The organism is Acinetobacter sp. B-6, from assembly GCF_056930735.1.
Genome location: NZ_JBXPBY010000006.1, coordinates 1 through 57,671, shown reverse-complemented (window position 1 = coordinate 57,671; position 57,671 = coordinate 1). Strand labels below are relative to the sequence as shown.

Annotated in this window: 54 protein-coding genes and 1 pseudogene; 28 read left to right on the top strand and 27 right to left on the bottom strand. The window is 37.5% G+C overall.

What is annotated here, in order from left to right:
- Positions 1 to 124: 124 nt before the first annotated feature.
- On the bottom strand, positions 125 to 535 hold the full coding sequence (locus AC1Z3T_RS08930; protein WP_035301197.1) for a hypothetical protein: 411 nt from the start codon (positions 533 to 535) through the stop codon (positions 125 to 127).
- A 247-nt stretch (positions 536 to 782) separates the two neighbouring features.
- Between AC1Z3T_RS08930 and rplM the strand changes: the two genes are divergently transcribed.
- The gene (rplM, locus tag AC1Z3T_RS08925) at positions 783 to 1,211 is read left to right on the top strand and encodes a 50S ribosomal protein L13 (RefSeq protein ID WP_004829852.1); all 429 of its coding nucleotides are present in this window, start codon (positions 783 to 785) and stop codon (positions 1,209 to 1,211) included.
- A gap of 12 nt (positions 1,212 to 1,223) precedes the next feature.
- Positions 1,224 to 1,610: a 30S ribosomal protein S9 gene (gene rpsI / locus AC1Z3T_RS08920; protein ID WP_004829853.1), complete on the top strand. Its 387-nt coding sequence runs from the start codon at positions 1,224 to 1,226 to the stop codon at positions 1,608 to 1,610.
- Between the two features lie 338 nt (positions 1,611 to 1,948).
- Here rpsI and AC1Z3T_RS08915 read toward each other — a convergent pair.
- Positions 1,949 to 2,266, bottom strand: a pseudogene (locus tag AC1Z3T_RS08915) (hypothetical protein); the annotation flags it as partial.
- Positions 2,267 to 2,435: 169 nt separating this feature from the next.
- Between AC1Z3T_RS08915 and AC1Z3T_RS08910 the strand changes: the two are divergent.
- The 6 genes from AC1Z3T_RS08910 (at position 2,436) to AC1Z3T_RS08885 (ending at position 6,636) form a co-directional block, all read left to right on the top strand.
- A complete protein-coding gene (locus AC1Z3T_RS08910; RefSeq protein ID WP_151713446.1) occupies positions 2,436 to 3,089 on the top strand; it encodes a glutathione S-transferase N-terminal domain-containing protein in 654 nt (217 codons plus the stop codon).
- Positions 3,090 to 3,115: 26 nt separating this feature from the next.
- Positions 3,116 to 3,556 carry a ClpXP protease specificity-enhancing factor gene (locus AC1Z3T_RS08905; RefSeq protein ID WP_004829860.1) on the top strand — a complete coding sequence of 147 codons (441 nt, stop codon included), beginning with the start codon at positions 3,116 to 3,118 and terminating at the stop codon, positions 3,554 to 3,556.
- A gap of 15 nt (positions 3,557 to 3,571) precedes the next feature.
- On the top strand, positions 3,572 to 4,231 hold the full coding sequence (locus AC1Z3T_RS08900; protein ID WP_151713445.1) for a hypothetical protein: 660 nt from the start codon (positions 3,572 to 3,574) through the stop codon (positions 4,229 to 4,231).
- 457 nt (positions 4,232 to 4,688) lie between these two features.
- Positions 4,689 to 5,657, top strand: coding sequence for a hypothetical protein (locus tag AC1Z3T_RS08895; protein ID WP_252048435.1), 969 nt, complete (start codon positions 4,689 to 4,691; stop codon positions 5,655 to 5,657).
- Positions 5,658 to 5,671: 14 nt separating this feature from the next.
- A complete protein-coding gene (locus tag AC1Z3T_RS08890; protein ID WP_004829865.1) occupies positions 5,672 to 6,205 on the top strand; it encodes a GTP-binding protein in 534 nt (177 codons plus the stop codon).
- 17 nt (positions 6,206 to 6,222) lie between these two features.
- Positions 6,223 to 6,636: a roadblock/LC7 domain-containing protein gene (locus tag AC1Z3T_RS08885; protein ID WP_004829867.1), complete on the top strand. Its 414-nt coding sequence runs from the start codon at positions 6,223 to 6,225 to the stop codon at positions 6,634 to 6,636.
- A gap of 44 nt (positions 6,637 to 6,680) precedes the next feature.
- Here AC1Z3T_RS08885 and AC1Z3T_RS08880 read toward each other — a convergent pair whose 3' ends face one another.
- The 9 genes from AC1Z3T_RS08880 to acnD all read right to left on the bottom strand — a co-directional run bounded on the left by AC1Z3T_RS08880 (position 6,681) and on the right by acnD (position 15,317).
- Positions 6,681 to 7,529 (bottom strand): GGDEF domain-containing protein, encoded by an 849-nt coding sequence (locus AC1Z3T_RS08880; protein WP_346781815.1) that lies wholly within the window; start codon positions 7,527 to 7,529, stop codon positions 6,681 to 6,683.
- A 614-nt stretch (positions 7,530 to 8,143) separates the two neighbouring features.
- Positions 8,144 to 8,845 (bottom strand): DUF1003 domain-containing protein, encoded by a 702-nt coding sequence (locus tag AC1Z3T_RS08875; RefSeq protein WP_009585966.1) that lies wholly within the window; start codon positions 8,843 to 8,845, stop codon positions 8,144 to 8,146.
- A gap of 613 nt (positions 8,846 to 9,458) precedes the next feature.
- Positions 9,459 to 9,911, bottom strand: coding sequence for a hypothetical protein (locus AC1Z3T_RS08870; protein ID WP_346781814.1), 453 nt, complete (start codon positions 9,909 to 9,911; stop codon positions 9,459 to 9,461).
- Positions 9,912 to 10,156: 245 nt separating this feature from the next.
- Entirely contained in the window at positions 10,157 to 10,606 is a 450-nt protein-coding gene (locus AC1Z3T_RS08865; RefSeq protein WP_288455662.1) for a hypothetical protein, read from the bottom strand.
- 370 nt (positions 10,607 to 10,976) lie between these two features.
- Positions 10,977 to 11,189 carry a hypothetical protein gene (locus AC1Z3T_RS08860; RefSeq protein ID WP_005033469.1) on the bottom strand — a complete coding sequence of 71 codons (213 nt, stop codon included), beginning with the start codon at positions 11,187 to 11,189 and terminating at the stop codon, positions 10,977 to 10,979.
- A gap of 190 nt (positions 11,190 to 11,379) precedes the next feature.
- Positions 11,380 to 11,958 (bottom strand): DUF4126 domain-containing protein, encoded by a 579-nt coding sequence (locus AC1Z3T_RS08855; RefSeq protein WP_419320547.1) that lies wholly within the window; start codon positions 11,956 to 11,958, stop codon positions 11,380 to 11,382.
- A 121-nt stretch (positions 11,959 to 12,079) separates the two neighbouring features.
- Entirely contained in the window at positions 12,080 to 12,223 is a 144-nt protein-coding gene (locus AC1Z3T_RS08850) for a zinc ribbon-containing protein (RefSeq protein ID WP_004829882.1), read from the bottom strand.
- A 170-nt stretch (positions 12,224 to 12,393) separates the two neighbouring features.
- Positions 12,394 to 12,540 (bottom strand): hypothetical protein, encoded by a 147-nt coding sequence (locus tag AC1Z3T_RS08845; RefSeq protein ID WP_162987727.1) that lies wholly within the window; start codon positions 12,538 to 12,540, stop codon positions 12,394 to 12,396.
- Between the two features lie 170 nt (positions 12,541 to 12,710).
- The gene (gene acnD, locus AC1Z3T_RS08840; protein ID WP_046759585.1) at positions 12,711 to 15,317 is read right to left on the bottom strand and encodes a Fe/S-dependent 2-methylisocitrate dehydratase AcnD; all 2,607 of its coding nucleotides are present in this window, start codon (positions 15,315 to 15,317) and stop codon (positions 12,711 to 12,713) included.
- 238 nt (positions 15,318 to 15,555) lie between these two features.
- On the opposite strand from acnD, the gene ygfZ reads away from it, so the two are divergent.
- The 4 genes from ygfZ (at position 15,556) to AC1Z3T_RS08820 (ending at position 18,774) form a co-directional block, all read left to right on the top strand.
- Positions 15,556 to 16,278: a CAF17-like 4Fe-4S cluster assembly/insertion protein YgfZ gene (gene ygfZ / locus AC1Z3T_RS08835; protein ID WP_009585863.1), complete on the top strand. Its 723-nt coding sequence runs from the start codon at positions 15,556 to 15,558 to the stop codon at positions 16,276 to 16,278.
- A 275-nt stretch (positions 16,279 to 16,553) separates the two neighbouring features.
- On the top strand, positions 16,554 to 16,898 hold the full coding sequence (locus AC1Z3T_RS08830; protein WP_009585918.1) for a hypothetical protein: 345 nt from the start codon (positions 16,554 to 16,556) through the stop codon (positions 16,896 to 16,898).
- A 2-nt stretch (positions 16,899 to 16,900) separates the two neighbouring features.
- Positions 16,901 to 17,395: a hypothetical protein gene (locus AC1Z3T_RS08825; RefSeq protein ID WP_419320463.1), complete on the top strand. Its 495-nt coding sequence runs from the start codon at positions 16,901 to 16,903 to the stop codon at positions 17,393 to 17,395.
- Positions 17,396 to 17,532: 137 nt separating this feature from the next.
- Positions 17,533 to 18,774, top strand: a complete 1,242-nt coding sequence (locus tag AC1Z3T_RS08820; RefSeq protein ID WP_198260773.1) for a TPM domain-containing protein — start codon at positions 17,533 to 17,535, stop codon at positions 18,772 to 18,774.
- Between the two features lie 33 nt (positions 18,775 to 18,807).
- Here the strand turns inward: AC1Z3T_RS08820 and AC1Z3T_RS08815 are convergent, their stop codons facing one another.
- A complete protein-coding gene (locus AC1Z3T_RS08815; RefSeq protein ID WP_419320461.1) occupies positions 18,808 to 19,983 on the bottom strand; it encodes a PQQ-dependent sugar dehydrogenase in 1,176 nt (391 codons plus the stop codon).
- Positions 19,984 to 20,207: 224 nt separating this feature from the next.
- On the opposite strand from AC1Z3T_RS08815, the gene AC1Z3T_RS08810 reads away from it, so the two are divergent.
- The gene (locus AC1Z3T_RS08810) at positions 20,208 to 20,393 is read left to right on the top strand and encodes a hypothetical protein (RefSeq protein WP_227562331.1); all 186 of its coding nucleotides are present in this window, start codon (positions 20,208 to 20,210) and stop codon (positions 20,391 to 20,393) included.
- Between the two features lie 339 nt (positions 20,394 to 20,732).
- Complete coding sequence (locus AC1Z3T_RS08805; RefSeq protein ID WP_419320545.1) at positions 20,733 to 21,794, top strand: TPM domain-containing protein; 1,062 nt, start codon at positions 20,733 to 20,735, stop codon at positions 21,792 to 21,794.
- Positions 21,795 to 21,822: 28 nt separating this feature from the next.
- On the opposite strand, the gene AC1Z3T_RS08800 is transcribed toward AC1Z3T_RS08805, so the two are convergent.
- Positions 21,823 to 22,068: a hypothetical protein gene (locus tag AC1Z3T_RS08800; protein WP_004829903.1), complete on the bottom strand. Its 246-nt coding sequence runs from the start codon at positions 22,066 to 22,068 to the stop codon at positions 21,823 to 21,825.
- Positions 22,069 to 22,243: 175 nt separating this feature from the next.
- Here AC1Z3T_RS08800 and AC1Z3T_RS08795 point away from each other — a divergent pair, with 175 nt between their 5' ends.
- The 5 genes from AC1Z3T_RS08795 to AC1Z3T_RS08775 all read left to right on the top strand — a co-directional run bounded on the left by AC1Z3T_RS08795 (position 22,244) and on the right by AC1Z3T_RS08775 (position 26,530).
- Positions 22,244 to 22,501: a hypothetical protein gene (locus AC1Z3T_RS08795; protein ID WP_005033493.1), complete on the top strand. Its 258-nt coding sequence runs from the start codon at positions 22,244 to 22,246 to the stop codon at positions 22,499 to 22,501.
- On the top strand, positions 22,498 to 22,818 hold the full coding sequence (locus AC1Z3T_RS08790) for a low molecular weight protein tyrosine phosphatase family protein (RefSeq protein ID WP_005033495.1): 321 nt from the start codon (positions 22,498 to 22,500) through the stop codon (positions 22,816 to 22,818). The genes AC1Z3T_RS08795 and AC1Z3T_RS08790 overlap by 4 nt, the downstream gene beginning before the upstream one ends.
- Positions 22,819 to 23,014: 196 nt before the next feature.
- Positions 23,015 to 24,679 carry a DKNYY domain-containing protein gene (locus AC1Z3T_RS08785; RefSeq protein WP_419320458.1) on the top strand — a complete coding sequence of 555 codons (1,665 nt, stop codon included), beginning with the start codon at positions 23,015 to 23,017 and terminating at the stop codon, positions 24,677 to 24,679.
- Between the two features lie 104 nt (positions 24,680 to 24,783).
- On the top strand, positions 24,784 to 25,491 hold the full coding sequence (locus AC1Z3T_RS08780; protein WP_005033500.1) for a DsbC family protein: 708 nt from the start codon (positions 24,784 to 24,786) through the stop codon (positions 25,489 to 25,491).
- A gap of 226 nt (positions 25,492 to 25,717) precedes the next feature.
- On the top strand, positions 25,718 to 26,530 hold the full coding sequence (locus tag AC1Z3T_RS08775) for a tetratricopeptide repeat protein (protein WP_263510954.1): 813 nt from the start codon (positions 25,718 to 25,720) through the stop codon (positions 26,528 to 26,530).
- A 35-nt stretch (positions 26,531 to 26,565) separates the two neighbouring features.
- Here AC1Z3T_RS08775 and AC1Z3T_RS08770 read toward each other — a convergent pair whose 3' ends face one another.
- The 4 genes from AC1Z3T_RS08770 to AC1Z3T_RS08755 form a co-directional block, all read right to left on the bottom strand.
- Positions 26,566 to 27,489: an AEC family transporter gene (locus tag AC1Z3T_RS08770; RefSeq protein ID WP_419320456.1), complete on the bottom strand. Its 924-nt coding sequence runs from the start codon at positions 27,487 to 27,489 to the stop codon at positions 26,566 to 26,568.
- A gap of 110 nt (positions 27,490 to 27,599) precedes the next feature.
- A complete protein-coding gene (locus AC1Z3T_RS08765) occupies positions 27,600 to 28,718 on the bottom strand; it encodes an NADH:flavin oxidoreductase/NADH oxidase (protein ID WP_419320454.1) in 1,119 nt (372 codons plus the stop codon).
- A 19-nt stretch (positions 28,719 to 28,737) separates the two neighbouring features.
- Entirely contained in the window at positions 28,738 to 30,951 is a 2,214-nt protein-coding gene (locus AC1Z3T_RS08760; protein ID WP_419320452.1) for a TonB-dependent receptor domain-containing protein, read from the bottom strand.
- Positions 30,952 to 30,984: 33 nt separating this feature from the next.
- Complete coding sequence (locus AC1Z3T_RS08755; RefSeq protein ID WP_199980677.1) at positions 30,985 to 32,283, bottom strand: carbohydrate porin; 1,299 nt, start codon at positions 32,281 to 32,283, stop codon at positions 30,985 to 30,987.
- Between the two features lie 390 nt (positions 32,284 to 32,673).
- Here AC1Z3T_RS08755 and mutM point away from each other — a divergent pair, with 390 nt between their 5' ends.
- Both mutM and AC1Z3T_RS08745 read left to right on the top strand, forming a co-directional pair.
- Entirely contained in the window at positions 32,674 to 33,525 is an 852-nt protein-coding gene (gene mutM, locus AC1Z3T_RS08750) for a bifunctional DNA-formamidopyrimidine glycosylase/DNA-(apurinic or apyrimidinic site) lyase (protein ID WP_419320543.1), read from the top strand.
- Complete coding sequence (locus AC1Z3T_RS08745; RefSeq protein ID WP_483396582.1) at positions 33,522 to 33,806, top strand: peptidylprolyl isomerase; 285 nt, start codon at positions 33,522 to 33,524, stop codon at positions 33,804 to 33,806. Before mutM ends, AC1Z3T_RS08745 begins: the two co-directional genes overlap by 4 nt.
- Here the strand turns inward: AC1Z3T_RS08745 and AC1Z3T_RS08740 are convergent.
- From AC1Z3T_RS08740 to typA, 4 genes are all read right to left on the bottom strand, one after another.
- Positions 33,803 to 34,717, bottom strand: a complete 915-nt coding sequence (locus AC1Z3T_RS08740) for a hypothetical protein (RefSeq protein ID WP_419320449.1) — start codon at positions 34,715 to 34,717, stop codon at positions 33,803 to 33,805. The two genes, AC1Z3T_RS08745 and AC1Z3T_RS08740, sit on opposite strands and share 4 nt — an antisense overlap.
- 14 nt (positions 34,718 to 34,731) lie before the next feature.
- Positions 34,732 to 35,373 carry a hypothetical protein gene (locus tag AC1Z3T_RS08735; RefSeq protein WP_151714541.1) on the bottom strand — a complete coding sequence of 214 codons (642 nt, stop codon included), beginning with the start codon at positions 35,371 to 35,373 and terminating at the stop codon, positions 34,732 to 34,734.
- 133 nt (positions 35,374 to 35,506) lie between these two features.
- The gene (gene mscL / locus AC1Z3T_RS08730; protein WP_004829921.1) at positions 35,507 to 35,938 is read right to left on the bottom strand and encodes a large conductance mechanosensitive channel protein MscL; all 432 of its coding nucleotides are present in this window, start codon (positions 35,936 to 35,938) and stop codon (positions 35,507 to 35,509) included.
- Positions 35,939 to 36,131: 193 nt separating this feature from the next.
- Positions 36,132 to 37,967 (bottom strand): translational GTPase TypA, encoded by a 1,836-nt coding sequence (gene typA, locus AC1Z3T_RS08725; RefSeq protein ID WP_004829923.1) that lies wholly within the window; start codon positions 37,965 to 37,967, stop codon positions 36,132 to 36,134.
- Positions 37,968 to 38,141: 174 nt separating this feature from the next.
- Between typA and AC1Z3T_RS08720 the strand changes: the two genes are divergently transcribed.
- From AC1Z3T_RS08720 to AC1Z3T_RS08705, 4 genes are all read left to right on the top strand, one after another.
- On the top strand, positions 38,142 to 39,515 hold the full coding sequence (locus AC1Z3T_RS08720) for a uracil-xanthine permease family protein (RefSeq protein ID WP_004829925.1): 1,374 nt from the start codon (positions 38,142 to 38,144) through the stop codon (positions 39,513 to 39,515).
- Between the two features lie 70 nt (positions 39,516 to 39,585).
- Positions 39,586 to 40,617: a class I SAM-dependent methyltransferase gene (locus tag AC1Z3T_RS08715; RefSeq protein WP_042085817.1), complete on the top strand. Its 1,032-nt coding sequence runs from the start codon at positions 39,586 to 39,588 to the stop codon at positions 40,615 to 40,617.
- A gap of 2 nt (positions 40,618 to 40,619) precedes the next feature.
- Positions 40,620 to 42,083: an amino acid permease gene (locus tag AC1Z3T_RS08710; protein ID WP_004829930.1), complete on the top strand. Its 1,464-nt coding sequence runs from the start codon at positions 40,620 to 40,622 to the stop codon at positions 42,081 to 42,083.
- A gap of 394 nt (positions 42,084 to 42,477) precedes the next feature.
- On the top strand, positions 42,478 to 43,683 hold the full coding sequence (locus AC1Z3T_RS08705; RefSeq protein ID WP_151798210.1) for an RtcB family protein: 1,206 nt from the start codon (positions 42,478 to 42,480) through the stop codon (positions 43,681 to 43,683).
- Between the two features lie 68 nt (positions 43,684 to 43,751).
- On the opposite strand, the gene AC1Z3T_RS08700 is transcribed toward AC1Z3T_RS08705, so the two are convergent.
- The 3 genes from AC1Z3T_RS08700 to omp38 all read right to left on the bottom strand — a co-directional run bounded on the left by AC1Z3T_RS08700 (position 43,752) and on the right by omp38 (position 45,962).
- Positions 43,752 to 44,282, bottom strand: coding sequence for a hypothetical protein (locus tag AC1Z3T_RS08700; RefSeq protein ID WP_009585932.1), 531 nt, complete (start codon positions 44,280 to 44,282; stop codon positions 43,752 to 43,754).
- A gap of 76 nt (positions 44,283 to 44,358) precedes the next feature.
- Positions 44,359 to 44,814 carry an OmpA family protein gene (locus AC1Z3T_RS08695; protein ID WP_009585935.1) on the bottom strand — a complete coding sequence of 152 codons (456 nt, stop codon included), beginning with the start codon at positions 44,812 to 44,814 and terminating at the stop codon, positions 44,359 to 44,361.
- 116 nt (positions 44,815 to 44,930) lie between these two features.
- Entirely contained in the window at positions 44,931 to 45,962 is a 1,032-nt protein-coding gene (omp38, locus tag AC1Z3T_RS08690) for an outer membrane protein Omp38 (protein WP_042085823.1), read from the bottom strand.
- A gap of 484 nt (positions 45,963 to 46,446) precedes the next feature.
- On the opposite strand from omp38, the gene AC1Z3T_RS08685 reads away from it, so the two are divergent.
- Positions 46,447 to 46,869 (top strand): GspH/FimT family protein, encoded by a 423-nt coding sequence (locus AC1Z3T_RS08685; RefSeq protein WP_227549134.1) that lies wholly within the window; start codon positions 46,447 to 46,449, stop codon positions 46,867 to 46,869.
- A gap of 116 nt (positions 46,870 to 46,985) precedes the next feature.
- The gene (locus AC1Z3T_RS08680; RefSeq protein ID WP_046759536.1) at positions 46,986 to 48,161 is read left to right on the top strand and encodes a thiolase family protein; all 1,176 of its coding nucleotides are present in this window, start codon (positions 46,986 to 46,988) and stop codon (positions 48,159 to 48,161) included.
- 434 nt (positions 48,162 to 48,595) lie between these two features.
- On the opposite strand, the gene AC1Z3T_RS08675 is transcribed toward AC1Z3T_RS08680, so the two are convergent.
- Positions 48,596 to 48,916, bottom strand: a complete 321-nt coding sequence (locus tag AC1Z3T_RS08675; RefSeq protein WP_005033541.1) for a DUF2834 domain-containing protein — start codon at positions 48,914 to 48,916, stop codon at positions 48,596 to 48,598.
- A gap of 839 nt (positions 48,917 to 49,755) precedes the next feature.
- On the bottom strand, positions 49,756 to 52,470 hold the full coding sequence (locus tag AC1Z3T_RS08670) for a DUF2339 domain-containing protein (RefSeq protein WP_419320541.1): 2,715 nt from the start codon (positions 52,468 to 52,470) through the stop codon (positions 49,756 to 49,758).
- Between the two features lie 162 nt (positions 52,471 to 52,632).
- On the opposite strand from AC1Z3T_RS08670, the gene polA reads away from it, so the two are divergent.
- On the top strand, positions 52,633 to 55,395 hold the full coding sequence (gene polA, locus AC1Z3T_RS08665; RefSeq protein ID WP_199958520.1) for a DNA polymerase I: 2,763 nt from the start codon (positions 52,633 to 52,635) through the stop codon (positions 55,393 to 55,395).
- Positions 55,396 to 55,795: 400 nt separating this feature from the next.
- Here polA and AC1Z3T_RS08660 read toward each other — a convergent pair.
- Positions 55,796 to 57,671 (bottom strand): type I secretion protein (locus AC1Z3T_RS08660; protein ID WP_483396581.1); only part of this gene is annotated, 1,876 nt, incomplete at its 5' end.

Genomic DNA, 57,671 nt, shown 5'->3' with positions numbered 1-57,671 from the left:
ACCCACTTAAACATCACTTAACTTTTCCACTTATTTTGATACTTAATTAAATTTTAATTAAAAAATATTGACCAATCCTGCCATTGATACACACGGGTATTTCAAAATCCAAAAGTCGGTTTGATTATTGCTCAAATTCTGCATTCTCACAGCTATTCAGGTCAATGTGTTGATCAAAAATAATTCTAACGTGATGATCGGGTTCAACTTTTCCGTACACAGTATATTCCACAGCTTGATGATCTCGACGATTTTTCAACTCAATTACCACATCTATTTCTTGACCGATCTCAATATTTTGTGTTTGAACCAATATTCCAACAGGCTCACAAGGAAAAGCATCATCGATTTCCTGAGTAAAATCAGCAGTCATCCACTTCACATCGAGAATCGTATCTAATTCCTCATGCTGTTTTTCTGGAGGTTTAGCCAACACATGCGCTTTATCTTGCCAAACGGTCTGAGCAGAACTTCGGGTAAAATTCCCGGCTCCCCACAGGAGTAATAGGAATATTATTGAACTTATTATTTTCATTTTGCCTTGTGTTTTTCTTGATTTAAGTGCTAATTATTGATCAATTTCTTTACAATTCCAATCACAAAATATACCTCAGTATTTAAGGTAAAAAGAAGCTTTGCTTTTTTTAACAACACTCAATATAATAATGCGCTTGAAATTCAATATTTCGATTGTGAATCTATCTCATTTCAGCTAGAATTTGCTCTCCTTTTTGTTTGGACAGATTCCATAGTCCAAACCAACTATAATAGGTAGTGGTTTAATGAAAACTCTCAGCGCTAAGCCTGCTGAAGTTCAACACGACTGGTACGTTGTTGATGCTTCTGGCAAAACTTTAGGTCGCCTTGCGACTGAAATCGCTCGTCGTTTACGCGGTAAACACAAAACTTCTTATACGCCTCACGTTGACACTGGTGACTACATCGTTGTGATCAATGCAGAGCAAGTTCAAGTGACTGGTAACAAATCACTTGATAAGAAATACTATCGCCACACTGGTTTCCCTGGTGGTATTCGTGAAACTAATTTCGAAAAATTAGTTGCTCACAAACCAGAAGAAATCTTCGAACGTGCTGTAAAAGGCATGTTGCCAAAAGGTCCTCTTGGTTATGCAATGATCAAGAAAATGAAAGTGTACGCTGGTACTGAGCATCCTCATACTGCTCAACAGCCACAAGTTTTGGACATCTAAGGGATACAGCACATGGCTACTAACTATGGTACAGGTCGCCGTAAGACCGCAACTGCACGTGTTTTCCTATCAGCTGGTACTGGTAAACTCGTAATCAATAATCGTACTCTTGAACAGTACTTCGGTCGTGAAACTGCTCGTATGGTTGTTCGTCAACCGCTTGAGCTTTTAGACGTAACTGAAAAGTATGACCTTTACATCACTGTTGCTGGTGGTGGTATCGGTGGTCAAGCTGGCGCTATCCGTCACGGTATTACTCGTGCGTTGATCGCTTCAGACGAAACTTTAAAACCTGCTCTTCGTCAAGCTGGTTTCGTTACTCGTGATGCTCGTGAAGTTGAACGTAAGAAACTTGGTTTACGTAAAGCACGTAAACGTCCTCAATTCTCTAAACGTTAATTCGTTTACCGAATCGGACAAAAAACCTCGGCATTTGCCGAGGTTTTTTATGGATTAAAACTATTCAAAGTTTCAAAGTTTCAAAGTTTCAAAGTTTCAAAGTTTCAAAGTTTCAAAGTTTCAAAGTTTCAAAGTTTCAAAGTTTCACAGTTTCACAGTTTCACAGTTTCACAGTTTCACAGTTTCACAGTTTCACAGTTTCACAGTTTCACAGTTTCACAGTTTCACAGTTATTTTGTTTTATCTCGTTTAGAACAGTCCATGACAGCATCGGCAATCCCGTCGGCATATTTTGATTCTGTGATCGTACAGCCATTTTCCTGATAAGTTCGAGTTTCCTTAGAAAACTTATGGTCTTTCGGAATTGGTGCATCACATGGCTTATTAGTCTTTACATTGACCATTTTTACAGGTCCATCATTGTAAATCGTGACCTTACAACCCTTAACAACATACTCCTGTTCGATTCCACCGTACCTTTCATCCTCTGAAACAGCAGATGCAACATCACAAGCATCATCAGCACGACATGCGGCTTCTTCGTCACTAGCCACAGTAGCTTCAGCTCTGGCAGCTTCCATAGCTTCAGCAGCCGCTTCCTGCACTTGAGCATCTACAATTTGCTTCTTTGCATATGTATTTGAAAGATTCATCATAAGAAAAACAGCAAGAAGCAACTTACTGCTATTATTTATTAAATTCATGAATGACCCAGACCTTATATTGATTTAAATTCAGCGCATACCGTAAGCTTATTAAAGTTAAGGTGATTTTATTGCCTATTTTTAGTATCCTAGTCTATTCATTTTTTCTAGTTTTTGGAATATGTCAGTCGAAAATGCGCCTCAACAAGGGATTACGTTGTATAGCCACGAGGATGACTTTCGTTCACATTGGATCAGATTTCTGCTTGCAGAAAAGCAAATTAAACACACTTTAATAATCGTTGAAGAAGATGATGAAGACTTAGCAAGCCTTAATCCATACAATCAACTGCCAATGTTGATTGAAAACGATTTGAAATTGTTTAAAACCCATATCATTTCTGAATACCTAGATGACCGTTATCGGCAAAATAAACTGTATGCCGATGCACCTGCCCCACGCGCAGAACAAAGACAGTATATTTGGCGTTTTGAGCAAGATTGGTTTAAGCTTGCAGACACCATGCTCCGCCACCCAGATACGCTCAACGTAGCAGAAAAGAAAAAAGCTCAGCAACAACTGAAAGATACTTTAGTATCTTTAACACCACTTTTTCAGCACTATCCGTATTTTATGTCTGATAACTTTACAATTTTAGATTGTATGTTAGCCCCAATTTTCGTACGGTTAAAACATATGGGAATTGAGTTGCCTAAACAGCAATGCCGTCCAATTTTACTATATTGCCAACGGATTTTTAGCCGACCCGCTTTTTTGAAGTCGATGACCTTTCAAGAAAAAAGTCGATATAGTGAACTTTTGGCAAAACCCTAGATCGCAAAACAATAGAGTATTTTCTAATGTCTGAACCAGAATTGAACTTAACCCCGACTCGACCATACCTTGCACGTGCAATATATGAATGGATTTGCGATAACAATTTAACCCCTTATCTACTTGTTGATGCGACGCAACCTTATACCGATGTTCCGCAACAATTTGTACAAGATGGGCAAATTGTTCTTAATCTGGCACCACATTCAGTTCATATGTTAAATATGAGTAACGATGCAATTACTTTCTCTGCGCGTTTTAGTGGCGCATCGAAAGATCTTTATATCCCAATGAATGCGGTATTAGGACTGTATGCGCGTGAAAATGGACAAGGTTTATTCTTTGATCCTGACGAATATGCCAATGTGCAAATCGAAGAAGATGCTTTAAAATCAAACAAAAGCGATGAAACAGAAATCACGACTGATGCGCCAAAGAAAAAATCGAGCTTACGCATTTTAGAATAGAACAAGGAGAACTGAATGGCTTTTGATCTCGTACAATACTTTGCTGAGCAGATAAAGATTCAAAAGCCTCAGCTATTATCACAACTACAAGCTGTTGAACGAACTGCACATATTGAAGAAATCAATGCGCTCACTTTAGGTAAAATTATTAGCCTGTGGCGTAAAGATGATGATGCACTTTATCAGGAGATTCTTTCGCAAGATCATCTATATAGTCAAGAAATTGCACGGCATCTCACAACATCACCACAGAACAAATCTGATTTAGAGCAAACAATGCTTGAATCAGCAACAACTGAAATCCTTGAACTACAATTTGCTGAATTAAAACAGTTAGACACTGCAGGAAGTTTGGGAAAAAGAGGTTTAAGAGAACTGGTGATTGGGCAAATTGAACATTTATCGGGTCAAGCAAAAGATTGGGTTTGGTCAACAAATGAACTAACTGAACTGATTGGCTCTCAACCTACAGTGCAAGAAGAGATATCATTAGATGAAACCATGAAGGAGTTTAATCAAATGGTCAATGTTCAAACTACAGATACGCATGCAGACCACCCAGAAGTTACTGTCGCTGAAACAGTTCAACCAACTTGGGCAAAAGTTGCTGAACCTGTAGTCGCACTTGTTGTGCTCTATATTCTTTTTGAAGCTGTCAGCAAAGTTTTTGCTTAAATGTTACTGATAATCTAAATTTATTAAAAGCGATCTAAATGATCGCTTTTTTTCATGCAAAAAATATTTAAGTTTATTTAATTATTACAAGTGATAAATATCACAATAATAAAATTATAAATGATTAAATATGCACAATAATAATCAAAATCCTAAAAACTCTTAAGTTAATCTTCTATTGGTGAAAATCATTTAAAAAAATCTTCGGGTTTAAGATAGATTTTCAATAATAACTAGTGTTAAGTTAAAGCGATGAAATTCTCTAAACTTTAAATAAAATTAACAATTTATAAAGGAGGATAAAACCGAAATAAATAAAACGACTAAATGCTATACATTTAAACATTAAAAAAATGTTTTAACTGGAAAAAGAATAAATCTAGCGTTAATTTAAACACATGATGACCGTTAAAATGTATTACACACTTTAATCTTTTAATCTCAGATAAGTGATATTATGAACAATCAATGTATCAATATCGCAATTTCAGGCTTAGGTTTAACCACCTCAGATGATCTTAAAATCAGGCTGCGAAAAATTTTACCAACCCATATTGGTATAAATTGGACAAGTGTTTCCGATCAAAATATCAACTGTATTTTGATCAATGAGCAGTTTTTTGAAAATGATAATATTCAAAATATTATTCAAAATAAAAATATTCCTTATTTAAAAATATCAAAACACAGTGAACACACAGAAAGTGCTCAAGATAACTTACTTTGCATCCCAATTTATGATGAATGTACGCTTAAAGATTGGGTCAATGTCAAATTACTTCAGCAAGCAGATTCACCTGTAACCAGTTTAGATCTGTCTATAGACGACACTGAAACTCAACTTGAAATTAAAGAAATTGATTTCTTTGCTGATCTCTATACACAGGACAGCCGCAAAGTCATTCTCAGTGATCATTTAGGAACTATTGCCATTATAGACCACCATGCACATTTGGCTTGGCTTGAGGCGACACGTGATGAGTATCAGACAGACCTTTCAATACATTATACAGCAGCACTCACCTCCGACTTTATTAAGGTTTCACGTAAGCGTCAGTTCAACTTAGAAGACTGGTTATTTAATTTGATTTGGAAAAATCCACAACTCATTACTGTACCTGCGGCTGACAAATATTATCGTTTGAAGTTTTGGGTTCAACCCAATCAACTCGATAAGAAACTGCTATTACAACTCACCGCTTGCTTTATCTATGGTGCACAAATTCAACATGTTGCAGATAAACTCAATATTCCTGTTGCAACTGTTCAGCATTTTGTAGCAGCCAATCTAGCCATTCATAATGCGGAGGTCATTTCCGCAAAAGACAGCCAGTTCGACAAAACACAGAGCGAAGAACAACACACTGAAAATAAAGGAATCTTAAAAAGCTTTTTTAACAAATTAAAGAGTAAATTTAAGTTTTAAGGGATAGATACGCGATGATTATTCAAAAATACAAAATTGTTTTTGCAGGTTCGATGGGGGCAGGAAAAACCGAAGCGATTAAATCGCTCTCAGAGGTTCCTGTATTGGCAACAGAAGCCTTTAATACGGATGAACATAGCCACAAAAAACTCAATACCACAGTAGGAATCGACTATGGAGAAGTCACACTTGATGATGGCAATAAAGTTGGGCTTTATGGAACACCTGGTCAAGGGCGTTTCGACTTTATGTGGGGAGTGATTTGTAAAGGGGCTATTGGCACAATCCTATTGATTGACCATAGTTTACAGACACCTTTGGAAGAGTTGGACTATTACATCAACACCTTTAAACAATACGGCGACAACATTGTAATTGGTATCACCCATATCGATGATGATTTGGCTAAACCGACTCACCAATATCGACAATGGTTGTTAGAACGGCAACTCAACTTTCCTGTTTTCTTTATCGATGCACGAAAGAAAGCAGATGTACTGTTGCTCTTAGAAACATTGATTACAGCATTGGAAATTAAATACTTATAACCAATCAAGAGGTGCGTATGAATTTACCAGAGCAACGGGCAGCACCAGAAGCATTGGTTGCATTTGCTAAACAACAAATCCAAGAAGTACTCAACCATGTCAATCATATTGAATTCATTATGATTTGTTCAAGTGATGGTTTTGAGTTAGCTTCTGTGAGTAAACGCTATCAATTTCACTCCAGTAAACTAGCAGCGGTGAGTAGTTCCATTTTAGCGATGGTCAGTGCATTTTTATCTGAAATTAATTTGATTGGCTGTCAAAGTATTACTTTAGATGCTGAGAATGGCAAAGCCGTATTAACAGCTGTACCATGCACCAAGCATCCTATGCTCATCGTCACATTAAGCAGTAAAGAGGTACTACTCGGACAATTGCTTTATCACTTAAAAGAAGCCAGCCAAGCCATTATCCAACAAGATCAATCATAGAAAGAGGGCTCACCCATCTTGGTTAAACTGTTCGGTAATCCCTGTTAAGGTTTCGCATTAATTGTGGTTTGCGATTTACCATTTACTTTAGACTGATACATCAGTAGATCTGCCTGATGAGTAGCCTCATCAATATTTTCAGGTAATTCATCATAAGTACGAATCCCCATACTAAAATCAATACCGAACTGCTGTTTTAATCCACTTAACAAAAAGCTTTTTCTTAAACGTTTTTCGTAATCTTCAATGGCGTTTAGATCAATGTCTTGTAAGATCACAATAAATTCATCACCGCCCATACGCGCAACGACATCAGAATGGCGTGTGGTCGATTTTAACACCTGCGCAAACTCTACTAGGACATCATCCCCTTTACTGTGTCCGTAGGTATCATTTACAGTTTTAAAGCCATCTAAATCAATTAGACCAACAGCAAATGTTTGTTCTGTTTTACTATGTCTCTTTTTTAATGCCTGATAGGCTAAATTAAACGCCCGTGTATTATTTAATAAGGTTAAGGGATCTTTCATCGCCATAAGCGTCATTTCATTTAAATTCATTTTTATTCTACGTAATAAAATCGCCACAACGCTAAAAAACCCTAGTCGCACACAAGCATTCCAGAAAGGAATAATCGAATTGGTGTACTCATGCCCCGCACTATAATCGGCATATAACCATGTGAGTCCAGATAAAATTACGGTAATGATGACAACATACTTATGGTCATACCATGCGGCAATCGAAACTGGAATTAAATAAAAAACAGCAAAAGAATATTCATAGCCCGTTGAGAGATCAATGATTCCTAAAACTATAATAATAAAAAGTAAAGTAGTACGCCGAACAACAATCGAACTCATAAATAAATACGTTTCCAACTGTTTAATCATATGATCACAATCCTTTGTGTTATTATTTCATTATCGTATAGATTAATTAAAAAATCTAGCAAAGCAAAAAATCAACAAATCTTCGATAAGCCAATGTTTTAAATAGATTTAACATAATTTTTTTAAACAAAAAACAGAGACTGTTTACTTAGCTGTAGTTAAAATAGTAATAAAGGTAAAGTGATATATAGGAGGATAAATACTGTTATAAAATAGAAATCTTTGGGTGTTAGGGAAAACAACTGATGGTTTACTTCAACGCATTAAAACTAGATAAGTTTTAACTCTATTGCCTATAAACTTTTGGTTTATAGCGTCCTAAGCCGAATCAAGACCTTGTGGGTAAGTACTACACGCACGTTGTACGTTACTGGTAGCAATCTACTCTTTTCGATCCCTGATCACCCTTGCAAACCATAATACCCAAAGCTGTTCAGGATTATTTTCCTAAGATGAGGTCTTTTCAGCTGAATTTAAAAAAATTTCCCGTCAAAGTACGAGATTAAAGAATATTTAAATGGTTTTATATTTAATTCTACTTTTTTCTCAGTCTAAGTATAAAAAAAAATAGAAATCCTTTCTGTTCAGCTCTCACATACATCAATAACGCTAAACTATTTTTTCTTATTCATTTCTGACAACAAGTCCAATTGGATTTCCTGAATTTTTGCCAATTTATCCCATTGGTGCATCAACAAATGGTCTATTTTTTCATGTAAATGTCGAATTTCGAGTTCAGCTTTTAAATTGACTTGATAATCATTTTGCGAACGTAGACGATCTTTAGCTTCTTGACGATTTTGACTCATCATAATAATGGGGGCTTGCACAGCCGCCAAGCAAGATAAAATAAGATTAAGTAAAATAAAAGGATAAGGGTCTGCAGGCTGTTTGACCATTACCACAGTATTTACAATAATCCAGATTGCCAAGAACAAGCTAAAACAAATTAGAAAAGCCCAACTTCCTCCAAAAGTTGCAATCTTATCTGCTAAGCGTTCTCCCAAAGTCCAGTTTTCGTCGAGTTGATTTTCAGTATTCTTGGTGATTAGTTCGTGCTGTTGCATGCTGTTGAGCACTTCATAAGCTAAACTCGATACTTCGCCTTGTTCAGATTGCAATAGAGATTGCACATATTGCATACGGTACTTGGTTAAATCAGCTCTACAAATATAATCTTGTGCAGACCAGTCTGGGAAATCTCGTGCAATTTCTTCTGTAATCACTTTGCGAATGGTACCCATTGGAACCACATCACGATGGGAAAAACTCTTTTTACACACAAAGCAAATATGATTCTCAAGTTTTTCGTTCATAACGCTACTCTTATCGTGGTTCTTTTTAATCCCTGATTAAGACCAAGCATAGAATATATTTGAGTGGCTTTGTGTATGAAGAGTATCTTGGTTAGATGTTTTTTCTGATATAAGAAACAAAGTTCAATAGATTTATTTGATGAAATATTTTAGGTAAATATTTTTATTGAATTTTTTGGATGAGCGGGAAAACAACTGTGGTTTACTTCAACTATTAAAACTTTGTAAGTTTTAACCCTATTGCCTATAAACTTTTGATCTATAGCGTCCTAAGCCGAATCGAGACCTTGTGGGTAAGTACTACGCGCACGTTATACGCAACTGGTAGCAATCTGCTCTTTTCGATCCCTTACATCCTTGAAAACAATATTAATCAAATTGCTTCGGGATTATTTTCCTAAGATAGATTGATTTTTGTCTTTTTCAGGAAATTTTTTCTTTAAAACAATCAATATAAAAAAAAAATTCCAACTCAGTTAATTAAATGATTTTTTATTGCATAAAATAGAGAAAAAATGCAAATTTAATTTCTAAATTTGCATTCCTCCCCCAACACAGCAACATTACTTTTTTAGTTATATATAAACATGCTTTCAGTTGAATACTGATTTTCTTAATGAGCTTGTTTAACTTGAATGAAAATGTCTTCTAAAGCGACTCTATCCTGATTTAAGAACGCTATTAAACTCGTCTTAATCTGCTCAAGCGTACTCTGCTTGATGGCAAATAGCGCTTTATTCTTACGTGTCATTAATCCGAATAACTCACGCTGCGGAATAATCAACGTAATATTACTTTCTACCTTGAACTCGAAATCTTCTGTTTTAGCATAAGCATTCAGCGTTATGGTCAAAAATTCATTGGATGTAGGATGGATCACCTTAAACATCGTACTGAGACCCTCTAATTGCAATTGTAAAACGCGTTGGCGTCGCCAACTGATGCTTTCAAATTTCGTCAGTACTTCTGCAATCTCAAGATTGCTGAACCGTTCCATATCATGCTCACTGGTGTGATTTGGATACTGAATGTGAATTTCAAAATTGCTCATTACTCTAAGACGCATACACTTAAAATCTTTTTGTAGTGTAACAATACTCTTCAAAAAACATAGAGAACCAGATCATACTTTTAAAACTAAGTTATTTATTTTTAAATGTAAATTGTGAAAAAATTCACTTTTTTTATTTTTTACATGCACCAAGTTTATTTTACTCATTGGTTAATTATTTAAGTATTTGCATTTAGAGCAATTGAAAAAAATCAGGAAGCTTTGACTTCCTGATTTTTGTAGATTTCGTAAATCTAAAATTAGGCTAAACGATGCTCTTGCAACATTTTTTTGTGTATCAGTTGTCTATACTGTTCTGTCATTGCATCAATTTGCCCATTTAAAAACAGACTAAGTTGTTCTGAAACCTGTGTTTGATTCAAATTCTTATAGACCACATCGTATTTCTTTTTGCGTGTTAAAAATCCTAAAAACTCCTTACTTTCTACAGTCAATTGAATATTACTGTCAATTTGGAAGACAGGCTCGGCTTTACTCGATTGCGTATTTAACTGTATATGCAAATATAATTCTGTTTCTGTATCTTGTACTGCAAATGAGATATCTGAATCAGCAGCTTGAAGTTGAGTCAAAAATAAACGACGCCAGTTAATCGCATAAAATTTTGCCCGAATCTGTTCTATATCTTCAGCTTCAAAAGATTCCAATGCTTGTGCAGGCAAACTGATTTCGACATCGAACTTTCTCATTGTTCTCACCTATCCATGTGATGTTGATCTTATGATTTATTAATAGCATTTATATCGTTGTTTTAAAACAGCTATTATCATTATTTTTTTTAAATTGATTATTTTCAATACAACATGGATCACAACAATTCATCTAAAATTTGAAGCAGTCCATAAAATGTTGTTTGAACTAAAAATGAATATCTAACATTTAAATATCCCTTCTAATTTGAGGATAATAAATCTCAAGCAAACACCTATTTTAAAGGTCTTCTCCTTTCCTATCATCGTATTAAATGATGAGTCTACATCATATTTTTATAGCGAAATCAAAGCATCCATGCGGTAGTTGTGTAATGCTCCAACATGGATGCAGAATTTATTTCAAATTCTAAGCCTCTGAACAACAGTGTATACAAACTTTAATTTTTTCTCTTGGCCAATTCATCTTTGCACGCTTTAGCGCCAAATCACTGGTCGCAAAAAAACCCAAGAGATTTTGCTGAGTGATATGGGGTAAATAATTACAACCTTGAGTAGCATTATGTACTTCATACACCCCATTGGCTTGCGGATTTTGATTGATAATAAATTTGTCCATCATAAAGTTTCCCCCTATTTATTCGTAAAATAAACGAATAAACCCATAATTAAATTATGTCTTTATTAATTCCATAATAAAAATATGCCTTTATTGTATAAAAATCAATCTTTTTATTTTTTGTTCTTATTGATTTTCCACAATCAATCTAAGTATTTAATTTTTATAAGTATTTTAATTATCATGTTTATCTTTAAACGGTTGAATGATTTGTACTTTCTTGTCTTTTTCTTTTAATCCAACGAATGACAATAACCACCAAGATAATTCCAACAATCACCACCAAAACGGGAACAATGAGCGATAATACTGAAACAACAATTGCTCCGATCCATTCGCCTGTAGACACGACAGGATTTGCGATACCACCTGTGGTTGCTGTGGATAATCCCCGAACTGCAACTGTTCCCATTTGTACTGCTGTTGCTGTTCCTCCCCCTACAATAATTGCAGCCGCCCAACTGGCAAACTGTGACATTTCACCACTACTCACCGCCATGGTGGTCAGTGTTCCTGCCACCATTGCCGCAGGTGTAGCAATGGTATCTAAGGCATTGTCTACCCAAGGAATATAATACGCACCAATCTCACAGACAGTTGCAACAGCCAAGCCTATACACACAGAGGGTATTGCTAACCACTCAAAACCTTTCATTGGTTCAAACCATCCCATCAATGATGCAATGCTCATCACCAAAAGTGGAACAAATACACGAAAACCGCAGGCTGCGCTTAAACCTACGCCTATACATAAGCTAAGAAGTGTTTCGATCATGATATTTCTGCCTGTATTTTCATTATATTTTTAAACTTTTTATTAAATTAGCAAAAAAGCCCTATTGGATGATAGGGCTTTTTCTTAAAACTGCGAGTAGCTGTTTTGTTGGTGCTGCTTAGGCATTCTTGTTGTTGAATTGATTGCCAAGGCATTTGGTACACGGAGGTAAACGATCTGTACCAATTTCTAAGTAAACGCGATGTCCACATTGGACACAAAAATAGAAGCCTGTTCCAGGTTTTTGACCAGCAGTAACCATTTTTGTTCTCCATAGGTTTTAGAAATGGTGAATAAAGTATAGTCAAATTTTAATGTATGTCTACTGTCTATTTTAAAAAATGATGGTGTCATTTTTGCAAGAAATGATTTCAAAAAGTAATACGATTTTTCTTGTTAACGACTTTCCATAAATTAGAATCCACAAATTAATTAAATTGTTTCTCTTTCTTGAGGTGGTTCATCAGTTCTATCTTCCTCATAAAAATCATCTGGCATTTGTGACAATACATTTAAAAAATGTTCAACCATCATTGATTTATATGGATTTTCAGGATCATTTTCTGTGAATAAAATCATTTTCCTTCCTAAAAATAAATATCCTACTTAACAGTAGGATATTTTTTAAACCTTATCAATGACTTCATTCTTTAATCTCGCCCACATACAAAGTAATACTCACTTTTGAAATGCTGAAAACTCCCTCCTTTTTCGAAGGAGGGTTTTGAGGATTAAGAAATGTAATTAAATCAAGCCACTTGACCTTCCAAGAAATCCTGTGCAAAGCGTTGTAAAACACCACCCGCCTCATACACATGTACTTCTTCTTCAGTATCCAGACGACAAGTTACAGGAACTTCAATGATTTCACTCTTACCGTCAGCCGTTGCACGCTCAATCACCAAAGTTAAATCTGTGCGTGGTGCAATATTACCAATCACACTATAAAGCTCAGTACCATCAAGCTTTAAAGTTTTACGATCTGTACCTGCTTTAAACTCAAGTGGTAAAACACCCATACCCACAAGATTGGTACGGTGAATACGCTCAAAACCTTCAGCAACAATCGCTTCAACCCCAGCAAGACGAACACCTTTTGCAGCCCAGTCACGGCTTGAGCCTTGACCATAATCTTTACCTGCAATGATGATCAGTGGTTGCTTACGATTCATATAAGTCTCAATCGCTTCCCACATACGCATCACTTCGCCTTCAGGTTCAACACGTGCTTTAGAACCCTGTTTAATCGTACCGTCAGAACGAACCACCATTTCATTAAACAATTTTGGATTGGCAAATGTTGCACGTTGCGCAGTCAAATGATCACCACGATGCGTTGCATAAGAGTTAAAATCTTCTTCAGGTACACCCATTTTATGCAGGTACTCACCCGCAGCAGAATCCATCATGATCGCATTCGATGGCGATAAATGATCCGTGGTAATGTTGTCAGGTAAAATTGCCAGTGGGCGCATATTCGATAGTGTTCGTGGCGCAGCAAGCGCACCTTCCCAATATGGTGGACGGCGAATATAAGTACTTTGCGGACGCCAATCATATAGTGGACTTTCAGACTTTTCAGCCACACCTAAGTCGAACATTGGAATGTAGACTTTGCGGAACTGCTCAGGTTTTACTGACTCTTTCACTAAAGCATCGATTTCAGCATCCGATGGCCAAATGTCTTTTAAATAAATTGGATTGCCATCTTGATCATTCCCCAATGCATCGGTTTCGATATCAAAACGAATTGTACCTGCAATTGCATAAGCCACAACCAATGGTGGTGAAGCCAAGAATGCTTGTTTAGCATAAGGGTGAATACGACCATCAAAGTTACGGTTACCAGAAAGTACCGCAGTCGCATATAAATCACGATCGATAATTTCTTGCTGAATCTTTGGATCTAAAGCACCTGACATACCATTACAGGTCGTACATGCATATGCCACGATCCCAAAGCCCAGTTTCTCTAAATCATCCATTACACCTGCTTCTTCAAGGTATAAAGCTGCTGCTTTAGAACCTGGTGCAAATGATGATTTCACCCATGGTTTACGTGTTAAACCCAATTCATTTGCTTTACGTGCCAATAAACCTGCGGCAACCGTATTACGTGGATTAGAAGTATTGGTACAGGACGTAATCGCAGCAATAATGATTGCACCATCTGGCATTAAGCCATCAGTACGGTTTTCAACAACACCTGCAATCCCTTTTTCTTTGAGGTCTGCTGTAGATACACGGGCATGTGGGTTCGATGGACCTGCAATATTACGTGTTACAGTAGAAAGATCAAAACGCAGTACACGTGGATATTCCGCTTGTTTCATATCCGATGCCCAAAGACCGATTTCTTTGGCATAGGTTTCAACCAATTTGATTTGATCCGCTTCACGACCTGTCAGCGTTAAATAATCAATGGTGTTCTGGTCAATGTAGAACATTGCTGCAGTTGCACCATACTCAGGTGTCATGTTTGAAATCGTTGCACGATCTCCAACAGACATACTGTCCGCACCTTCACCAAAAAATTCTAAATAAGCGCCAACTACACGCTCTTTACGCAAAAACTCAGTTAACGCTAAAACGATATCTGTTGCCGTAATGCCTGCTTTGCGTTGCCCAACCAGCTCAACACCAATAATGTCAGGTAAACGCATCCAAGATGCACGACCAAGCATGACATTTTCGGCTTCCAAACCACCAACACCTACAGAAATTACGCCGAGTGCATCGGTATGCGGTGTATGTGAATCGGTACCGACACAGGTATCAGGAAAAGCAAGACCTTCACGATTTTGAATCACTGGAGACATTTTCTCCAAGTTGATTTGATGCATGATGCCGTTACCTGCTGGGATAACATCGACATTTTCAAACGCAGTTTTGGTCCACTCGATAAAGTGAAAACGGTCTTCGTTACGACGATCCTCTACAGCACGGTTTTTCTCAAAAGCATCTGGGTCAAAACCACCGTATTCCACTGCCAAAGAGTGGTCAACAATCAACTGGGTTGGAACGACAGGATTCACTTTTGCTGGATCACCACCTTGGTCTGCAATCGCATCACGTAAACCGGCAAGGTCTACCAATGCTGTTTGTCCAAGAATGTCATGACACACGACACGTGCGGGATACCATGGGAAATCGTGATCTTGCTTACGATGGATTAATTCTTTGAGTGACTGTTCAAGAATGGCTGGATCACAACGACGTACTAATTGCTCCGCCAATACTTTTGATGTGTATGGAAGTTTTGCATATGCGCCTTGCTGGATGTCTTCTACGGCTTGACGCACATCGAAGTATTCGAGCTGGGTACCTTGCAGGGGTTTACGATAATTTTTATTCATTGCGTTTGTGCCTCTTGCATCGTTTTGTACTGCGTGTCTAATGCTTGGCATAGTACACTGTCGAAAACCCATTTCCCAAATCGTTTATATTTCATAAGCTTAGATATAAAAACAGGGGTTTTAGAAATATTTAGTAACAACTTCATTAAAATATTTGCACTAAAACTGCTTTTTTTTGAAAAATAGCGGAAAATAAGATTAATTCTTTAGTATTAGATTTAAGACAAGCGAGCAATTCATGAGCGATCTAGCTTTCTCCTCTTTTACCTTAATCGGTGTTGATGCGGTCAAGTTCTTACAAGGTCAAGTTACTGTAAATGTTGAAAATTTAGCTGAAAATATTAGTCAATATACGGCTATCTGCGATTTGAAAGGTCGAATTCATTTTGGCTTGTGGTTAAAAAAGATTAATCCTGAACATTTAGAAATTGTGACCACGCAAGATCAAGCTGAAGAATTTGCTCAGCACATCAAAAAATATGGTGCTTTTTCTAAAATGAAACTTGAGTTGGTTGGGCATGTTTTTCCAATACTCAATGGTTCTACAACTGACTTTTCTGCCATTGAAACTGATATTGCAGCGTGGGAAATTTCAGCAATTCAAAATGGTCAAGCCTATATTAATAAAGTGACTGACGGTTTGTTTCAACCTCAAGAATTACGCCTACATCAACGTGAAGGTATCAATTATGACAAAGGCTGTTATCTTGGTCAGGAAGTAATTGCGCGTCTTTGGTTTAAAGCAAAACCTAAGGCTTGGTTACATCTTATTCAGGGTACTGGTGAAGTCCCTGCTCCTGCTGAACAACTAAATAAGGGCGTTCAAGTCGTGAACAGTGCAGCTTTTGAAAATGGCTATATTGCACTTGTGGTTGCCCGTCCTGATGCTCTAGAAGAGTTGGGCGTGACTGTTTTAGCTCTACCTGAGCATTTGAGTGGTGATGTTGCTAGACCACAGTAAGTATTTAATTTTTATATAAAGATAGCGTTGATAACGTTATCTTTATGCTATTTCATTAAAATCACACTTAAAAAATCTTTTAATTTATTATAAAATGATAAAAATGATTATATTAATTTATCTTTTTTATAACTATGAATCAGAGTTTCCAGGACTCCAAACATAAATTTATTGCCTTATATTATGGTGGATTTTCAATTTTTGCGATATGTATATTAATTTATCTCATTGATTTTAATAACATCAACTTATTCTCCAGAATGATTTATGGATTGATGTTGACTCAACTGATCATTACACTCTACGCTGCTTATCAATATTGGCAATTGAATATTATAGGACTTAAAATATTAAAATGGATCAGTTTTAGTTTAATTTTCTTATTAAGCACACCGTTATTTTTATATATCCCCAATATTGCCATCATATTTGGATTTTTCGTTGAATGGACAGATACATCATTTTTTTCTACCTTAAAACTACACGCAGGGTACAACACGACCATTACCTTAAATGGTGATAGTCCTTGGGGGTTTGGTCTTAATTTTATTGAAATTTTTATGTTTTATCGATTTAGAAAAATATTAAATAACACACAAATTCCATTAGAGGAAAAATGAAAATGAATAATTTAGAATTTAACGATCCTAAATACAAACTTATCGCTTTATATTATGGTATTTCTGCCATCATTGGATTGGGCTTGATTACCTATCAACTCTTTACCAATACCTTTCATATTTTAGTATTCATCTTATATGTCTTAATTTACATTCAACTGGTTTTTATGTTGTTTGGTGCACTTCAATATTGGGACAAAAGACAAACAGGTTTAAAAATCTTGTTTTGGATTTCTTTAAGTTTAATTCCAGCATTTTATACACCTTTGATTGCCTATATTCCCAAAATTACCTCAGGTTTGTTTATTTATTTCGAAACTGGCTTTGGTGCAAATGGAGCTGGATTTGATGTATTCGTCTTCTACAATACAACGCTAAGAATTTTTAACGAACAATTTTGGCGTATTGGTATTAATTTAATAGAATTTTTTATTTTCTTACGTTTTTTAAATTTAGCTAAGGCACAAAATATTTCATTATCACCTTTCAGAGGTTAGATATGTATCCATAGAAAAAAATTTAGCTTAAACAATTTCCCCCCTACTTCAATTATCGAAATATATTGATCATTGAATAAACTGAATGAGATTAATCTCAATTTTAATACAACAAAATGAATAGATACCTTCAAACCATGACATCTCAAAGAATCATCGTATTACTTCTAGTCAGTATCTTAAGTATCTGTAGTCATGCGCTATCGCCTGAACTGTTACAGCAACTCAAACAACAGCATATTGTTGATACGACTTCTACCCTAGACAACAATCAAATCGAAGCATTAAAAAATCAAAATAGACAGCTTTATCAGCAGAAAAATATTGATTTGAAAATATTAATGATCCCTACGATTGGAGATACATCAATAGAACAATATGCTGAACAAGTCTTTAATCAAATTAAAATAGGCAATTCAGAACTTAATAATGGCATGTTGCTTGTCGTGTCTAAAGATGACCGAAAAATGCGCTTTGAAGTTGGCTATGGTCTAGAAGGTGATTTGACAGATGTGCAAATGGGGCGAATGATTCGAAATACCCTTGCACCAAATTTTAAAAATAATGATTATTATCAAGGTCTTTCTCAAACCCAGAAAACGCTTTTCAATCAAAATATTTCATTGAGAGAGGTCACCACAAAACACCCAGAAATTGTTTTCAATCTCAGCTTTTATGGTTACCTGTTTCTTTCTATTTTGCTTTGTATTCCAATGTATTGGGTTTATACCAAATTGGTTGTCAAACTGGGGACTGGAGGCGGATTAGCAGCCTTTGTCGCTTTTTTTGTGGTAGAGATATTTATTCATCTATTGATTTTTTCTTATTTAAATCTTGCTAATTTAGGCTTCTTTTTGAGTGCGCTTATTCCAGTATACGCACCATTTTTAATTGCAGTCTTCATACCTAAAGATCAAAGCCATAAAATGTTGAAATGCATTTTGTATAGCCTGCCGCTTCAAATTTTTTCAATCTTTGGATTAGGTATTTTCTATCTAGTTGATTTCATCCCTGCAACTGCAGTTTTTCTGTTGAAATGTTTAACTATCTGCTTAATTTTAATCTTTTTACGTTATCTACAGTTTTTGTATCGCTTCAAACATCGCAATGAAAATCAATATTTAACAACTTACTACAATCAATATCTCAGAGAAAAAGAGCGACAACAGGCACGCGAGGAGGCTTTTGAAAGAGTTCAGGCACTACGGAAAAACTCCAATTCAGACAATAATTACTCCTCAAATCATCATTCATCCTTTGATAGTCATCAAGATTCATCTTCAAGTAGCAGTTCATCCTCCAGCAACAGTTCATCATCCAATGATGAACGAGATTCAGGCGGCAGTTCAGGTGGTGGTGGTGCATCAGGTTCATGGTAAGTGTCAAGGTCCTTAACATGTGATGGAGGAAGATTATTTCCTCCTCACATAATAAATTACACCGCCTTTGTCATCGGAGAAATAAAATGAATTTTCATCAACTCGATAAATATCAGCAGGTCGACCATAGACATTTTTTCCCACTAAAAAACCATCCATGAAAGTCTCAAGTTTTTGCCCTTTACGCATAATCGCAATTTTGTAGCCATGACCAATTGAGGCATCTGTAGAACCATGTAAAGCGACCAAAAAAGAATTTTTGATACTGTCATCCGTATTAGGATGATCAAAATAATCAAAGCCAAGTGCAGATGAATGCGTAGGGAAATAGGCGTAAGGTGTTAATACATTTTTACAGCCACTTGAACGTTTGAATTTTGCATCAGCAAAAATTTTACCATTCGACGAATAGCATGAAGGCCAACCATAATCAGCATCACGTTTAAGGGCATAAAAAGTTTCATCAGGCTTATTTTTACCTAAATGGTCTGCCCCCTGATTGGTGGCAAATAAAACTTTACCTATCCATTTTAAACCCACTGCATTACGTAAACCTTGGGCAAAAATCTTTTGTTCAGAACCATCTGGGTTCATTTCTAAAACTGTTGCTCGAACTTTTTCTTTTTCAACACATGTATTGCAACTAGAGCCAACTGAAACATAAATTTTTCCATTGCCCCCTACAGCAATTGTCCGTGTTAGATGCCAACCACCATATTTGTAGCTTAAGCCATAGTCTGGAAAAGTAGCTAAAACTTCAGCTTTAGCCGTGGGTTTGGTTTCACCTTGGGTAAACTTACGTCGAGTGAGTTGGTCAGTTTCAGCTAAATATAACCAATCTTGCCCTGTATCATCTGTATAAAACTGAATCGAATTTGGATTTTTCAAACCAGTCATATAAGGAATTATTTTGCCAAATCGACCTGTTTCAGCATTCCATTGATCCAAAATATAGATGATGCCTTTTTTATTATCAGACAAATCATGCATATCGGTGACAAACATTCTCCCATCAGGGGCTTTTGTAAAAAAGCGGACTCGTTTTAAGCCCTCAGCAGCAGGAATAATTTCAAAATTTGCCGGTAAATTTAAAGAAAAGCGCTTTCCATTTTTCAAATTGATTTGATGTGGTACTAGCTTTGGCTGTTGAGCTAAAACTGTCATTGGACAAATTAAACATAATAATAAGATTGACAGTATTTTGTTCATTTTTGATACTTCTCAGTTCATCTTATGAAGAAACAACTTCTTTTTTGATATTATACAATTTAAATGATGAATACATAATCAAATGCTTTTGAGAAGATTCAAATGGACTCTTCATTCATTTGTAAAAATTGTTTCACTCTCACTCCTCAACATTTAGAATGAGTTCAACAACTTAAAAACTATAAAAGATGTATCTATTCAACAAAGTAATTTATCAACAGTTCATGCTCTTAACACTGAGTCTATTACTCAGTATTACCTGTCATGCCCTATCACCACAAATTCTAGAAGAATTAAAGAAAGACCATATTTTAGATACCACACAGACATTGACTACCGCTGAGATTGAAAAGCTCAAACAGAACAACGAAGTTATTTTTAAACAAAAAAATATCGACCTTAAGATATAAGGGTCTGTGGACATTTCATAAATGGCTTGCGTTGTAGGTTAAAATTGAGCAGGCATGAGGAGTATACTCCGCAAGGAAATGAAGAGAATAGCGAGACTATTTTCAAGTTTCATAACGTAGCCTGAGATAATTTTAGCCACAACCCTGAGCAAGAACAAAGCACTGCTTTGTTTGCAGCGCAAGGCGTAGCGGGGACTAGCATGTTTTTTGGCGCTTCGTCGTTCCCTTGCGAAACAGTGTTTCTCATTATTTAGAATGACTAAATTTCGTATTTCGCGGCTAGAATCGCCTAAAAAACACACCTAGTCGCAAACATAGACGAATTGTCCACAGACCCTAATCATTTCCATTTTAGACGACGATTCAATCGAGCATGTGGCAAATGATATTTTGAACACCATCAAAATTGGTAATGCTCAACAAGATAATGGTGTGTTGTTACTGATCGCCAAAGATGATCGAAAAATGCGAATTGAGGTTGGCTATGGTTTAGAGGGGGATCTAACAGATATACAATCTGGCCGTATTATTCGAAATACTCTCGCACCGCATTTTAAAAATGATGAATACTATACAGGTATCGCACTCGCACAGAATGAACTTGGTCAATTACCTAACTTAACCATAGACATACCCAAACTTCACGACGTTGAACAAAAATCTACTCCTGATACGACACCGCAAAGCACATATCATTATGCTACGCCACAGCAAGAAAGTCCGTATGTCATACACTTAGACCAACCCTCAAAGCACTTCATCAACTATTTCATTGTTTTTATTTGGAATATTATGGTGAGTTGTATTTTAGTCATCTATTTTTCGCCAATTTATCAAACGCTTAAAGAACAGCAAATTCGAATCAAAGGAATTCCTTTATTTTTAATCGTATTTTTGCCTATTCACCATCTATTTTGTTGGATTGTTACAGGACTAAATTTCTTTTTGCTTTTTGGCTTGTACGTTTTCGTCCTTTGGCTAGTCGCTAAATTTAATCATTATCAAAATATCTATAAACTGATGAAATTATCGACTTTACCTGAAAAGATTCCAAAGAAATATGCTGTTTTATTGATCGGCATTCCAATTATATTGGCATTTCTTCTGCCAAACAGTTGGATTCCCGTATTGATGTTTTTTATTTTCTGTCCATTCATCTTGCTTTTGATCTGGACACTCATTTATTCGATAGCCAAGCCTTATCAACATTATTATCCTGCTGAATATCAGGAATGGTTTAAAGAAACACCTTCAACCTTTTCACGTTCATCATCCTATTCAAGCTCTTCCTCAAGTTCATCGAGCAATAGCTCATCTTCCTCTAGCTCCAGTTCATCATCGGGTAGCAGTAGAAGTTCTGGAGGTAGTTCAGGGGGTGGAGGCGCATCAGGCTCTTGGTAACCGTTAAGCCTGAGCGGCTAAATTCTATTTAAAAACCATGAAACAGTTTATTCATGTCCTTGCAGACATATTCCTTAAAATGAAAAGCACGGGCATGTTTTGCATCAAATTTTGCAGTTAAACCGTCTTTTTCAAAGCAATAGACACGATCATCTTGACTCACAAGAAACTCACCACCTAACTTGATCAGTAGCGCATCAATCTTGTCTTCGTCAGCAATACTTTCGTCCTGACTAATTTTGTCATAATTACGCTTAATCGCTTTAATAAACATGGTTTTCTCATCAATCTAATTGAATGACAATTATAACGTTTCAATTCATTTAAGTCTGTTCAAAGTGCTGATCAGCACATACTTACAACTTGTCTGGATCAATAAATACTTATAAAATGATTCCATCATGTGTTATCGCGGCTGCTGAACCCGATCAACTCATGAGTTTTATCCTATGGACATTACATCACAATTATTTGCAAACGATATAAACAGAAACCGCGCATGGAGACGTAAAGTCAATTTTTTACATCGTGGTCGAGATTGTAGACATACCTCAACCCTGTGGAAACCTGAAAAAGACTGGAAAATGCTTTGGAATAGATCACTCAAAAGATCTCGCTCCAAACAACTTGGGATTGAATACCCGCGTGTTTCCTCGGCAAAAAGACGAAAACAAGCACAATATGAGTTTTGGATGATCGCTGATTGAACAGCCTTTTTATATGTAGTCGTAATCAATGGCGTAGTCCCACTGCTGAGCGTATCTTTGCAGTGGGCTATGGCATTGCCACTCGTTCTGCTGGAACAAGCAAACATGCCAAACATACGATCTCTCTCAAAGATATCGCTTGGGCAGATATGATTTTTGTGATGGAACAAAAGCACAAACAAAACATCAAAGAAAAATTCCCTCAACCACTACAACACAAAAAAGTGATTGTTTTGGACATTCCGGATGAATATCCCTACATGGATGAAGCATTAATCGAGCTTTTGAAAGAGAGCATGTTGCCTTATTTGCCTTAAATGAAAATATAGTGCTACAAGCAATCTGCACAATTCTCTACTAAATTCGCTACTGAATAGGTAAAAAATAAATTAGAATGATCTTGTCATGAGGACTGATCACAATTAAAAAATAAAGCGAATAATGCAGAATTCATTCAATGTTTGTTCTATCCTTCGAACCATTACTCTCCTCTTAACAGCTTTGGGGCTTCTGTTGAGCTTGAGCTTTTTATTTAGATGTTCAGGTCCAGATTCAAATACCATACCTTTTGATGCAACCAGCGAGAAAATGGGAGTATTTGAAAAATATAACAACCAAATTTATGCTTCAGTACCGAGTAATGGCGATTACCTCATTCCCGAAGCAGATGCGAAAACATTTTATTTGCCAAATGACCATTACCAATATCGACAACTTGGCGCAGATCAAAAAAATGTCTACTGTGGCAACATCCTTTTAAAAGGTGTACAACCGCAAAAACTGAAGACTATCGGCAACAGTTATTTCACAGATGGAAAAGAGACTTGGTATTGTTCACCGATGACTGAGCGAAATGAAAATTTATCTGTGATTCAAGAAGTTTTTCAAATCATACTACAAAATTTTGGCATTGGTTCAAAACCACAAAGTTATCTTTATCCTTATTTTAAACTAGAACAAGGTGATCAACCGTATCTAGTCAATGCAGACATTGATACAGCCAGTAACGGAATATTGACCTATTATCGTGGAAAATTACTTCCAGATGCTCACTCTCATCAATTACGCTTAGTCTCTGGCGAAGAAAATCATATTTTTAGGGCAGATGGTACGAACGTATACTTCAATAACACACGACTTAGATTAAAGGACAATCAAAAGCTTTATACCCTTGATATAGAGAACTCAAACAATCAAAGCTATTTATTCAATCCGATTGATGGCATGGTTTATGTCAATCAATTTGCCTTTGATCCACAATTTGCACCTTATCATCTGCTCAGCAAATATGGTGACCACAGCAATCATGCGTTATTTTATAACGACACTGGCATCTATTATTTTGATGTAAATAAAGAAAAAATGGTACGTGCTGGGGATAATCCATTTTTAGGGCAATCCTTTAAAGAAATTGCGCCTGCAATTTTTTCGAATGGTCAGCAACTTCTCTACTTACAAGCCCGTGAATATCGAAGTAGCAAAGGTTCATCTTCCTCCAGAGTAACGCGTATTTTAAAATTAGATGAGCCACAGGTTTCGACTTGGCAACAACTGGGAAATGTGAATTACAACAGCGGTAGCGTATGGAAAAATGGCAATGCTTTTTATTATTTTGACCAGCTTGGTGACAGCCAACTGATTCGAGCCACGGTTTATCATATTCGTGACCCGCAAACCATTCAAAGTTTACTAAAAACTCAACCACGTACAGACGATATTCGTCAGTGGATTGATGAACAGAAGATGGTTGAAGCCAAACACACAACTTTGGTTGAGGCGAAGACAGAGAACCGCTCGGACAAATATTGGGGTTTTATAGCTCCCTTCATCTTTGTTGTTATTTTCAGTGCTTTGATTTGGTTATTTAAAAGGTTTAATTTAAATTTTGCCCCATTTTACATTCGAAATCATAAATTGATTGTCAGCAATTTAATGCTGACTGCTTATCCTATAACGCAGATTCAACAGGTGGAATTTAGTATAAGCAGAACAACAGGTGCAAAAGGCTATATTGGTCATTTTCGAATTGTACAACGCAATGGCAAACGCTCAATGAACTTCAACTTTAGTTCAAAGTTGAGTTTAAATGTAGATTCTCAAGCAGAATTAAATCAGTATATTGAACAATTACAACAGCAATTGGCACAACATGGTATTCACAGCATTTTGAAAAAATGAACAACAGGTTTGAGTGAGATTTTTTAATCTCAATTACATGATCTCAATATATTTTTGAGTACCATTGAGTGCACAATATCGATATTATTATTTCGAGTTTTATCATGAAAATTTGGTTATCTCTTCTCAGTTTAAGTATTTTTAGCTTTACTTCGGCACATGCGGACATCAAAACATTAGAACAAAACTTAAAAACTAAATATCCTGAAATTGAAGTGAAATCGGTACAGAACTCGCCGATCAAAGATGTTTATGAAGTTTATATGGGGGGGCGTATTGTCTATACCAATGAAGAAGCGAAATATTTCTTTGTCGGTAATTTAATTGATTTAAAAGAACAGAAGAATCTAACTGCTGAACGTGAACAGGTTTTAAAAAGTATTGATGTCAAAGCATTACCCTTAAAACAAGCCATTAAGCATGTCAAAGGCAAAGGTGAACGTACCATTTATGTGTTTAGTGATCCCGATTGTCCTTATTGCCAACATCTTGAAAAAGAATTAAAAAATGTCGACAACGTGACGATTTATTTATTCTTATACCCAATCACACGTTTACATCCTAACGCTGAAAATGTCTCGCAACAAATTTGGTGCGCTAAAAACCCATACCAAGCATGGCAAGATTATACCCTTGATAAAAAACAACCAAGTTCAACCAAATCTTGCACCACCCCTGTAGAAAAGAATATCGCTTTGGCTAAAACGCTTAATGTAGATGGTACGCCAACTTTCTTCTTACAAGATGGAACACGTATTTCAGGTGCACGTGATGCAGGTGAAATTGAGTTATTGTTAAAAGCAGTTAAATAATTTTTTCGAAAAGCAGAAGCAATGATTTTCATTTCTTCTGCAAGAATAACTTTAAAACATGCTTAATTTATGCTTATCTACAAAAAATCTAAAACATAAATGCACCAACAAATACAATTGGTATGTTTACATTATTAATTTTCAAATTATGATTAAAAATGTCATCAATCCATTCTGACACCATAAATGGAATTATGTTGAAATTAAAATCAGGTACAGTTTCAAAATGAAAAAAACACTTATTGCAGCACTTTTGAGTTTATCTAGTATTTCAGCATTTGCTGCTGATGCGCCTAAAAGTAATGTTGATCCTGCTTTTGCGAAGGCACAAGAACTCATTCAAGCAAAAAATTACCCAGCAGCCTATCAAGAATTAGATCGCCTCGCTAAAACAGGCAATGCGCAAGCCTTATATAACTTAGGCTATTTAACCCAAACTGGGCAAGGTACTGCCAAAGATGATAAAAAAGCATTGAAATATTATCAGGATGCTTCAGCAAAAGGCTATCCAGTGGCAAGTTATGTGTTGGCTCAAAGCTATGCTGTAGGACAGTTAGGTTTAAGCAAAGATGAAAAGAAAGTTCGTGAATACTTAGAGAAATCATCATCTCAAGGTTTTGATGACGCGACTGTAGAATTGGCTGTTTTATTATTTGCAGAGGGTACGCCTGCATCAGACAAGTTGGGTTTACAAAAACTTGATCCTTTAGTGAAAAAAGATTTTGCACCTGCGATTCATGCCAAAGCCCTCTATGACATTACAGATGGTTTAAAAAAGAAAAATGCAGCCACGGTGAATCAAGGTCTCAATGAAATTCAAAACTTAGCCAAGAAAGGCTATATTCCTGCATTAATGGCTGTAGGAAATATGCTGACCAACGGCAATATCATTGATCAAAACTTACCTGAAGCGCAAAAGATTTTCGCTGAGTTAGCAAAAAATAATGTGCCTAAAGCGAAAGAATCCCTAGAAGTGGTCAATAAGTTAATTGCTGAGAAAGCTAAAGCGCCAGCAAAAGCTGCTGCTCCGAAAAAATAATCTGCCAAAGTGTAAAGCACACGCTTATGTGTGCTTTACCACCATACACCGATCAAAACACTCACAACCATAAAACTCAAAAATGTACTGATCATCAACGGCGTCAGTGCTTTTTCATTCAAACCATAAATCTGTCCAAAAATTCCAAAGATCGAAGGCATCGGCAAAGCTGCAATTAATGTACCTGCATAAATCATTTTTTGATCTAAGTCTGTAAAATGGGTAAAACCCAAATAGACCAAGATCGGCATACAAATATTTTTTGAGACCACAAGATAAATGGTTTGCAGATTAAAGGATTGAATAGTGAGCCCCACCATTCCCCCGCCAATAATAAAGAGTGCCAGTGGCGAAGCTGTTTGCCCAAGCATAGCAAAAACTGAATCTAACAGATGTGGAATCTGTATATTGAAAACTGCGCAACTCATGCCAATCATTACCGATAGAAATAGCGGATTTTTTAGTAAGGTTATAAAAGTTATTTTTAAGATAGCGACTAAATTGGCTTGTCGTTGGCGTCCAATTTCAGCCAAAGTCAGCATTAATGGCACGAGAAAAACACTTTCGATGATGACCACCAAAGAGATGTAAATCATGGCCTCACTGCCCATGAGCAAAGTTAAAATTGCAGCACCCAATAGTCCTGTATTGGACATGGAAGCCCCCAATGAAAATACTGAGGCATGGGTAAAATGATTTTTAAAAATTTTCTGCCCTATGAAGAAAGCCAGAATAAATAAGGCAAAAGTGACACTGGCATAGACAAAGAAGTATTCAGGATACCAAATTTCATGCAGATCTTTTGAAGCTAAGGCATGAAGGAGCAAAGCAGGTAAAGCGATTTTGATCACAAAAGCACTCAAGGCTAAGATTTGTGCTTTGCTAATTAATTGGATTTTAACAGAGATAAAACCCAAAAATAACAAGAAAAATACTGGAAAAATTACCGAAAAAATCATTTAAACCGTTCCTTTTCCAGAACTTGTAAATAAAGATATATCCTAGAATATATCTATGATGAATATAAATACTTTAAAAGAATAATAGATTACACAAAACTGTAATGTCATCAGTATGCTGAAAACAAATCCTTTATTCCATGAGGCTGACAACGTAAATACTGAGGTGCAATCGAAATGTGAGCGCCCAGTTTCGCTGCAGCATGCCATGGCCAACGTGGGTCATACAAGATTGCTCTTGCCAATGCAATTGCATCTGCCTCACCCTGCTGAAGAATCTGTTCAGCCTGTTCAGCCTCGGTAATCAACCCGACCGCAATTACTGGAATATTCACTTGTTGTTTAATTGCATTGGCAAATGGCACTTGATAGTTTGCACCAATCTTGATGTTTTGTTGAGCATGTAAGCCGCCTGAGGATACATGGATATAGACCGCTCCCAACTGCGCCAAGGCTTTTGATAAACCAATACTCGACTCAATGTTCCAACCATTTTCAGCATCCATCCAGTCCGTTGCTGAAAGGCGTACACCTATAGGATAATTGGCAGGCACTGCATTTCGAATGGCTTGAAAAACCTCTAAAGTTAAGCGAATACGATTTTCAAAACTGCCACCATATTGATCCGTACGATAATTCGACAATGGCGACATAAATTGATGTAGCAAATAGCCATGGGCTGCGTGGATTTCAATCAATGAAAAACCTGCCTCAACAGCACGGATTGCAGCCTGAGCAAAATCACCAATGATGATTTGTATTTCATCAAGCGTTAATGCGTGTGGTGCAACATCTTCAATGTTGAATGCAATATCACTGGCAGAAACTGTCTGCCAACCATGCGCATGATCTGCTGCAATTTGCCCTTTCCCCAACCATGGTTTATCCGTTGAGGCTTTACGACCTGCATGTGCAAGTTGTACGCCAAAAGGCGTTGGCGCTATCGTTTTTACTTTATTCAATAAAGCCTTTATTTGATCTCGTTGAATATCATTCCACAAACCAAGGTCTGCATAGCTGATACGTCCTTCTGCTTGAACCGCAGTCGCTTCAACAATACACAAGCTTGCACCTGACAAAGCATAATTTGCCCATTGCTGTTCATGCCAATACGTGATTTCACCTTGATCAGTTGCAGAATATTGACACATTGGTGCAATAATTATTTTATTGCTCAGTGCGAGCGAGCCAAATTGAATGGATTCAAATAACTTCGGTTGAGCAGACATAAATTACTTTCCCAGCGAATTAAAATTGTTTGGTGACACTCAAACCGGCACTCCAGTTAATACCATCTGCAGGTTCAAAGAATCGCCCATTACCATCATTTACAATGACTGAACCCACATAGTTTTTGTCGAATAGATTATCGACTCGAGCAAAACTACGGACTTTCCAATCTTTGTTTTTCCAGATATAACCGACATTTAGGCTGGTGACTGTATAACTTGGTGCAGTATCTGTATTGAGATCGTCAACATAGATTTTATCCATATAACGAACATCGACCCCAGCATTTAAACCACTTTCTGGAAGCCAACCAAGTCCAATAAAGGCTTGATTTTTAGCAATACCGGGAATGTAATTATCTTTAGAAATTGCTGGTGCAATAGTTTCATTTTTTTCATTTAAAATTTCGGGAATATCTGAATCAAATTTGGCATCCAAATAACTAAAAGATGCTTGAGCTGTTAGCGCTTTCCAAAGCTTATTATTCCATGATAACTCTACCCCTTGGCGTATAGTTTTATCTGCGTTTCGAAATGTATTACGTCCATTATTAGCAACTCCTGCGACAATATCATCTCGTGTATTGCTTTGAAAAACTGCAGCCGTGAAATTACCCAATTGATTTTGTGCCTTTAAACCCAATTCATAGTTATCATTGGTCGAAGGTTTCAGTGCAAAGTTAATCCCTGAAGTTCCACTGGTTGGATAAGCCATTTCAGTGAAAGTTGGTGTTTCAAATCCTTTGGCATAGCTGAGATAACTGCTAATCTCAGGCGTAATTTCCCATGTCAAAGCAGCTGATGGAAGTAGTTTGTTATAATCTGTTTGCCCACTATCGTCGCCATTATTTTTCTTAGGATCGGCATCATATTTAACGTAATGATCTTTAGATTCATAATGAACATTGCTATAACGCAATCCTGTATCTAGCCGTACAGTTGGTAAAAATTGCCAAGACACCTGAAGATACGGATCTAAATTCCATAAAGTATTTCGTTCATCACGACGTAAATTACCTTTTATCCCATAATGGGGTTTTTTATTATTATCTAAAATATAGTTTTCATATCCTTGGCGATCTTCATTCATAGCATCATAAGCAAGCCCTAAACTGATACGCGTGTTCGGCAAAAGCTCTTTACCTGTCCAACGTAAATCTGTACCATAAAAATCTCTAGAGAAATCAATAACACCACCTGCATGGCGAGGATTTAACTGAACTGTATTTGGTTTGCAAATAGTATTTGTTGAATCTGTGAAAACACACTTTGGAATAGATTGATATTGTGTAACCTCTCGATGACCTAAATAAACCATCGAATAAATTTCATTTTGGTCGTTGATGGGCTTGGTCCAATTAACACCTGTTTGTGTCTGATTAATATCTTTGCGGACATTAAATTCATTTTTATTGTCAGTGACCTGTTTAGGATTTTGCTTCCATTTGTCTCGGGTCAGACCTTGTGGATCATCCGCATGAATATTTACATAATTGGTGATCCAATTAATTTTTGAGCCGTCATCTAAATCCCAAGTGAGTTTAGCATTACTCAAGGTTTTTCTTGCTGCACTATGATCACGATAGCCATCAGTATCAAAATACGAAGAACTAATCACATAACTTGGCTCATTGGCTTTATCGGCACCACCTTGTAAAACAATATCAGCACGCCCTTTATTGTTACTTCCACCTGAGTATCCTAACTCAATCGAATCGCGCCCTGTTCCCTCTTTTGTCGTAGTTAGAATCGTCCCACCTGAAGAATTTCCATAGAGTGATGAAAAAGGTCCACCCAGTACTTCAATATGATCCAAACTGCTTAAATCAATATTTGACGTCTGACCTTGTCCATCGGGCATGGTTGCAGGAATACCATCCACATACAAACGGATACCACGGACACCAAAGGTTGAACGTGCACCGAAGCCTCGCATAGACAGTTGTAAATCTTGCGCATAATTTTCACGGTTATTGAGCTGTAAGCCCGGAATGCCTTTGAGAGTTTCAGTGAGGTTCACTCCCATATTATTTTGATTTTGTTGTTGGTCTATACGATAAACAGATGCAGGCGTATTGAGTATGCTCGTGTCTGAGCGTGTTGCTTCAACTTTAATGGTGGGGAGTTGCTGAGTGGAATCCTGAGATTCCGATTCAGCATAGATGTTCTGGGAAATACAGACTGTTAAACAAAGTAGTGTGGTATTAATTTTTAAATGTTTCACTCTTTGCATCTAGGTTTCCTCGGGTGATTGCAGAAAATAATTTTAGAAAATAATTTTAGACCCCAAGCCAATGACCAATGCATTGTCGACCTGATTGGTTGCACCAGGATGCACCACATACTGCACTAAAGGACGAAGCATGAACCATTTGGCAGGGTAATATGAGTAATTTAACTCAACATTATACTCTGCATCTTCATTCAGCTGTCTTAAATTTGTGCCTAAGCGACTATTATTCACATAATCCGTATAACGATCGTTCAAATGTACTCTATTGACGGCTAAGCCTAGAATATCGTTGGATTGGCTTTTAAATAGTCCATAGTACTTTAAACCCAGTTGTTGTGAATCACTTACCGCTGTTGTCGTTCGATCATGTACAGTAAAATTACCAAAGCTATGTAGACCTCGTTTGCCCTCACCTACTGAGGTCAATTGCTGTTCAAAGGCAATCCAGCCGCCATATGTACGATCTTCAGCCTTAGTTCCTGCTTTATAAGCCACATCGTACTGATTTTTTGCCTCGTCAGCAGTATTGTAAAGCGTACCAAAGCGATAACTGCCAGGTAAAGCATTGAAACCTTGCTTTGGTGACCACACCACCTCAGAAAGAATATTTACACCATCAGCATGTTTGGTATCCAAGTTCCAGCCTTGACGCTCCAAAGCATTGTCTGGGTTGTATTCAAAAACACCGACTTGTGCGAATAACTCAGGATTGATTTGATACTTCAAACGTCCGCCCCATTGTGAAACGGGTGTGTTATACCAAAGCTTACCTTGCCATTTCCCCATTTGTGCAGCACAGAATGCATTACCTTGGAAATCACAAGCCATGGTATTAAATTCAGTCCCCAAACCCATTCGACCCACACGAATACTGAGCCCTTGTTCTTTAAAATTCTTCTCAATATAGAGCTCACTCAAACGACTTCCTGAATTACCTCGTCCCCAGTTGGCTTGAGAGTTTGCCCATTGTGGTGCATCAGGTGCCTGAATCCCTCTTAATGATGTGCTTTCCCCTTGACGTGCTGTGACTAAAGCACGAATCGTAACATCACTCCAACCTGCTAATTTCGTCATATCCAAAGTAGTTCCAAGACCAAACTGGGTCGCAAAGGTTGGTGCTTGATGTGCATCATAACCACCATCAGCAAGATATGAACCATCCATGGCAATCGTACCATCGAATTTGATCCCTTTTTCAGCCCACTCAGTACGTGTACCATTCCAGTCCCCTGTCATGGTTGATCCATACAGGTCAAAAGCATCTTCAGCCGATGCAACAGACATCATGGTAAAAGTAGAGATTGCCAATAAAGGATAAGCAATTTTTTTCATGGGGCAGCCTAATTTGGAGCAGAATGAATACAGATAATTTTGTTAATTTCAAACTTTTGATCCTTATAAAGTTAATATAAAAATCATATTTTAAAATCACAATCACGCCTAAAATACTATGGAGAATCCAAATTATTTATAGAGATTATTTACTAGAAATTTACACATTTTTTTACATATAACTATCAGATATTTTTTATCAATCGAAAAACTTTATTTTATCAATAAACTTTATTTTAATTAACAAAAGCTTATCAAACACGCTAACGTGTCATTCTGCGATTTATCTTATGGGTTCAACCTAAAGTCGTAGGACTAACAGTATCGCACTTTAAAGCCATCCCATTCTTGCATACAATAATGAGCTCTTATCCCAATACGACAACATGCATGCCTGAATTACCTGAAGTTGAAACAACTAAAACCAGCTTAGTTCCCTTAATCGATCAGAAAGTGATGTATGTCCAAGTCCGTGAATCTCGCTTACGTTGGTCAATTCCAGAAGATATTCAGCAACTTCAAGGTCAAAAACTCATTGGTTTAACTCGTCGTTCCAAATATATTTTGGCTGAGTTCGACCGTCATACAATGCTCTGGCATTTAGGGATGTCAGGCAGCTTTAGAATTTGTGATGAGTCAGATGAAATGAGAAAGCATGATCACCTCATCATTCAATTTGAAGATATGCAATTGCGCTATCATGATCCACGCCGATTTGGCTGCATTATTTGGCTGAATGAACAAAGCCAAAGCAAACTTATTGATACTTTAGGTCCTGAACCCTTAAGTGATGAATTTAATGCTGAATATTTGTTTGAAAAATTAAAAAATAAAAATGTCGGCACAAAAGTTGCAATCATGGATAACCATATCGTCGTTGGTGTAGGAAATATCTATGCAACTGAAAGCTTATTTAATTTGGGTATTCACCCTGCCCAACCTGCGTCAAGCTTATCAAAGCTACAAGTTCAAAATTTGGTGATTGAAATTAAACGAATCCTAAAGCAAGCGATTGATTTGGGTGGGTCAACTTTACGAGATTATAGCAATGCGATGGGTGAAAATGGCTATTTTCAACAAACTTTGTTGGCATATGGTCGCGCAGGTGAAATGTGTATCAACTGTGAAACGACTTTGGAAAATCTAAAACTTGGACAAAGAGCCAGTGTTTTTTGCCCCCAATGCCAACCACTTAAGCGAATCAAAGATACGCCTAAAAAGATACGAGGAAAAATAAAATGAAAACTGCAATCGTTCGACATATTCTCGTCAAACACAAAGATCTTGCAGAGCAGCTCAAGAAGAAGATCCATGATGGCGCTGATTTTGCCAAAATTGCGAAACAACATTCAACGTGTAATTCAGCTAAACGTGGTGGTGAATTAGGTGAAGTGAAAAAAGGACAGCTTGTTCCTGTGATTGATAAATTGGTATTTACTGCGGCTGAACATATCCTACATGGACCTGTAAAAAGTCAATTTGGTTTTCATTTGGTTGAAATTAAATTTCGTATGGATTTTTAGTTTAAAGATTTACATTCGTGGTATGAAGTTGAAATGATATCGCCTTGTCTGGCAATTCCCGTACTTACACCTTGCTCAAAACTCATCCATGCTGTAGTAAGGGGCTGACTCGGTTGATTGATATATCCATACAATCCTTTACCTTGCCCTTGAATAATACAGATTGGCTGGTTTATAAATAACTTCTGAGTATTGCCACTTAGAATTTGAACTGTTTGCTCTATAACTGTTTCGGAATCATCATTTCGCTCTAATGACTTTGAAATGTCTTCCGCAGACTTTACTATCAAATGCAAAGGTTGATCAAACACAAGTGCTTTAAAGCGTTTAGGCAATGCTTGATAAGATGGTGATGGTTCTTCATCACCTTTATAATGATGATAATCCTGAATATGACAATGAATCTTCTTAAATTGCGAACGCGCACTTCCCATCGTTTGTGACCATGACATTGAACTGGCTACATCCTCAATATCTTTAATTAGAAATGCACTTTGAGAGTTTCGCAAATAAATAAAGTTTTCAAAATCTGCACTTTGGTTTGCCAAGGGGTCTGCCTTAGTCATTTTTTCCGTTTTTAAAATGATTTGGTCATTTCGTTTTATATATTGACCTGTTTGCAATTCAATATTTGAAACTTGATCCATAGAAGAATACTTGACATCATCAAAGCTTAATATTTCAAATCTGTTGTTTTTAATTCCAATAAAGGTATATAAACCAAATGCGTAGTGACTAAAATAAACTCCTTGAACCTGATCATTAGAATCATATTGTTCACACATCGAGGTTACTTGAGGGCGTATTTCTGGGCTGAACTGCTTAATAAAATTTTCATCAACTTTAACATGGGCTTGGCATCCATAGATTAGAAAACTCGCCAAAAAAATAAAAATCTGAGCTATTCTCATGAATTTAAACTCTTTTATATATTTGAATCACTTTGTTCAGGTTTAAACTCATGGATAAACTTCGCATAATCATCAATATACGTCCTAAACATCTCTGCTCTGGTCGTAAAGTAAAAAATTTCATTGCCATTTCTGACAATATTTTCAGGCGATTTACCATTGCAGTAACCTCCTGCCGAATTAACGGCTGATTCCAGCATTTTAAAACTTTGTTCAGCTGTCGCTTCATCTTTAAAACTAAACACCAACAAGACAAAATCTGGACGATACTGTTGATCATCACCTAATTTTTCTTTACTGACGGCTTTATATGAACGAATTCCTTCGCCTTTTACTTGTATGACTTTGTTGAGCGTACAATCATTTTCCGACCATGATGATCCACTGTCTTTTTCAATAAATTCAAAATTAGCCTTTAACAACCGTGTTTCCAAAGCAAGTAACAGTGCTTCATTTTCATCTGTTGAATCTGTTTCAATGGTGGCATACGTGGTCTGTTCATTCGGCATATCACTAAACGTCAAACCACTTGCAGCTTGCGCTTGATCTGCACGTTCAGCCTGAGCCTTTTCTACCGCCTGTTGTTCTTTTGGATGCTCAGAACAAGCGGATAAAGCCATGAGTGTGATCACTATCCCTATGCTTTTTTTTACCATAGCCATCATCCTTTTTATGTTCTCGCATAAAAAACGGTACTTAATCGTACCGTTTCAATTCGTTTCTTTACAATCATTTTATATTTCTAAAACCATTTAAAAATATATAATCCTGCAACTTCAAACCAATTTATTAGGCTTGCGGACGTTTCTTCAATTCATCACGAATTTCACGGAGTAATTCAATATCTTCAGGTGTTGCAGCAGGCGCAGCTTCAGCAGGTTTACGGATTTTATTAAGGAATTTAACCAACAGAAATACAACCCAAGCCAAAATCAGGAAGTTTAAGAAGATCGTGATGAAGTTACCATAGGTTAAAACATTCACACCTGCTTTTTGTAAAGCATCCAATGAAGTTAAATTATTCGGGTTGTCCCCCAATACAATAAATTTTTGTGTGAAATCTACACCGCCCCCTGTGATTACAGAGATCAATGGCATGATCACGTCTTTGACCAATGAGTCAATAATTTTACCAAATGCCCCACCGATGATGACACCAATTGCCATATCCATCATGTTGCCTTTAATGGCGAACTCTCTGAATTCTGAAAGAATACTCATATTTTAACTCCAAGCCAATTTTAGGTATTTTTTATGTGACGAAGTATACATTATGTTTCCATGTACATTTCCGCTTAATTTACTCGTTTTTTGTTAAAAACCAAAAGCCTTTTACATTTATATAAAAAAACCGCAATTTATTAAAAAATTGCGGTTTTTTTTCTAGAAATGAAATTATTCCTAGTTAAAACACTTAGCCACGAGAAGCACGTTTACGTTCATTTTCAGTTAAGAATTTTTTACGAATACGAACAGATTTAGGTGTAACTTCAACTAATTCGTCATCCTCAATAAATTCTAATGCTTGTTCAAGCGTGAATTTAATAGCAGGTGTCAACGTTAATGCTTCATCTGTACCAGATGCACGCATGTTAGTTAACTGTTTCGCTTTAGTTGGGTTCACAGTCATGTCGTCTGAACGAGAGTTCATACCTACGATCATACCCTCATACACTTCTAACTGTGGTTCAGCAAACAGACGACCACGGTCTTGTAAAGTGAACAATGCAAACGCTAAGCAAGTACCGTTAACCATAGAGATCAACACACCATTTTGACGTTTCGCAACTGCACCCTGTTTCGCAGGACCATAATGCGAGAAGCTTGAAGTCATGATACCAGTACCAGAAGTAATGGTTAAGAATTCAGAACGGAAACCAATCAAACCACGAGATGGAACAGTTGCTTCAATACGGATACGACCTTTGCCGTCAACTTCCATATTGGTCAACTCACCTTTACGGTTACCCATTTGCTCCATAACAGAACCTTGATGTTGTTCTTCAACATCAAATGTTACGTTTTCGTATGGCTCTTGCATTTCGCCATCAACTTCTTTCATGATCACTTGCGGACGAGAAACACCCATCTCGAAGCCTTCACGACGCATTGTTTCAATCAATACTGAAAGATGAAGTTCACCACGACCAGATACTTTAAAACGGTCTGGGCTGTCAGTATCTTCTACACGTAAAGCAACGTTATGAATCAATTCACGATCTAAACGTTCACGGATATTACGTGAAGTTACAAATTTACCTTCTTTACCCGCAAACGGTGAGTTGTTTACTTGGAAAGTCATCGAAACTGTAGGTTCATCTACAGACAATGCAGGTAAAGCTTCAACATTTTTAGGATCACAGATCGTGTCAGAAATGTTTAATGCATCTAAACCAGTGATACATACGATATCACCTGCCTGAGCTGAATCTACATCTACACGCTCAAGACCATGGTAACCCATAATTTTTAAGATACGACCATTACGTGTCTTGCCATCTTTATCGATCACAGTCACTGGTGTATTGGTTTTTACTGAACCACGTTGAATACGACCCACACCGATTACACCCACAAAACTATTATAGTCAAGTGAAGAAATCTGCATTTGGAATGGACCATCAACATCAACTGAAGGTGGTTCAACAATATCTACGATTGTTTCGAACAACGGTGTCATATCTTCAGCAAGTTCTTCTGGAGATGGACCAGCAACACCACGAAGACCAGAAGCATAAACAACTGGGAAATCTAATTGTTCGTCGCTACCGCCTAAGTTATCAAACAAATCGAATACTTGATCGATCACCCAGTCTGGACGAGCGCTTGGCTTGTCTACTTTGTTGATGATCACGATTGGCTTCAAACCACGCGCAAACGCTTTTTGAGTTACAAAGCGAGTTTGAGGCATTGGACCTTCTTGTGAATCAACCAAAAGAAGTACACAGTCAACCATAGACATTACACGTTCAACTTCACCACCGAAGTCAGCATGTCCCGGGGTGTCGACGATGTTAATGCGGTATTCAGTGTTTGTACGTTTGTCTAACCATTTGATTGCAGTGTTTTTTGCAAGAATGGTAATACCACGTTCAGACTCAAGCGCATTCGAATCCATAACACGCTCAATCTCACCCGCGCGGTCACCGAGTGCACCTGATTGTTGTAAAAGTTTATCTACTAGAGTCGTTTTACCATGGTCGACGTGCGCGATGATGGCAATATTACGGAGAGTTTTAATATCAGACATGTAAATTCGATACGCTTTAAATTTGAGGGCAAATTATACAGAAAAAAGATAACTTTTAGTAGTGACAGTTTATTGACAGTTACAAGTTTTTTTCACAACTGCTGGCTTTTTATTTTGTAATAGTGTGTAAAGCGATTAGAATAGCGCCATCTCGCAGCTTCCTCTTTCTGTACCATGTCTGATTCTCATACCTCTTCCGATCAAAAACAGGGTCAAATCGATCTTATTTATGGTTTAAATGATCGTCCAAAACCACTTATCGCATTTTTTGCTGCTTTACAACACTTATTGGCGATTATCGTTCCAATTGTGACCCCAGGTTTACTCATTTGTTTAGCACTAGGCGTATCGCCTCAAGACACCAACATGATTTTATCGATGTCTTTGGTGATTTCAGGGGTAGCTACTTTTTTACAATGCAAAAAAATTGGACCTTTTGGTGCAGGTTTATTGATCGTACAGGGTACAAGCTTTAACTTTATTGGACCAATGATTGGGATTGGTTCTGCAATGGTAGCAGCGGGTACTCCAGTTGAAGCAGTCATGGCTTCTATTTTTGGTGTGGTGATCGCAGGTTCATTTATCGAAATGGGTGTATCACGCATTTTACCTTGGGTGAAAAAACTCATTACACCATTGGTGACAGGAATCGTGGTATTGCTGATTGGATTGACCTTAATTAAAGAAGGTCTTATCAGTATGGGTGGTGGCTATCAAGCAATGGACACCCACACTTTTGCAAGCAAAGATAATCTGATTATGTCATGTACAGTATTGGCGATTATCATCTTGCTCAATCGATTTAAAGTGGTTTGGATTAAGAGTTCTGCAATTTTAATCGCCTTAGTGATTGGATATATTCTTGCAGGCTTTATGGGCTATTTAAATTTTTCAGGCTTAAAAGATGCCCCATTAATTCAAATCCCAACACCTATGCACTTTGGAATTAGTTTCTCTTGGAGTCTGTTTATTCCAATGGCATTCATCTACCTCGTGACCTCTCTAGAAGCAATTGGTGACGTGACTGCGACCTCAAAAATCTCAAACCAACCTGTTGATGGTCCTGTTTGGATGGAGCGAATCAAAGGTGGTGTATTGGTCAATGGTGCAAACTCATTTCTTGCAGGGCTGTTCAATACCTTTCCAAGTTCTGTTTTTGCCCAAAATAATGGTGTGATTCAATTGACAGGTGTTGCGAGTCGATTTGTCGGTATTTGGATTGCGATCATGCTCATCATTCTTGGATTATTTCCAGCTGTTGCTGGAATCATCCAAGCTGTGCCTCAAGCCGTTCTTGGTGGTGCAGTCATGGTGATGTTTGGTGCTGTAGCAGCATCGGGAATTAACATTTTATCTGGAATTCAACTTGACCGTCGTGCCTTGCTGATTATTGCAATTTCACTTGCACTTGGCTTAGGTGTTGCCCAAGTTCCTCAAATTTTAGAACATTTACCAGAATTACCACGCAATATCTTTAGTTCTGGTGTTGCGACAGGCGGACTAGCTGCCTTAATTTTAAATTTAGTTTTGCCTGAAACTAAAAAATAACGAATCAATTCTTTATAATGCCCAGCCTAGACTGGGCATTATTGTTCAATTTTAATGATGGATGGTGAATATGGAGCCAAGAAGTGAAGTTGTCATTCGACAGCATGACTATCTCTCTGGACGTGTTTTATTGGTCAATGCACCAACGGATGATCTACTTTCAAATTTAGCTCATGACATCGAGGCAAGTGTTTGGACTTGGAATTACAATGAGTACCAATATTTCCAAAACCAACAAGCCAACGTGCATTTTGGAACAGACATGGCAGAGGCTGATTTTGATCAAGCTATTGTTTTTGTCCCAAAATCCAAAGAATTACTCAATTATGTTCTGCATCAGTTGGTTGCTCGTTTAGCAATCGGCGCTTCAATCTTTTTGGTTGGAGAAAAGAAAGGCGGTGTTGAACGTGCTGCAAAACAATTATTGCCTTATGGTCAAGCCATAAAATTAGATAGCGCACGTCATTGCCAAATGTGGCAATTGACGACTGATAAAACCGTGACTCCGAAACCGCTCGCACAATGGGCGCAAGAATACAATGTCAGCACGCCTTCGGGTGATCTTCGCATTTGTGCCCTACCTGGTGTATTTAGTCAAAATCGATTAGATATTGGAACTGCTGTACTATTGCCTTATTTGAAACAAGTCACTTCAGGAAAAATTGCTGACTTTGGATGTGGTGCGGGGGTCATCAGCGCATTTCTCTCGAAACTCAATCCTAAAAATCGTATTTTTGCTTTGGATGTTGATGCTTTTGCTTTAGCTTCAACACAAATGACGTTTGAAAAGAATCATCTACCTTTAGAACAACTCGAAATAAAAGCAGTGACTGGAATTGAGGATGCGCCATTGTTTTTACATGCCATCGTCAGCAATCCACCGTTTCACCAAGGTATTCAAACCGACTACAATGCCAGTGAAACACTATGTAAAACTGCAAGACGACATTTAAAATCAGGCGGTGAATTATGGATTGTGGCAAACCGCTTCCTAAATTACCCATTACTCATTGAGCAGAGCTTTGGTCAATGCATTACAAAAGCTGATCAACAAGGCTTTAAAGTGCTATTCGCCAATACTCAAAAAAGCAGTAAGGAATAACGATGAGCGAAACAGATCATCCACAACTCCAGCGTAAGCTTGGAGCACGACATTTAAACATGATCGCGATTGGCGGTTCTATCGGTACAGGATTATTTCTTGCTTCTGGTCAAACCATTGCCACAGCAGGTCCAGGTGGAGCACTACTTGCCTATGTACTGATTGGTATTATGATTTATTTCTTAATGACCAGTTTAGGTGAATTGGCAACCCACAATCCAACTTCAGGTGCATTTTTTACCTATGGTAATAAATATGTAGAAGAAGGCTTTGGATTCGCTCTAGGTTGGAACTATTGGTATAACTGGGCAATTACTGTTGCTTTTGAGCTGGTTGCAGTTCAGTTCATTATGAAGTTTTGGTTTCCCGATATTCCTGGATTCTGGTGGAGTGCAATCTTTCTCGCCATTATCTTCTTTATCAATGCATTAACCGTCAAAGGCTTTGGTGAAAGTGAATTCTTATTCTCCTTGGTCAAAGTCATTGCCATCCTGTTCTTTATTGTGATTGGCTTATTCATGATTGGCAAAATCATGTTAGATCCAACAGATTCAATTACAAAGAATTGGACCATTGGTGATGCACCTTTCGTGGGTGGATTCCAAGCCTTGGTCGGTGTTGCCATGATTGCAGGATTCTCATTTCAGGGAACTGAAATGGTAGGCGTTGCTGCGGGTGAATCTAAAGATCCAAAGAAAACCATTCCGATTGCAATCAAACAGATCTTTTGGCGAATTCTGTTATTCTATATCTTATGTATTTTTATCATCGGTACCTTGGTGGCATATACAGATCCAAATCTTGCTCTTGCTGCTGAAGGCGACGGTAATATTACCCTTTCACCATTTACCTTATTGTACGAAAAAGCAGGATTAGCTTTTGCAGCAGGATTAATGAATGCGGTGATTTTAACTGCGATTATGTCTGCGGGTAATTCGGGCATGTATTCATCAACACGTATGTTATTTGATATGGCTCGTGAAGGAAAAGCACCACGAATTTTCGCTAAACTCGATCTGCGTGGCGTGCCAATGAATGCACTCTATGCCACGACTGCAATTGCAGCACTGTGTTTCTTGACCACCTTTATTGGTGAAAGTGTGGTATTTACGTGGCTGTTAAATATGTCAGGAATGTGTGGTTTTATCGTGTGGTTAGGTATTGCAGTCTCGCATTATCGCTTCCGTAAAGGCTATTTGGCACAAGGTCACAAACTGGAAGATTTAGCGTATCGAGCAAAATTCTTCCCATTTGGTCCTTGGTTTGCATTTATTCTCTGTGCCATTATTATTCTTGGACAAAATTCAGAGGCTATTCTTGCAGGCAAATGGATGAGCGTGCTGTCCACTTATATCAGTATTCCGCTGTTCCTTGTGATTTGGCTTGGTTATAAATGGAAGCATAAAACTAAATTTGTACCTTATGACAAAATGGATGTGAGTCCAATTTCAGTGGAAAAAGAATAAATCAGCGTATTTAGATAAAGCAGCTTTCGAGCTGCTTTATTATTTTTTAGATTGAACGCCCCTGTTTAATCTAAAAAAATTGGCGGGATGGATTGACAAAGTTTTTTTTATTTATAGAATAGCGCCCATTGGATAATATCCAAACAGAATTTTGGTCTTTGATTTTCGAATCAAAAATAAACAGGAGTACGACATGCAACAACTTGAGAAAACATTGAATTAAGATTAAGCAGTCGTCTACTCGCGGACACTGATTTAATCAAAGTGTCCGAATGTCAGTTTCAAACCTAGCATTCGCTAGGTTTTTTATTGCCTATTGAATCCAAGTCATGGATGGGTAATATTTATTTAAAACTTTCGGACAATAAAAATAATTTGCTTAGAGAATGAAAAAATGGGCATACAAATGATTTTGAACGCCAAAGCAGAATATGGCGTTCCTGTAAAAATTTATACTACGGATATAGATGAAGAAAGCCTGACACAGCTACGAAAGATGTCACAGCTGCAATTTATCCACTCGCATATTGCAGTCATGCCTGATGTACATTTAGGTAAAGGGGCTACAGTAGGTAGTGTGATTCCGACTAAAAATGCCATCATTCCTGCTGCTGTGGGTGTGGATATTGGTTGTGGAATGAATGCTTTAAGATTAAGTCTAAAAGCTGCTCAACTTCCAGACAACTTGAGTAGTTTACGTAACGCAATTGAAAGAAAAGTTCCTGTTGGCTTTGAAATACACAAGCAAATTAAAGCCAAAGCATCAACACTTTCTCCTTTAGATAAAAAACTAAAGTTAATTACTGACAAGCATCCAGCATTAAAACGTATGTTACGTAGTTTTGATGTCACTTGGCAGAAACAACTTGGAACTTTAGGGGGTGGAAACCACTTTATTGAACTTTGCCTTGATGAAAATGATGATGTTTGGGTCATGCTACATTCGGGCAGTCGTGGTTTAGGCAATGTGATTGGTACGTATTTTATTGAACGTGCCAAAAAAGAAGCGCAAAACCGTTTTGGTCATGTGCCTGATAAAGACTTGAGCTATTTTGCAGAAGGTTCAAGCAACTTTGATGATTATGTTGAAGCTGTTGAATGGGCACAAGAATATGCTTTTGAAAATCGACGTGAAATGATGCGTTTAATTTTGGAAGCCATTCGCCCATTATTACCCAGCTTTCAGATGACCAAAGAAGCGATTAATTGCCATCATAATTATGTGCAAAAAGAACTTCACTTTGGTGAAGAAGTCTTTGTTACCCGTAAAGGTGCAATACGTGCAGGGCTTGATGAATACGGAATTATTCCGGGGTCAATGGGCGCACAATCCTTTATTGTAAAAGGCAAAGGCAATCCAGATTCATTCTGTTCATGTTCACACGGTGCAGGACGGAAAATGAGTCGAACGAAAGCTAAACATTTGTTCAATCAGCAAGATCTAATCGCACAAACTGCTGGCGTTGAGTGTCGTAAAGACAAAGGCGTAGTAGATGAAATCCCTAGTGCCTATAAAGATATTCATCAAGTTATGGCAAATCAAAGCGATTTGATTGAAGTGGTGCATACCCTTAAACAAGTATTGTGTATTAAAGGCTAAGTCTTAATTGTAGTTAAGCACTTCCTCTTTGTGAGTTTCGATTTGCAAAGAGGAAATCGAACGCAAAGTTAACTGTATCGGAGCTTAGGACAATATTCACGAATGACGATGACCTGTTGGCAAATACCTTCAGCCCGGCATTGTTGTTCAAAAATATTTTTTTGCATTGGATCAAAGCTATCATAAAAACATATTTCTTGATCATCAATTGAATACACCAAGGAGTGATTACCAATCCCTTCTAAGGTGTCATAATAGACAACTATGGCATAACCCTGTTCAATGTTGGTTTGAATATCTTGATAAGTTAAGGGTTGTTCAATAGCCAAACCTAGACGATTTGCCTCTGTGTAATGCTCAATTTCTTTGAAGTGGATATTGGGATCTTCTGCTGTATGAAATACAACATCAAAACCTAATTTTTTAAGCCCAACTGCCAAGCCGATGGTAAATGTTCCATCTTCAGAATCATGCTTGCAAAGCTGAACAAGCGTTTGAATATCAACTTGGATAGCACAATTTTGCATCAGCATCCAGACCGCAAAAATACCACCATTAGCCTCTAAATCCAGTAATTCATCAGGAAGTTGTAGACTCATTCACAATCCAAACACTTAAAAAATCTGAGTAAATCATTATAACGTGTATAGAAAAAAATTGAGTTCTATTGTGAATTTACTTAATTTTTAAAATAACAGTGACCCGTCTATTTTTTGCTTTGCCTTCCGCAGTTTTATTATCTGCGATAGGCTTTGTTGGGCCCAAACCAAGAGTAATCAATTGATCAGGATTAACCTTATATTCACTCACTAAATAATCTTTGACGATATTTGCACGTGTCAATGAGACTTTATTATTTGCAGCCAATGAGCCTGAACTGTCTGTATGTCCTTCGATATTAAGCACAAAATTTTTATTGGTTTGCAATAACTGTGCAGCAACTGATAAAGCTGGGCGATATTGCGGATCGATTTCAGTCGATTTCGGCTGAAAATATATAGAAAGCCCATGTTTCAAAGACTTTACTTCGTTTGGATATTGTTTTTGGATGGAAACAGTATTGCTATTTATGGGCGTAGACGTGCAAGCAGTTAAACTCAACAACATCAATCCTAGAATCACGTATTTCATGACTAACCTATAATTATTGATTTTTGCTTCAGTTTTATTTAGATATTGATCAATTATATGTATTTCCAATAAAAAAGCGACTCAATTGAGTCGCCTTTTTTTAACTAAATAATTAATTATTTAGTTACAGTACGGCTACCAGTGATCGTCGCGAATACACGACGGTTCATAGCACGACCTTCTTTAGTTTTGTTGTCAGCAATCGGTTGATCCCAAGCGAAACCTTGAGTAGACAAACGAGATGCATCAATGTTGTACTCGCTTACAAGCGCTGATTTAACAGAGTTAGCACGAGCTAAAGATAAACGTTCGTTTAACTTACGTGGACCAGTGTTATCTGTGTGACCTTCAATACGAGCAGTCGCATTCGGGAATGTATTCAACGCATCAGCTACTTTAGCAACTTCTGGTTTATACTGATCTTTGATGTTTGATTTGTTTGTATCAAAGAACACACGAAGTTCCATGTTCAAATCTTCAGTAAGAACTTGTGGAGCTGGTTCTACTGGAGTTGGAGCAACTGGAACCACTGGAGCAACTTCTACTACAGGAGCAGCAGGTTTCAAGTGACCACCAAGAACTACGTTAAGACCTGCAAGAGCAGTATAGTTCCAGAATTTTTCGTCAAAGTTATAAGTACCACGAGCTTCAGTACGAAGAGATAAAGCATCGTTTAAGCGCCAGAAAGCACCAACACCCGCGTTACCTAAAGTACCTTCTTCGTTGTTGTGGTAAGACATGTCATCAAGTTTGTACTTGTAATGACCAGCACCTAACAATACGTATGGCTTGATTTTGCTGTCATAGTTTTTAGTGATCAAATCAGAAGTAGCATAGAAGTTACCGTTGATTTGAGTTTGCTTGTATTCAGAACCAGCAACGCCAGTACCGTCAAGATCACCTTTAACTTGGTTATATTCAGCTTCGAAACCTAACCATGGAGTAAGTTCAACACCAAGTGCAGCACCAACGAATAAATCGTCTTGTAACTCAGGACCAGCTGTTAGCTCACCTTTGTCACCACCGTTGTTGTGTTGAGTGTCTTGGAAAGTGTAACCAAGCATTAATGGTGTAACAGTTACACCAGCATTAGCAGCAGCGAGTGGAGCAGCAACAAGCATAGCAAGTGCGATACGACTCAATTTCATGGATATCCTCCAGAGATAACAATTGTTGTTCAAGCCTAGCCTAAAATTTATTGGCTACCCTGAGATAAATTTTAATACCCCAGTATTATTTTTAAGCTACTCACGTTGAATCATACAAACACTTGAGGCTTTTTCCAAGTGCTTGATAACTTTAATCAAGTAAATTATTGACAAAATTACTTACAATTTCCGTTGTAATTCGGTAACTTTCTACTCAATTTTTTTTCGTGAATCGCTTATCTTTTTACTACCTGTATTTTAGCAGTAAAAGAAAGTGATAGTAATAAATATTTTACTACAAAAGCGTTTCAATAAGATTTAATAGACAAGTCATTATTTTTCAAATAAAAAACAATACTTAACAGAAGATTAAAACATGTATTTTTATTGTAAAGAACAAGGTTTTTCTTTGTTTGAGCTTATAAGCATAATTGTTATCGTTGCAATAATTTGCCTAATCAGTTTGCCTTTTTATCATGATTGGATGCAAAAGCAAGAATTTCGATCGATTCATCCCATGATTCAACAGCATGTTTCTTATGCAAGAAGTCAGGCATTGGCACGACGAACAACGGTTGTCATATGTTCGTCGGAAAGCTTGATCCAATGTGAAAAAAACACGTGGCATAAAGGCATAATTATTTTTACAGATCGTAATAAAAATAAGCAGATTGATGATGGCGAGCTCATACTCCTTAAAACTGAAAAAAATATTAAATATGGAACCTTGACTTGGATTGGGAGTGCCAGTAGTCGTGATGTCTTGACCCTTCAAGGTGATACCGGACTACCACGTGGTTCACCAGGCAGTTTTTACTATTGTGGGCATCATGATACTGACAACAATACCCGCTATAAAATCGGACGAATGGCGACTTTAAATAAGGAGCCTACTGAAAAATGTTAAAAACTGTTCTCTAGCGTCTACATATATTGCATATTCAGCATTTATTCTTGCGCTGTTTTTTATATACTGCTTAAGTTTTGGATATATTTAACAAGAATCATGTGGAGATCAGAACAATGACTGACATCGTAATTGTCAATGGTGCACGTACTGCAATGGGTGGTTTTCAAGGTAGCCTAGCCAATGTCACTGCGCCTGAATTAGGTGCTGTAACCATTAAAGAAGCAATTGCGCGCGCTGGTTTACAACCCAATGATGTAGAAGAAGTCATTATGGGTTGTGTACTCCCTGCTGGTTTGAAACAAGGTCCTGCTCGTCAAGCGATGCGTAAAGCTGGCTTACCTGATTCAACAGGTGCAGTCACAATCAATAAACTATGTGGTTCAGGCATGAAAGCTGTTATGCAAGCCGCTGATGCGATTAAAGCAGGTTCTGCCGAGATCATTGTTGCTGGTGGTATGGAGTCGATGACCAACGCACCATATCTACTGCCGAAAGCCCGTGGTGGATATCGTATGGGACATGGTGAAGTCAAAGACCATATGTTCTTTGATGGACTGGAAGATGCTGAAACTGGTCGCTTAATGGGATCTTTTGCACAGGATATGGCGAATAGCAAAGGTTATAGCCGTCAACAAATGGATGACTTTGCCATTCGTTCTTTACAACGTGCTCAAAAAGCCATTACTGAAGGTTGGTTTAAAGACGAAATCGTACCTGTGACTGTTTCAGGTCGTAAAGGTGATGTGGTTATTGATCAAGATGAACAACCGTTTAATGCCAATATTGAAAAAATTCCAACCTTACGTCCAGCATTTGCTAAAGATGGAACCATCACGGCTGCAAATGCCAGCTCAATTTCGGATGGTGCATCTGCTTTAGTTTTAACCTCTACAGATGTTGCACAGGCAAAAGGTCTGCAACCTTTAGCAAAAATTGTGGCTTATGCTTCAAACTCTCAACATCCATCTGAATTTACCATTGCCCCTGTAGGTGCAATCCAAAAAGTTTTAAATAAAACAGGCTGGGATGCTCAAGATGTCGACTTATGGGAAATCAATGAAGCTTTTGCTATGGTCACCATGTGTCCAATCGATGAATTCAAATTAGATGCAGAAAAAGTCAACATCAATGGTGGCGCCTGCGCATTAGGACATCCTGTAGGCTCAACAGGCTCACGCATTATCTTGACGTTGATCCATGCATTAAAACGTACAGGTGGCAAAAAAGGTATTGCAGCATTGTGTATTGGTGGTGGTGAAGCAACCGCTGTGGCGATTGAAATTCTTTAAGCTTTTTCTCATAGATTAAAACTCACTGAAATAAAAAGGCATCACCATTATGGTTGATGCCTTTTTATTTCATCTTATTTCATCGTCATTCGATAAAAAAACAAAATCCACCCCACGCCTCTGTTAAAAGGCTCAAGCCTATATGTTACCAATCAATATGATTCACTTCATATCAATAGAATATCTTTGCTTTTTTTCATCAGCCAATCTTGCCTAACATTGCGATCGTGAGGCGACATGAATGTCTTCATGTTGAGCGGGAGTATATGAGCAAAAACAAGGCTCTGTTTTGTTTACAGTGCAAGAAGACCGTTAAAAAAAATGGTTGAGTAAAGTAACGCTTCTCCTGCGCAAATCGATTAAAACTTTTCTCAAAATATAAGACTGTAAATGCGCCTTGTTTATACCATGTAAATTTTCAAGAATGCTATGATTTATACCGCTCTTTGTTCAAGATGACATTGTTTCATATATAAAAATAAAGGCAGCCCGACTGATGCCCCACCCATCAGTGAAGCAATGACAGGAACCCATAATCTATTCATTTTCAGTTGTTGACCATCCTGTATCACCATAACGACAATCACCACAACAGTGACAATGACATCTAGCCATGCAAATGCTGCGATTGGATTATCAATAATTTGCTGAAAAAACAGGGTTAAGTTTAATCCATGTTGATTTAACCACAGGATAAATTGTGAGAATGGAAGGATGATTCCAAGGAGAGTCAATAGCGCGTATATTCTTTTCATGATTATTCCTTTCTAATTAAATTGACCTTATTTTCAAAAGATTTAAATATAACCTGAGTTCGATAAAAATCCTTGATGAAAGATGATACATCCAAACCGCCTGATTATTCATACAAGTGATTTGGATGATTCATTTATTTTGTACTTTTCAATCATAGATGGTCTTGCTATCGTGAGGCGACATGGATGTCGCCATGTTGAGCGGGGGTATGAGGATGTACCCCTCGCTCAACGAAAGATTTTTGTCACTTTTCATCTCTGAAAAGTGAGGCATCCCTACGCAAAACAATTTAAACTTTAGAAGTAAAGCGTGGCAGTGCAAGCTTTAGATCATCAAACAATCTATTGATCGCCTTCATTTTATTGATCAAGAGAAATGAAACGCTATTGATGGTTGCACTTGCGGAGCTCCGCTCCTCATTCTAAAATTGGATGAAAAGGTAGCAAGAATCCATAGAGATTTATTATTTTTCAATTAGTTGAAGATTTAATTACATCGAACTCAGGTTAAATATAAATAAATATCAAAAATATACCACGCATTGATCAAAATCTCTAATCAGCTTTTTTGTCTTAGTAAAAAGTATTTAATATTGAGATAAATCTAAACATTGAAGAAACATATACGGGGCTTCTATTACTGGGCACCATCTTAGCGATTTGATTGAAACGCTAAAATAAAGTATCTCGTGATAAGCTTGAACTTGGTATATTTATTTCTAAGCCACACTAGAAGATTCAGAATAAATAAAATTTAGCCATACACTAAAATCATCTCAGAACTTAACTCAATAAACACTAAGGTTTCAATATCTCGCCATGAACCATCCACAGACTTATTAAGACTCTAAACGCTTTGGTTCAGGAATAGGGGCAATATAGGCGATGAGTAACATCACAAAACCTGCTCCCAAAAACGATATGACTCGGGTCAGTGTGCCGATATGAGATAAATCAAGCAAAACCAGCTTCAAGGTCACAATGACCAGAATGCTGCCACCTAAAATCCATACAGGACGTAATTGTTTACGGCTGGCAAAACTCATACTAATCAACGCCAGGCTCACCCAAAGTAAGGTCAAACTTAATTGTGCCGTCGCATCTTGCCATAAATCCAATTGATTATAAGGTGTAGCAAAATACACATGTAGCGCACGCAGAACCATATAACTACTTAACCAAAGTAGACTTAAAACCGACAAAACAGCCAGAATACCTTGGTCTGTACCCTGTTGTAGAGCCAGCTTCTGTTGCAAGTTGAGCATCCATAAAAAGCCCATTAACATTGCAATACTCACCAAATCAAATGGATTCAAGATTGGCAATAAATAACCTTGAAAAGCCTGTTGAGAAAATAATTGCGAACAGATGATCCATATCAGCATCAGCGCCAAACTGGTTCGTGTTTGCCAAAAAATTTTCCAATCCGCACTTTTCTGAATAAAGCACCACCCACAAAACAATAAAGGTAATATCACGACACTAATATAAGGTGTATAAGGAATTAAAGTTAAGCTAGCTAAGCTTAAACTGATTAAAACGCCTAAACTTCCCCACTCTTCCATAAAGCGTAGCGCATGAAAAGGTCTTAACCATAGTGTGGTCAATATCAATCCTGCTAATGTCATTCCCCATCGATCAATGTCAGTTTGCCAAACCAATACACCATTTTGACTTATATCTAATAAAAGAATCAGTGCAAAAACATAAATAGGAATAATACCAATCCACTTGGGGATCAACCATGTTGATAATGCTTTTAACTTGAGCATCAATTCATTCATCAACAGATAAGTAGCGCTGAGTATCAGCAATGTGTATATGTAGCGATAAGCACCATTAAAATAGTCAAGCAGTAGAATAAGCAACATCGACGTTGCTGCAATCATCAATAAACTCAGAAATAAGGTAGACAGCGCATTCAGTTGCTGTCGAAATGTCTCACGACTATTACCCAATAACACTGCAAAAATATAACTAATACATAAATACCAGTACATTGTGGTTGGGAAGCTTGGCAGTTTAAATAAATAATACAGGCTTGTTGCCCCTGCAACGACCATCAATGCCATCGCCAAATAACGGCTAATTGCTGATTGTCGATATAATGCATAACCCCATATACATAACCCTTCGAGTACCCATCCGACTACACTCCATTGCCCATGTAATAAAATAGGTGGAATCAAAGCCATAAAGATCAAGGCAAGACTAAAATAACTCTGTGAAATCAATTGAATCGACTGATTACGTTTTGAAAATTGATAAATTCCTGCGAAAAGCGCAGCAAAAGCTAAACTAAAACTCGCCAATAACATGCTTTGATGAAAATAAAGCAAATATAAAAAAAGATAGCTGACAATCGGAGCACCAAAAATCAAGGCAATATCTAAACTCGGTTTAAGCTTAAATTGTTCAACATCTTGTTTGGCAATTAGTTGGCTGAAACGGAAACCCAACCAAATAAAAACAGCTGTATGCGCAAAAATTAAAAGGGTAAGTGTCTGTTTGTCTTGTAAATCACCATAACCAATTGCATAGACACTCCCAACGATTGCTGTAACCAAGAAACCGATTTGATTCAGATATATCCACGGTCTCAAAGTGCTCATTATCGCAATTGCAATATTAATCAGCAAATAATAGGTTAAAAGCTCAACGACAGTGGCGTCGCGTACGGGTAAGGTAAAGGGTGCAATGTAGGCAATTGACATTGCCATAAGTGCCAATTCAACACTTTGCTGCTTTAAGCTTAAGCTGAGTGTAATTAGCATAATCATAACAAAGCAAAGACTTGCCAGATAAATATTAGGAATTACATGGGTATAATATGCAAAAAATAAGGTGAGAGATAATCCAGCAAGCCCCAATCCCTCCAGTGCCAATGCAAAACTACGACTTTTACTTTGCAGACTCAAACCAAGTGTAGTAATTGCGATACTCGATAAAGCAACCAATGTGAGTTTAATCACGAGACTCAATTGCCAATGTTCTGTTGCAAAACGCAGTAACAGTATAATGCCAATGACCAACACTAATATGGCAACTTTCAGTACAGGATTCCCCTTAAAAATCCAATCTTGAATTTGTGAAATCAAACTCGTTGCGGAATCTCGTGGCACTTCTTCAGATTGCGTTGAAGGAATTGAGAATGAAGCAGTTGATCGATTCGCAGAATATTCAAGCGACTGAATTTGTATCTGAACTTGTGTGAGATAACGTTCTAGACGCCTCAACCATCTAAGAAAAAAGAAAATCCATGCCGTTAAACCTAGCCCCATCATCCAACTCAAATGTAGGGTTAATCCGACAACAGCAATGATAGAAGAAATATAGAGCGGGACTTTTGAGGTACTATGTAACGGTAAATGCATGCTTTGGGCGATATCTAACATCGGATTTTGAATCGCATCGACATAGTGCATTACACTCATAACAAAAGCTAAACCACAGAGATAAGTCAATACGTGTGCATCTAAAAACCATGCACTCACCGCAATAATGATGAGCATCATTAACCAGATAATGCGAATTTCACTCTGCCCTTTCAGCATATTTTTACTTTCTTCATCCTCAATATATTGATCATACAACAGCATTCCAACATGATTCTGTTAATTCATCAGATATTCAGTAACACAAGCACGATGGTTGCCACTACGCAACAGAGAAAAATCACGTACAATAAAGCGGTAATTTGAATTAGGAAAATATCAATGCCACCATTTGTATTGGTCGATGGGTCATACTTTTTATTTCGTGCCTTTCACGCACTCCCACCTCTAACAACATCAACGGGATTACAGACCAATGCGATTCGTGGAGCAATCTCGGCAATCCAAAAGCTTATGCGTCGTGTACAACCAACCCATATGGCTGTTATTTTCGACACACCTGAACCGACTTTTCGTCATCAGCTTTCACCGATTTATAAAGGTGATCGTCCAAGTATGCCTGAAGAATTATCCCAACAAATTCCTTATTTACATGCGTTAATTCGCGCCTTAGGGATTCCACTTCATACCCTTCCAGGTGCTGAAGCTGATGACATTATCGGTACCTTAGCCAAACGTGCTGAAAAAGAAGGTTATCAAGTTTTGATCTCAACTGGCGATAAAGACATGGCGCAGTTGGTGACAGATAAAGTGACATTGGAAGACAGTTTCAAAGACAAACCAATGGATGTTGATGGTGTCATTGAAAAATTTGGAGTACGTCCAGATCAGATTATTGATTATCTTACTTTAATGGGAGACGCATCAGATGGTATTCGTGGGGTTCCTGGGGTAGGTGCAAAAACTGCCGCCAAGCTTTTAAATGAATATGGTTCAATCGATGGCATTTTAAAAAATGTGGACAATATCAAGGGGAAAGTTGGACAAAGTCTAAAAGACAATGTTGATGGGATTACTCTTGATCATCAACTTGCCAGCATCATCATTGACCTTGATTTAAACATCAGCTATGAAGACTTAAAACTTTGCGATCCTGATGTTGAAGCATTGCGCAACTTATATACAGAGCTTGAGTTCCGTAACCAATTACAGTCTTTAGATCATCCCAATAATCCCAATAGTTCAACCTATAAACAAACTGCACAAAGTGCCATCAAAACTGAACAAGCTGTTGAAAGTGAAATCACCGATCAAGCCACAAGTTCAAGTGTCGATGACCGTTTAGGTGAAGCAACGTATCATACTGTATTAAGTCAAGATGTTTGGGACAAAGTATTCCAGCGTTTAAGTACGGCAAAACGCTTTGCAATTGATACAGAAACCACAAGTTTGGATTATCGTGTTGCTGAAATGGTAGGTTTCTCGCTTGCATTCGATGCGCATGATGCCTATTACATCCCTTTAGCACATGATTATGAAGGTGCGCCACAGCAACTCAATCGCGAAACAATCATTCAACAAATTAAACCTATTTTAGAAGATCCAAATATTGAAAAAATTGGGCATCATTTAAAATATGATGCGCATATTTTTGAAAACCATGGGATTCATCTACAAGGTTGGTTCTTTGACACCATGTTGGCATCTTATGTGTTGAACTCAGTAGCAACTCGTCATGGTATGGATGATGTTGCTCGTGTTTATCTGAGTCATTTAACGACAACCTTTGAACAGGTTGCGGGTAAAGGGGCGAAGCAAAAAACTTTTAATCAAATTGATATTGAAACTGCTGGTCATTACGCAGCAGAAGATGCGCATGTCACTTATCGCCTTTATGAAGTATTAGAACGAAAACTCAAAGAAATTCCTGAGCTCAGCGGAATTTTACACAATATTGAAATGCCTGTTGCCAGCGTTCTGACCAGTATGGAAGAAAATGGCATTGAGCTAGATTTAAAATTTTTGGATCAACTCAGTGTTGATTTCGCCAATACAATTCAAAACCTTGAAAATCAAATTATTGAGATCGCTGGTGAATCTTTTAATGTCGGTTCACCAAAGCAAGTGGGTGAAGTCTTATTTGAAAAACTGGGTTTAAAAGGGGGCAAGAAAACAGCAACAGGACAATACAGTACCTCTGAGGCTGTCTTGGAAAAAATTGATCATCCAATTACCCAACTAATCATTGAGTATCGTGGTTTAACCAAATTGCGAAGTACTTATACTGAGGCTTTGGTCAAACAAGCGAATAATGATACCCACCGAGTACATACGAGCTATCATCAAGCGCTAACTGCAACTGGTCGTTTATCTTCAACAGATCCGAACTTACAAAATATTCCAATACGTGAAGAAATTGGACGACAAATTCGTAAAGCATTTATTGCGCCCAAAGGTCGTGTGTTACTCGCTGCCGATTATTCTCAAATTGAATTACGTTTAATGGCACATTTTTCGCAAGATGAGGCTTTAGTCGATGCCTTTAAAAATGGGCAAGATGTACACCGCCGCACAGCATCTGAAGTATTGGGCGTTGCTCTTGAAAATGTGACTTCTGACCAACGTCGTCAAGCGAAAGCAGTGAACTTTGGCTTATTGTATGGGATGTCTGAGTTTGGCTTGATTCGTCAATTGGGCTTTACCCGTGAAGAATCACAAAACTACATCAAACAATATTTCCACCGTTATCCAGGCATTTATGAGTATATGCAACGTACTCGTCAGGTCGCTTTGGAGCAAGGTTTTGTTGAAACCATTACAGGCCGTCGTTTATATACACCAGATATTGATGCACGGAATATGATGGTGCGCAAAGGTGCTGAACGTGCTGCAATTAATGCACCATTGCAAGGCTCAGCAGCAGAAATCATCAAAATGGCAATGATTGAAGTTGATAAAATCCTACCTAAAGATCAAGCAAAACTTCTTTTACAGGTTCACGATGAATTGGTGTTTGAAGTCGATGAAGCTGTTGCCGATCAAGTGGCTGAACAGATTAAAGATGTCATGCAAAAAGTTGTGACTTTATCTGTCCCTTTGGAGGTTGAGGTTGGTCAAGGCAAGAACTGGGGAGAAGCACATTAAGTAAGCCCAGTTTTTAATCTATTCTCTTTATAATGGAGCGTAGATTAAAACATATCCTTCGCATCTCAAGATTAAGATGGAAGTCAAATCAAAGCACTTCTATCTTAATTGCGTGGACTATTTTTAGAATCAATTATTTGGGCTTTTGTTGTTGATCAACTTATCCTAGACACAATCAACGTGATCTTCAGTATATAGCTTTGTTGATCCGCCTTTACAGTAAATCTGTATTTTTTCAACTCTTCGCGTAATGGTTGATAAAGATGAGATTTTGCTGGATGAATGAGATTTAATATTTTAGATTGATTTTCCAATATATTCTGTCAAATAAAAATGCCCCACAAATGGAGCATTTTTATTTATAAAAAATTAGAATTTAATCTATCAAAGCCAAGAATACTTAACCGATCACAATTTGCTGATTAATCATATCCATTAAATCTATTTTACTCTTACCTTCAATAATTAATATATCCGCCCATTCATGCTGAGTATTTAAACTACCATCACGATCTACTTTGAGTACGGCATTACCACGACCATCATCTTCAATTTTGATAAATTCGCCAATATTACTTTTATCTGAAAGTAAGCCATCAAAGAAATCAGAACTGAATTCAATTTTATCGTTTGATTGGTAATCCACCCAAACATCAGTACCATTGCCGCCAGTAGCATCAGCATTGACAAGCACATCATACATGATGGTGTCATTACCACGACCTGTAGAAATAATATCATTGCCAGAACCGCCATAAATAATATCATTACCTGCACCTGCAATAATAATGTCATCACCGGCACCTCCATAGATCGTATCATTCCCACCCTTAGTGACTGGGTCATTCGCATCAGCTTCAACAAATTTCTTATAATTTTCTTTCACAAAATCATAAATTTGCTGTTGGGTTGGTTCTGCTCCACTTGTGACTTCTGCTTTTAAATACGCAATCAGTGTTGAATAACCTGAATATTGTGGATGCATCAAAGGATCTCTACCTGACCATGTAATCCAGTTGGTATTCATCGCGTCACCAAACAAGATATCATCACCTGCACCACCTTTAATGGTATCGCTGCCTACATCAGCAGGTACAAAGTTTTCTGAACCGCCGATCAAATATGCAATGAGTTTATCCGCATCAGCAATTGCTTTCGCTTCTCCATGATTTGAACCACTCCAAGCACCAGGTAGCTTGTTTCCATTCGCATCTGTATTGTCGTAGCGTGACACAGTTGCATCACTTACAGCACTACTCACACCAACAGCAAAGACTTTACTTTGATCAGCCAATGGACGGAAGGCGCTATCTAGTGTGTTTTGCGAACTATTTGGCTCACCATCCGTAATATAATATGTTTGATTTTCAAAGTTAGCATCAGACACATCATTGAACCAATTTACAGCTTTATTAAAACCTATTTCAGGATAAGTCCCGCCTCCTGCTTGAAGCCCATCATTTTTCCCAGTTCCAATATCCGCAAAGATTTGATCAATATTGTCTACGCTTACATTGGTAAAGACTTTATTGACGGTGTTTCCAAGACCATTATTTGCTGAAAAAGATGCGATTTGTAAATTAATCGTACCGTCATGATCAACCATCTGTTGAATAAAGGCTTTTAAACCTTTCTTGGCAATTTCAAGACGCGTTTCGCCTTCTGGAACACTCGCGCCATTTCTAATCGTTCCTGCCATATTAAATAGCATACTTCCTGACAAGTCTAAAACGATGGATACGTTATAGTTCTTTCCAGCCACAAAGTTTGTTTTTAAGCCACCCGTGTCTCCTGCGATTAAATCATCACCTGATGTACCAATGATGGAGTTATCCCCATTTGTCACACCTGTTGACTGATCATTTTTGATCACAGGATCAACTGTTTCTACGTCATGATCTTGAATCGTATTTCCATTACGATCATTGGTTTTTGCAACAACATCTACTGTAGAACCTTGCGTACCTGTTGCAATACCATCTGCTGGCGTTAACTCATAAACATAATGACCATTTGAATCTGTTTGAACCGTTCTATCAACTTCAACTTGTTCTCCATTTTCATCATAGCCCTTGATAGTAATCACCACATCGCTATTCGGTGCAACATCCGTGGTGGTTCCAGTGATTTTACCCGCTGTATTGATCTCAACCGTAATCTCAGCTGTGACCAAGTCTAAGCCAGTATCGTCAGGCGTACTTGGATCGTTGTCGTTATCGCCTTGACCTGCAAGATGATCGGTGGCTGGTCCAACTCCTTGACCGTTGCGATCTGTA

What these genes read in the sequence shown, in the direction of transcription:
- AC1Z3T_RS08930 (WP_035301197.1), bottom strand. Translation starts at nt 535, where the DNA reads ATGAAAATAATAAGTTCAATAATATTCCTATTACTCCTGTGGGGAGCC.
- rplM (WP_004829852.1), top strand. Translation starts at nt 783, where the DNA reads ATGAAAACTCTCAGCGCTAAGCCTGCTGAAGTTCAACACGACTGGTAC.
- rpsI (WP_004829853.1), top strand. Translation starts at nt 1,224, where the DNA reads ATGGCTACTAACTATGGTACAGGTCGCCGTAAGACCGCAACTGCACGT.
- AC1Z3T_RS08910 (WP_151713446.1), top strand. Translation starts at nt 2,436, where the DNA reads ATGTCAGTCGAAAATGCGCCTCAACAAGGGATTACGTTGTATAGCCAC.
- AC1Z3T_RS08905 (WP_004829860.1), top strand. Translation starts at nt 3,116, where the DNA reads ATGTCTGAACCAGAATTGAACTTAACCCCGACTCGACCATACCTTGCA.
- AC1Z3T_RS08900 (WP_151713445.1), top strand. Translation starts at nt 3,572, where the DNA reads ATGGCTTTTGATCTCGTACAATACTTTGCTGAGCAGATAAAGATTCAA.
- AC1Z3T_RS08895 (WP_252048435.1), top strand. Translation starts at nt 4,689, where the DNA reads ATGAACAATCAATGTATCAATATCGCAATTTCAGGCTTAGGTTTAACC.
- AC1Z3T_RS08890 (WP_004829865.1), top strand. Translation starts at nt 5,672, where the DNA reads ATGATTATTCAAAAATACAAAATTGTTTTTGCAGGTTCGATGGGGGCA.
- AC1Z3T_RS08885 (WP_004829867.1), top strand. Translation starts at nt 6,223, where the DNA reads ATGAATTTACCAGAGCAACGGGCAGCACCAGAAGCATTGGTTGCATTT.
- AC1Z3T_RS08880 (WP_346781815.1), bottom strand. Translation starts at nt 7,529, where the DNA reads ATGATTAAACAGTTGGAAACGTATTTATTTATGAGTTCGATTGTTGTT.
- AC1Z3T_RS08875 (WP_009585966.1), bottom strand. Translation starts at nt 8,845, where the DNA reads ATGAACGAAAAACTTGAGAATCATATTTGCTTTGTGTGTAAAAAGAGT.
- AC1Z3T_RS08870 (WP_346781814.1), bottom strand. Translation starts at nt 9,911, where the DNA reads ATGCGTCTTAGAGTAATGAGCAATTTTGAAATTCACATTCAGTATCCA.
- AC1Z3T_RS08865 (WP_288455662.1), bottom strand. Translation starts at nt 10,606, where the DNA reads ATGAGAAAGTTCGATGTCGAAATCAGTTTGCCTGCACAAGCATTGGAA.
- AC1Z3T_RS08860 (WP_005033469.1), bottom strand. Translation starts at nt 11,189, where the DNA reads ATGATGGACAAATTTATTATCAATCAAAATCCGCAAGCCAATGGGGTG.
- AC1Z3T_RS08850 (WP_004829882.1), bottom strand. Translation starts at nt 12,223, where the DNA reads ATGGTTACTGCTGGTCAAAAACCTGGAACAGGCTTCTATTTTTGTGTC.
- AC1Z3T_RS08845 (WP_162987727.1), bottom strand. Translation starts at nt 12,540, where the DNA reads ATGATTTTATTCACAGAAAATGATCCTGAAAATCCATATAAATCAATG.
- acnD (WP_046759585.1), bottom strand. Translation starts at nt 15,317, where the DNA reads ATGAATAAAAATTATCGTAAACCCCTGCAAGGTACCCAGCTCGAATAC.
- ygfZ (WP_009585863.1), top strand. Translation starts at nt 15,556, where the DNA reads ATGAGCGATCTAGCTTTCTCCTCTTTTACCTTAATCGGTGTTGATGCG.
- AC1Z3T_RS08830 (WP_009585918.1), top strand. Translation starts at nt 16,554, where the DNA reads ATGTTGACTCAACTGATCATTACACTCTACGCTGCTTATCAATATTGG.
- AC1Z3T_RS08825 (WP_419320463.1), top strand. Translation starts at nt 16,901, where the DNA reads ATGAATAATTTAGAATTTAACGATCCTAAATACAAACTTATCGCTTTA.
- AC1Z3T_RS08820 (WP_198260773.1), top strand. Translation starts at nt 17,533, where the DNA reads ATGACATCTCAAAGAATCATCGTATTACTTCTAGTCAGTATCTTAAGT.
- AC1Z3T_RS08815 (WP_419320461.1), bottom strand. Translation starts at nt 19,983, where the DNA reads ATGAACAAAATACTGTCAATCTTATTATTATGTTTAATTTGTCCAATG.
- AC1Z3T_RS08810 (WP_227562331.1), top strand. Translation starts at nt 20,208, where the DNA reads ATGCTCTTAACACTGAGTCTATTACTCAGTATTACCTGTCATGCCCTA.
- AC1Z3T_RS08800 (WP_004829903.1), bottom strand. Translation starts at nt 22,068, where the DNA reads ATGTTTATTAAAGCGATTAAGCGTAATTATGACAAAATTAGTCAGGAC.
- AC1Z3T_RS08795 (WP_005033493.1), top strand. Translation starts at nt 22,244, where the DNA reads ATGGACATTACATCACAATTATTTGCAAACGATATAAACAGAAACCGC.
- AC1Z3T_RS08780 (WP_005033500.1), top strand. Translation starts at nt 24,784, where the DNA reads ATGAAAATTTGGTTATCTCTTCTCAGTTTAAGTATTTTTAGCTTTACT.
- AC1Z3T_RS08775 (WP_263510954.1), top strand. Translation starts at nt 25,718, where the DNA reads ATGAAAAAAACACTTATTGCAGCACTTTTGAGTTTATCTAGTATTTCA.
- AC1Z3T_RS08770 (WP_419320456.1), bottom strand. Translation starts at nt 27,489, where the DNA reads ATGATTTTTTCGGTAATTTTTCCAGTATTTTTCTTGTTATTTTTGGGT.
- AC1Z3T_RS08765 (WP_419320454.1), bottom strand. Translation starts at nt 28,718, where the DNA reads ATGTCTGCTCAACCGAAGTTATTTGAATCCATTCAATTTGGCTCGCTC.
- AC1Z3T_RS08760 (WP_419320452.1), bottom strand. Translation starts at nt 30,951, where the DNA reads ATGCAAAGAGTGAAACATTTAAAAATTAATACCACACTACTTTGTTTA.
- AC1Z3T_RS08755 (WP_199980677.1), bottom strand. Translation starts at nt 32,283, where the DNA reads ATGAAAAAAATTGCTTATCCTTTATTGGCAATCTCTACTTTTACCATG.
- mutM (WP_419320543.1), top strand. Translation starts at nt 32,674, where the DNA reads ATGCCTGAATTACCTGAAGTTGAAACAACTAAAACCAGCTTAGTTCCC.
- AC1Z3T_RS08745 (WP_483396582.1), top strand. Translation starts at nt 33,522, where the DNA reads ATGAAAACTGCAATCGTTCGACATATTCTCGTCAAACACAAAGATCTT.
- AC1Z3T_RS08740 (WP_419320449.1), bottom strand. Translation starts at nt 34,717, where the DNA reads ATGAGAATAGCTCAGATTTTTATTTTTTTGGCGAGTTTTCTAATCTAT.
- AC1Z3T_RS08735 (WP_151714541.1), bottom strand. Translation starts at nt 35,373, where the DNA reads ATGGTAAAAAAAAGCATAGGGATAGTGATCACACTCATGGCTTTATCC.
- mscL (WP_004829921.1), bottom strand. Translation starts at nt 35,938, where the DNA reads ATGAGTATTCTTTCAGAATTCAGAGAGTTCGCCATTAAAGGCAACATG.
- typA (WP_004829923.1), bottom strand. Translation starts at nt 37,967, where the DNA reads ATGTCTGATATTAAAACTCTCCGTAATATTGCCATCATCGCGCACGTC.
- AC1Z3T_RS08720 (WP_004829925.1), top strand. Translation starts at nt 38,142, where the DNA reads ATGTCTGATTCTCATACCTCTTCCGATCAAAAACAGGGTCAAATCGAT.
- AC1Z3T_RS08715 (WP_042085817.1), top strand. Translation starts at nt 39,586, where the DNA reads ATGGAGCCAAGAAGTGAAGTTGTCATTCGACAGCATGACTATCTCTCT.
- AC1Z3T_RS08710 (WP_004829930.1), top strand. Translation starts at nt 40,620, where the DNA reads ATGAGCGAAACAGATCATCCACAACTCCAGCGTAAGCTTGGAGCACGA.
- AC1Z3T_RS08705 (WP_151798210.1), top strand. Translation starts at nt 42,478, where the DNA reads ATGGGCATACAAATGATTTTGAACGCCAAAGCAGAATATGGCGTTCCT.
- AC1Z3T_RS08700 (WP_009585932.1), bottom strand. Translation starts at nt 44,282, where the DNA reads ATGAGTCTACAACTTCCTGATGAATTACTGGATTTAGAGGCTAATGGT.
- AC1Z3T_RS08695 (WP_009585935.1), bottom strand. Translation starts at nt 44,814, where the DNA reads ATGAAATACGTGATTCTAGGATTGATGTTGTTGAGTTTAACTGCTTGC.
- omp38 (WP_042085823.1), bottom strand. Translation starts at nt 45,962, where the DNA reads ATGAAATTGAGTCGTATCGCACTTGCTATGCTTGTTGCTGCTCCACTC.
- AC1Z3T_RS08685 (WP_227549134.1), top strand. Translation starts at nt 46,447, where the DNA reads ATGCAAAAGCAAGAATTTCGATCGATTCATCCCATGATTCAACAGCAT.
- AC1Z3T_RS08680 (WP_046759536.1), top strand. Translation starts at nt 46,986, where the DNA reads ATGACTGACATCGTAATTGTCAATGGTGCACGTACTGCAATGGGTGGT.
- AC1Z3T_RS08675 (WP_005033541.1), bottom strand. Translation starts at nt 48,916, where the DNA reads ATGAAAAGAATATACGCGCTATTGACTCTCCTTGGAATCATCCTTCCA.
- AC1Z3T_RS08670 (WP_419320541.1), bottom strand. Translation starts at nt 52,470, where the DNA reads ATGCTGAAAGGGCAGAGTGAAATTCGCATTATCTGGTTAATGATGCTC.
- polA (WP_199958520.1), top strand. Translation starts at nt 52,633, where the DNA reads ATGCCACCATTTGTATTGGTCGATGGGTCATACTTTTTATTTCGTGCC.